The sequence below is a fragment of the Stenotrophomonas sp. NPDC047960 genome (assembly GCF_043204395.1).
GTDB lineage: Bacteria > Pseudomonadota > Gammaproteobacteria > Xanthomonadales > Xanthomonadaceae > Stenotrophomonas.
In genome coordinates this window covers 1-57671 of record NZ_JBIDBX010000002.1, presented here as the reverse complement: position 1 = coordinate 57671, position 57671 = coordinate 1, and the positions used below count along the sequence as shown (strand labels likewise).

49 protein-coding genes and 1 tRNA gene (1 of these 50 running past the window's edge) are annotated in these 57671 nt (G+C 64.8%); 31 read left to right on the top strand and 19 right to left on the bottom strand.

Annotation, left to right across the window (positions count from 1 at the left end; genetic code table 11):
• The 4 genes from ACGFZ3_RS05905 to ACGFZ3_RS05890 form a co-directional block, all read left to right on the top strand.
• Positions 1-287, top strand: partial view of a phosphoglycerate kinase gene (locus ACGFZ3_RS05905; protein ID WP_392917785.1) — the 3' end only. Its footprint begins 889 nt before the window's first position; only the last 287 of its 1176 coding nucleotides appear in the window; its start codon lies beyond the left edge, outside the window; it ends in the stop codon at positions 285-287.
• Positions 287-973, top strand: a complete 687-nt coding sequence (locus ACGFZ3_RS05900; protein ID WP_392917782.1) for an HAD hydrolase-like protein — start codon at positions 287-289, stop codon at positions 971-973. Before ACGFZ3_RS05905 ends, ACGFZ3_RS05900 begins: the two co-directional genes overlap by 1 nt.
• 180 nt (positions 974-1153) lie before the next feature.
• Entirely contained in the window at positions 1154-2620 is a 1467-nt protein-coding gene (pyk, locus tag ACGFZ3_RS05895) for a pyruvate kinase (RefSeq protein WP_392917780.1), read from the top strand.
• 137 nt (positions 2621-2757) lie between these two features.
• A complete protein-coding gene (locus tag ACGFZ3_RS05890; protein ID WP_392917778.1) occupies positions 2758-3762 on the top strand; it encodes a class I fructose-bisphosphate aldolase in 1005 nt (334 codons plus the stop codon).
• 69 nt (positions 3763-3831) lie between these two features.
• Here ACGFZ3_RS05890 and ACGFZ3_RS05885 read toward each other — a convergent pair whose 3' ends face one another.
• Together ACGFZ3_RS05885 and cysK are read right to left on the bottom strand one after the other, a co-directional pair.
• The gene (locus tag ACGFZ3_RS05885; protein WP_392917775.1) at positions 3832-4431 is read right to left on the bottom strand and encodes an O-acetyl-ADP-ribose deacetylase; all 600 of its coding nucleotides are present in this window, start codon (positions 4429-4431) and stop codon (positions 3832-3834) included.
• Positions 4432-4662: 231 nt separating this feature from the next.
• Entirely contained in the window at positions 4663-5622 is a 960-nt protein-coding gene (gene cysK, locus ACGFZ3_RS05880) for a cysteine synthase A (RefSeq protein ID WP_392917772.1), read from the bottom strand.
• 167 nt (positions 5623-5789) lie between these two features.
• Here cysK and ACGFZ3_RS05875 point away from each other — a divergent pair, with 167 nt between their 5' ends.
• The 10 genes from ACGFZ3_RS05875 to ACGFZ3_RS05830 all read left to right on the top strand — a co-directional run bounded on the left by ACGFZ3_RS05875 (position 5790) and on the right by ACGFZ3_RS05830 (position 20375).
• The gene (locus ACGFZ3_RS05875; protein WP_068853844.1) at positions 5790-6773 is read left to right on the top strand and encodes a LysR family transcriptional regulator; all 984 of its coding nucleotides are present in this window, start codon (positions 5790-5792) and stop codon (positions 6771-6773) included.
• A 154-nt stretch (positions 6774-6927) separates the two neighbouring features.
• Positions 6928-7434 carry a DUF2946 family protein gene (locus ACGFZ3_RS05870; RefSeq protein WP_392917770.1) on the top strand — a complete coding sequence of 169 codons (507 nt, stop codon included), beginning with the start codon at positions 6928-6930 and terminating at the stop codon, positions 7432-7434.
• Positions 7435-7508: 74 nt separating this feature from the next.
• On the top strand, positions 7509-9569 hold the full coding sequence (locus tag ACGFZ3_RS05865) for a TonB-dependent copper receptor (protein WP_392917767.1): 2061 nt from the start codon (positions 7509-7511) through the stop codon (positions 9567-9569).
• A 410-nt stretch (positions 9570-9979) separates the two neighbouring features.
• Positions 9980-11158, top strand: a complete 1179-nt coding sequence (locus tag ACGFZ3_RS05860; protein WP_392917764.1) for an efflux RND transporter periplasmic adaptor subunit — start codon at positions 9980-9982, stop codon at positions 11156-11158.
• Entirely contained in the window at positions 11155-14280 is a 3126-nt protein-coding gene (locus ACGFZ3_RS05855; RefSeq protein ID WP_392917762.1) for an efflux RND transporter permease subunit, read from the top strand. Before ACGFZ3_RS05860 ends, ACGFZ3_RS05855 begins: the two co-directional genes overlap by 4 nt.
• Positions 14273-14812, top strand: coding sequence for a GNAT family N-acetyltransferase (locus ACGFZ3_RS05850; protein ID WP_392917759.1), 540 nt, complete (start codon positions 14273-14275; stop codon positions 14810-14812). The genes ACGFZ3_RS05855 and ACGFZ3_RS05850 overlap by 8 nt, the downstream gene beginning before the upstream one ends.
• 231 nt (positions 14813-15043) lie before the next feature.
• The gene (locus ACGFZ3_RS05845; RefSeq protein ID WP_392917756.1) at positions 15044-16561 is read left to right on the top strand and encodes an alanine/glycine:cation symporter family protein; all 1518 of its coding nucleotides are present in this window, start codon (positions 15044-15046) and stop codon (positions 16559-16561) included.
• Positions 16554-17387, top strand: a complete 834-nt coding sequence (locus ACGFZ3_RS05840) for a TrmH family RNA methyltransferase (RefSeq protein ID WP_392917753.1) — start codon at positions 16554-16556, stop codon at positions 17385-17387. Before ACGFZ3_RS05845 ends, ACGFZ3_RS05840 begins: the two co-directional genes overlap by 8 nt.
• Positions 17388-17943: 556 nt before the next feature.
• Complete coding sequence (locus ACGFZ3_RS05835; RefSeq protein ID WP_392917750.1) at positions 17944-18936, top strand: hypothetical protein; 993 nt, start codon at positions 17944-17946, stop codon at positions 18934-18936.
• Entirely contained in the window at positions 18936-20375 is a 1440-nt protein-coding gene (locus tag ACGFZ3_RS05830; protein WP_392917747.1) for an alanine/glycine:cation symporter family protein, read from the top strand. The genes ACGFZ3_RS05835 and ACGFZ3_RS05830 overlap by 1 nt, the downstream gene beginning before the upstream one ends.
• A gap of 57 nt (positions 20376-20432) precedes the next feature.
• Here ACGFZ3_RS05830 and ACGFZ3_RS05825 read toward each other — a convergent pair whose 3' ends face one another.
• The 4 genes from ACGFZ3_RS05825 to ACGFZ3_RS05810 all read right to left on the bottom strand — a co-directional run bounded on the left by ACGFZ3_RS05825 (position 20433) and on the right by ACGFZ3_RS05810 (position 23633).
• Positions 20433-21854, bottom strand: a complete 1422-nt coding sequence (locus ACGFZ3_RS05825) for a M20/M25/M40 family metallo-hydrolase (RefSeq protein ID WP_392917744.1) — start codon at positions 21852-21854, stop codon at positions 20433-20435.
• 234 nt (positions 21855-22088) lie between these two features.
• A complete protein-coding gene (gene mscL, locus ACGFZ3_RS05820; protein WP_392917741.1) occupies positions 22089-22493 on the bottom strand; it encodes a large-conductance mechanosensitive channel protein MscL in 405 nt (134 codons plus the stop codon).
• A 58-nt stretch (positions 22494-22551) separates the two neighbouring features.
• A complete protein-coding gene (locus tag ACGFZ3_RS05815; RefSeq protein WP_392917738.1) occupies positions 22552-23259 on the bottom strand; it encodes a fumarylacetoacetate hydrolase family protein in 708 nt (235 codons plus the stop codon).
• 98 nt (positions 23260-23357) lie between these two features.
• Complete coding sequence (locus tag ACGFZ3_RS05810) at positions 23358-23633, bottom strand: hypothetical protein (protein ID WP_392917735.1); 276 nt, start codon at positions 23631-23633, stop codon at positions 23358-23360.
• Between the two features lie 177 nt (positions 23634-23810).
• Here ACGFZ3_RS05810 and ACGFZ3_RS05805 point away from each other — a divergent pair, with 177 nt between their 5' ends.
• Positions 23811-24158, top strand: a complete 348-nt coding sequence (locus ACGFZ3_RS05805) for a Rieske (2Fe-2S) protein (RefSeq protein WP_392917733.1) — start codon at positions 23811-23813, stop codon at positions 24156-24158.
• 103 nt (positions 24159-24261) lie between these two features.
• Here the strand turns inward: ACGFZ3_RS05805 and ACGFZ3_RS05800 are convergent, their stop codons facing one another.
• The 4 genes from ACGFZ3_RS05800 to thiS all read right to left on the bottom strand — a co-directional run bounded on the left by ACGFZ3_RS05800 (position 24262) and on the right by thiS (position 27952).
• A complete protein-coding gene (locus ACGFZ3_RS05800) occupies positions 24262-26109 on the bottom strand; it encodes an SLC13 family permease (RefSeq protein ID WP_392917730.1) in 1848 nt (615 codons plus the stop codon).
• 27 nt (positions 26110-26136) lie between these two features.
• Positions 26137-26871 (bottom strand): tRNA (guanosine(46)-N7)-methyltransferase TrmB, encoded by a 735-nt coding sequence (gene trmB / locus ACGFZ3_RS05795; protein WP_392917728.1) that lies wholly within the window; start codon positions 26869-26871, stop codon positions 26137-26139.
• Positions 26871-27665 (bottom strand): thiazole synthase, encoded by a 795-nt coding sequence (locus ACGFZ3_RS05790; protein ID WP_392917725.1) that lies wholly within the window; start codon positions 27663-27665, stop codon positions 26871-26873. The genes trmB and ACGFZ3_RS05790 overlap by 1 nt, the downstream gene beginning before the upstream one ends.
• Positions 27666-27742: 77 nt before the next feature.
• On the bottom strand, positions 27743-27952 hold the full coding sequence (thiS, locus tag ACGFZ3_RS05785) for a sulfur carrier protein ThiS (protein WP_392917721.1): 210 nt from the start codon (positions 27950-27952) through the stop codon (positions 27743-27745).
• 192 nt (positions 27953-28144) lie between these two features.
• Between thiS and ACGFZ3_RS05780 the strand changes: the two genes are divergently transcribed.
• The 3 genes from ACGFZ3_RS05780 to ACGFZ3_RS05770 all read left to right on the top strand — a co-directional run bounded on the left by ACGFZ3_RS05780 (position 28145) and on the right by ACGFZ3_RS05770 (position 30917).
• Positions 28145-29974, top strand: coding sequence for an autotransporter outer membrane beta-barrel domain-containing protein (locus ACGFZ3_RS05780; protein WP_392917719.1), 1830 nt, complete (start codon positions 28145-28147; stop codon positions 29972-29974).
• A 141-nt stretch (positions 29975-30115) separates the two neighbouring features.
• A tRNA-Gly gene (locus ACGFZ3_RS05775) sits at positions 30116-30189 on the top strand.
• Positions 30190-30557: 368 nt separating this feature from the next.
• On the top strand, positions 30558-30917 hold the full coding sequence (locus ACGFZ3_RS05770; protein WP_392917716.1) for a nuclear transport factor 2 family protein: 360 nt from the start codon (positions 30558-30560) through the stop codon (positions 30915-30917).
• On the opposite strand, the gene ACGFZ3_RS05765 is transcribed toward ACGFZ3_RS05770, so the two are convergent.
• The 3 genes from ACGFZ3_RS05765 to ACGFZ3_RS05755 form a co-directional block, all read right to left on the bottom strand.
• Positions 30898-31770, bottom strand: coding sequence for an NAD(P)H-hydrate dehydratase (locus ACGFZ3_RS05765; RefSeq protein WP_392917713.1), 873 nt, complete (start codon positions 31768-31770; stop codon positions 30898-30900). The two genes, ACGFZ3_RS05770 and ACGFZ3_RS05765, sit on opposite strands and share 20 nt — an antisense overlap.
• Position 31771: 1 nt before the next feature.
• Positions 31772-32551, bottom strand: coding sequence for a histidine phosphatase family protein (locus ACGFZ3_RS05760; protein ID WP_392917709.1), 780 nt, complete (start codon positions 32549-32551; stop codon positions 31772-31774).
• 177 nt (positions 32552-32728) lie between these two features.
• Positions 32729-33634: a manganese catalase family protein gene (locus tag ACGFZ3_RS05755; protein WP_392917706.1), complete on the bottom strand. Its 906-nt coding sequence runs from the start codon at positions 33632-33634 to the stop codon at positions 32729-32731.
• Between the two features lie 269 nt (positions 33635-33903).
• Here ACGFZ3_RS05755 and rimK point away from each other — a divergent pair, with 269 nt between their 5' ends.
• From rimK to ACGFZ3_RS05735, 4 genes are all read left to right on the top strand, one after another.
• Entirely contained in the window at positions 33904-34806 is a 903-nt protein-coding gene (gene rimK / locus ACGFZ3_RS05750) for a 30S ribosomal protein S6--L-glutamate ligase (RefSeq protein WP_392917703.1), read from the top strand.
• Between the two features lie 232 nt (positions 34807-35038).
• Positions 35039-35512, top strand: coding sequence for a hypothetical protein (locus ACGFZ3_RS05745; RefSeq protein ID WP_392917700.1), 474 nt, complete (start codon positions 35039-35041; stop codon positions 35510-35512).
• An 8-nt stretch (positions 35513-35520) separates the two neighbouring features.
• On the top strand, positions 35521-36198 hold the full coding sequence (locus tag ACGFZ3_RS05740; protein WP_017356179.1) for a response regulator transcription factor: 678 nt from the start codon (positions 35521-35523) through the stop codon (positions 36196-36198).
• Positions 36161-37525 (top strand): sensor histidine kinase, encoded by a 1365-nt coding sequence (locus ACGFZ3_RS05735; RefSeq protein ID WP_392917697.1) that lies wholly within the window; start codon positions 36161-36163, stop codon positions 37523-37525. The genes ACGFZ3_RS05740 and ACGFZ3_RS05735 overlap by 38 nt, the downstream gene beginning before the upstream one ends.
• Positions 37526-37614: 89 nt before the next feature.
• On the opposite strand, the gene coaE is transcribed toward ACGFZ3_RS05735, so the two are convergent.
• From coaE to ACGFZ3_RS05720, 3 genes are read right to left on the bottom strand one after another with little or no spacing between them, the layout of a single operon-like run.
• Positions 37615-38223, bottom strand: a complete 609-nt coding sequence (gene coaE / locus ACGFZ3_RS05730; RefSeq protein ID WP_392917694.1) for a dephospho-CoA kinase — start codon at positions 38221-38223, stop codon at positions 37615-37617.
• 8 nt (positions 38224-38231) lie between these two features.
• Complete coding sequence (locus ACGFZ3_RS05725) at positions 38232-39095, bottom strand: prepilin peptidase (RefSeq protein ID WP_392917691.1); 864 nt, start codon at positions 39093-39095, stop codon at positions 38232-38234.
• A gap of 7 nt (positions 39096-39102) precedes the next feature.
• Positions 39103-40362 carry a type II secretion system F family protein gene (locus tag ACGFZ3_RS05720; protein WP_392917688.1) on the bottom strand — a complete coding sequence of 420 codons (1260 nt, stop codon included), beginning with the start codon at positions 40360-40362 and terminating at the stop codon, positions 39103-39105.
• A gap of 360 nt (positions 40363-40722) precedes the next feature.
• Here ACGFZ3_RS05720 and ACGFZ3_RS05715 point away from each other — a divergent pair, with 360 nt between their 5' ends.
• The 8 genes from ACGFZ3_RS05715 (at position 40723) to ACGFZ3_RS05680 (ending at position 52675) form a co-directional block, all read left to right on the top strand.
• Positions 40723-41166, top strand: coding sequence for a pilin (locus tag ACGFZ3_RS05715; protein WP_392918864.1), 444 nt, complete (start codon positions 40723-40725; stop codon positions 41164-41166).
• 384 nt (positions 41167-41550) lie between these two features.
• On the top strand, positions 41551-42447 hold the full coding sequence (locus tag ACGFZ3_RS05710; RefSeq protein WP_392917685.1) for an isoprenylcysteine carboxylmethyltransferase family protein: 897 nt from the start codon (positions 41551-41553) through the stop codon (positions 42445-42447).
• A complete protein-coding gene (locus ACGFZ3_RS05705) occupies positions 42444-43340 on the top strand; it encodes a serine hydrolase domain-containing protein (RefSeq protein WP_392917682.1) in 897 nt (298 codons plus the stop codon). Before ACGFZ3_RS05710 ends, ACGFZ3_RS05705 begins: the two co-directional genes overlap by 4 nt.
• A gap of 92 nt (positions 43341-43432) precedes the next feature.
• Positions 43433-43846, top strand: a complete 414-nt coding sequence (locus tag ACGFZ3_RS05700) for a pilin (RefSeq protein WP_392918861.1) — start codon at positions 43433-43435, stop codon at positions 43844-43846.
• 85 nt (positions 43847-43931) lie between these two features.
• Positions 43932-45659 carry a type IV-A pilus assembly ATPase PilB gene (pilB, locus tag ACGFZ3_RS05695; protein WP_392917679.1) on the top strand — a complete coding sequence of 576 codons (1728 nt, stop codon included), beginning with the start codon at positions 43932-43934 and terminating at the stop codon, positions 45657-45659.
• Between the two features lie 679 nt (positions 45660-46338).
• Positions 46339-51054, top strand: coding sequence for an RHS repeat-associated core domain-containing protein (locus ACGFZ3_RS05690; protein WP_392917676.1), 4716 nt, complete (start codon positions 46339-46341; stop codon positions 51052-51054).
• Positions 51055-51091: 37 nt separating this feature from the next.
• On the top strand, positions 51092-51382 hold the full coding sequence (locus tag ACGFZ3_RS05685) for a hypothetical protein (protein WP_392917673.1): 291 nt from the start codon (positions 51092-51094) through the stop codon (positions 51380-51382).
• An 843-nt stretch (positions 51383-52225) separates the two neighbouring features.
• On the top strand, positions 52226-52675 hold the full coding sequence (locus tag ACGFZ3_RS05680) for a hypothetical protein (protein WP_392917669.1): 450 nt from the start codon (positions 52226-52228) through the stop codon (positions 52673-52675).
• Positions 52676-52739: 64 nt separating this feature from the next.
• Here the strand turns inward: ACGFZ3_RS05680 and ACGFZ3_RS05675 are convergent, their stop codons facing one another.
• From ACGFZ3_RS05675 to ACGFZ3_RS05665, 3 genes are all read right to left on the bottom strand, one after another.
• On the bottom strand, positions 52740-53288 hold the full coding sequence (locus ACGFZ3_RS05675) for a SymE family type I addiction module toxin (protein ID WP_392917666.1): 549 nt from the start codon (positions 53286-53288) through the stop codon (positions 52740-52742).
• A 500-nt stretch (positions 53289-53788) separates the two neighbouring features.
• Complete coding sequence (locus ACGFZ3_RS05670; RefSeq protein WP_392917663.1) at positions 53789-55174, bottom strand: sigma-54-dependent transcriptional regulator; 1386 nt, start codon at positions 55172-55174, stop codon at positions 53789-53791.
• A 64-nt stretch (positions 55175-55238) separates the two neighbouring features.
• Complete coding sequence (locus ACGFZ3_RS05665) at positions 55239-56852, bottom strand: sensor histidine kinase (protein WP_392917659.1); 1614 nt, start codon at positions 56850-56852, stop codon at positions 55239-55241.
• Positions 56853-57096: 244 nt separating this feature from the next.
• Between ACGFZ3_RS05665 and ACGFZ3_RS05660 the strand changes: the two genes are divergently transcribed.
• A partial coding sequence (locus ACGFZ3_RS05660) for an ATP-grasp domain-containing protein (RefSeq protein ID WP_392917656.1) occupies positions 57097-57671 on the top strand: 575 nt, incomplete at its 3' end.

Here is a 57671-nt window from a genome sequence, read left to right as displayed (position 1 = left end):
AGCACTACGCCGGCCTGATCGCCAGGGCCGGCACCGTGGTCTGGAACGGCCCGGTCGGCGTGTTTGAATTCGAGTCCTTCAGCCACGGCACCCAGGCGCTGGCCCAGGCCATCGCCAGCTCGCCGGCATTCTCCATCGCCGGTGGCGGCGACACCCTGGCTGCAGTCGACAAGTACGACATCGCCGACCAGGTCAGCTACATCTCCACCGGCGGTGGCGCCTTCCTCGAGTTCCTCGAAGGCAAGACCCTGCCGGCAGTCGCCGCGCTAGAAGCCCGGGGCAACTGATGGACAACGATCGGTGGGTGACGACCGTTGGTTGTCACCCACCTGGAGAGCGCGCAGCGCTCTTCTTCGATCTCGACGGGACCCTGATCGACTCCGCCGTCGGCATCACCCAATGCGTGGCGCATGCGCTCACGCAGATGGGTCGCCCGGTCCCGCCGCAGGAGGAACTGCGGCGCTGGATCGGCCCGTCGCTGCGCACCAGCTTCGCGCCACTGTTCGATGATCCGGAGCAGGTGGAGCAGGCGGTGACGTATTACCGCGAACGCTTCGACGTGGTCGGCTGGCGCGAGCACGACATCTACCCGCGCATCGGCCAGGTGGTGCAGGAGCTGCACGCGCGTGGCCACCGGCTGGCGATCGTCACTGCCAAGAACGAGCCGCATGCGCGGCGTATTGTCGAGCATCTGCCGTTTGGCGCGTGCTTCGAGGATGTCATCGGCGCAACGCCGGACGGCAGCCGCAGCGAAAAGCCGCAGTTGGTGGCCGAAGCGCTGCGGCGGCTGATGCTGGCACCGACGCAGTGCTGGATGATCGGCGACCGGCGCATGGATATCGAAGGCGCGCGCCATCATGGCATGCGCAACATCGGCGTGCTGTGGGGCTTTGGCGGCGCCGAAGAACTGCAGGCGGCGGGCGCCGGCAACCTGGGCGCGACCCCGGATGCCCTGCTCTCGTTGATCGATTGAACGCGGCGGCGGCGCTCCGTACGCCGCCGCATGTCGTCCCCCGGCCCGGCCCTGTCTTGTGCGGTCTGGATGGACTGTCTGCAGGACATCGGCAAAACCCAGACGCGACAATGCTGTAAACGTATTCATGGGACGTGAAGGGTGTGCTAATTTCAATCCTTTCCCGGGAGCCCTTTAACCATGATTGAGCGTCAGCGCCGTACGAAGATCCTTGCCACCCTCGGACCGGCCACCGACCCGCCGGGCGTGCTGGAGGATCTGTTCCGCGCCGGCGTGAACGTGGTCCGCCTCAATTTCAGCCACGGTGACCCGTCCGGCCAGGCCAAGCGTGCCGCCGACGTGCGCGCTGCCGCGCAGCGCGTCGGCGTTGAAGTGGGCATCCTGGCTGACCTGCCGGGTCCGAAGATCCGCATCGAGCGCTTCGCCGAAGGCAAGATCCACCTCAAGGCGGGCGACCGCTTCGACCTGGTCGCTTCGCCGAACGCGCCGGCCGGCGACACCACCCAGGTGGGCGTGAGCTACCTGGGTCTGCCGCAGGACGTGGTGGCCGGTGACGTGCTGCTGCTTGACGACGGGCTGATGCAGCTGCAGGTGGTGGAAGTGCAGGGCGAACGCATCGTCAACACGGTGCTCAATGATGGCGTGCTGTCCGACCGCAAGGGCCTGAACAAGCAGGGCGGTGGCCTGTCGCTGGGCGCGCTGACCGAGCGCGACAAGGAACTGATCGGCATCGTGGCCAAGATCGGCGTCGATTTCATTGCCGTGTCCTTCTGCCGCAACGCGCAGGACATGAACGATGCCCGCGCCATCGCCCAGTCGCACGGCTGCTACGCCGCGCTGGTGTCCAAGATCGAGCGCACCGAAGCCATCGAAAACCTGGAAGAGATCGTCGACGCCAGCGATGTGGTGATGGTGGCGCGCGGTGACCTGGGCGTGGAAATCGGCGATGCCGAACTGCCGGGCCTGCAGAAGAAGATCATCAAGGCCTCGCTGGCCCAGAACAAGGTGGTGATCACCGCCACCCAGATGCTGCAGTCGATGGTCGAAAGCCCGATCCCGACCCGTGCCGAAGTGCTGGACGTGGCCAACTCGGTCATCGACGGTACCGATGCGGTGATGCTGTCGGCCGAAACCGCCGCCGGCGCCTACCCGGTGAAGGCCGTGGAAGCCATGGCGCGCATCTGCCTGGGTGCCGAACGCCAGTTCCAGACCGAGACCGATTTCGGCGCCTCGCCGCGCAACCTGGAACGTGCCGACCAGGCCATCGCCATGGCCACGATGTTCCTGTCCCAGCACGTGGGTGTGCGCGCGATCGTGGCGATGACCGAATCCGGTGGCACTGCCCGTTACCTGTCGCGCTTCCGCGCCTCTGCCCCGGTGTACGCGGTGACCCGCCACGATGGCGCCCGCCGCCAGATGGCGCTGATGCGCGATGTGTTCCCGATCAATTTCGACAGCCGCGGTTTCACCCCGCGCGAAGCGGCACGTGGCAGCATCCGCCTGCTGGTGGAAGCCAACCAGTTGCAGGCCGGTGACCGCGTGGTGTTCACCAGCGGCGAGCACATGGAAACCCATGGCGCCACCAACACCCTGCGCCTGCTCGAAGTAGGTGACGACGGCCGCGCCAGCGGTCTGGGCGACCTGTAAAGAGGAATGCCGGGCTTTGCCCGGCATCCCGAACCGCCCGCGTTCATACTGAAAGCGCTTCCATCCCCCGTGAACGGCCAGTTCACGGGAACGGACCGCTATAATCGTGTTTTTCCCGCACCCGCCACAGGAAATACATGAGCATCGAACAGCTGGCCGAAACCGCCCAGGCCATGGTCGCCCCGGGCAAGGGCATCATCGCAATCGACGAATCCACCGGTACCATCGCCAAGCGCTTCGCCAGCGTGGGCATCGAGAACACCGAAGAGAACCGTCGTGCCTACCGCGAGCTGCTGCTGACCACGCCGAAGCTCAACGAGCACATTTCCGGCGCGATCCTGTACGACGAAACCATCCGCCAGTCCACCAAGGACGGGGTGCCGTTCGCCAAGTACATGGCCGACAACGGCATGATCCCGGGCATCAAGGTCGACAAGGGTGCCCACCCGCTGGCCGGCTGCCCGGGCGAGCTGGTCACCGAAGGCCTCGATGGCCTGCGTGAGCGCCTGCAGGAGTACTACAAGCTGGGTGCGCGTTTCGCCAAGTGGCGCGCGGTGATCAACATCGGCGAAAGCATTCCGTCGGGCACCTGCATCGAGTCCAACGCGCATGCGCTGGCCCGTTATGCCGCGCTGTGCCAGGAATGCGGCCTGGTGCCGATGGTCGAGCCGGAAGTGATCATGGACGGCGACCACGACATCGAAACCTGCTACGAAGTCACCGAAGCCACCCTGCGTTCGCTGTTCGACGCGCTTTACCAGCAGAACGTGTTGCTGGAAGGCACCATCCTGAAAGCGTCGATGGTCATCTCCGGCAAGGGCTGCGAAGAGCAGGCCGATGTCGAGGAAGTGGCTGAATCGACCGTCATGTGCCTCAAGAGCACCGTGCCGGCGATCCTGCCGGGCGTGGTGTTCCTGTCCGGTGGCCAGAGCGACGAGCAGTCCACTGCGCACCTCAATGCCATGAACCAGATGGGCAACCTGCCGTGGCCGCTGAGCTTCTCCTACGGCCGTGCCATGCAGCAGGCCGCGCTGAAGCTGTGGGCCAAGGACACCAAGGCCAATGTCGCCAAGGCACAGCAGACCGTGTACGACCGCGCCAGGGAAAATGGCCTGGCGGCACTGGGCAAGTGGAACGGCTGATCCTGCCGACCGCATGGAATGAAAAAGACGCCGGCGCAATGCCGGCGTTTTTTTTGCATCCCGACGGCGCTACTGCGGTGCGGCCGCCGGTAATTCCAGCCCAGTCCCGCGCGGCGGCAACGGCCCCGCCACGGCCGCCGGTTGCCCCAGTGCCACCAGCGCCTGCTGGTACACCTTGAACGTTGCGGCGTTGTAGGCCACCAGGATGATCCGCAGCGGTTCGCGGTGCGAACGCTGCCAGGTCAATGTCTCGGTCGCCGCGATATGTGCGGCCTGGTGCAGCGGATAACCGAACACCCCGCAGCTGATCGCAGGGAACGCGATCGATGCCAGGCCGAGTTTCTCGGCCAGCTGCAGCGATTTCCAATAGCAGTTGGCCAGCAGCGCCGGCTCATCGCGCAGGCCGTCCTGCCACACCGGGCCTACCGTATGCAGCACATGCCTGGCCGGCAGGTTGTAGCCGGCCGTGGCACGCACTTCACCGGTCGGGCAGCGTATGCCCGGGCGGATCTCCGGCAACCCCGCGCACTCGGCCAGCAGCCGCGGGCCGGCCGCGCGATGGATCGCCCCATCCACGCCAGCCCCGCCGAGCAGGGATTCGTTGGCCGCATTGACGATCGCATCCACCGCCAGGGTCGTGATGTCGCCCTGCCACACTTCGATCTTCATGCGTGCCGCTCCTTCTAAACCGGGTCCATACAACGGGATGACTGCCGCCTCACACGCTAGCGGCCACGGCATCTAGGCTGCGTCATCGTCGTCTCAGGCAGTGCGACCCGGCGGGCGCTGCCCAACACCCCTACCTTGCGTCGGGGTGGCTTCACGGCAGATGAAGGTCGCGTTGCAAACGAAAACGCCCACCGCGGCGGTGGGCGTCCACGGTCAGCCAGGGCCGCCGGTTCAGGGGGTGCCGGCCAGCCACTCGTCGTCGGAGCCCTCGTTGATATCGGCAAACAGCGGCGTGGAGAAGTAGCGCTCGCCGGTGTCGGGCAGCATCGCCAGCAGCACGCTGCCGGGCGCCGCCTTGGCCGCCACATCCAGCGCGCTGGCCACCGTGGCACCGGCCGAGATGCCGACGAAGATGCCTTCCTCGGCGGCCAGCCGGCGCGCGGTTTCCATCGCGCGGGCGTCGTCGATGCTCAGCAGTTCATCGTAGACCTCGCGGTTGAGCACGTCCGGCACGAAATCCGGGGTCCAGCCCTGGATCTTGTGCGGCTTCCACTCCGCGCCGCCCAGCAGCGCCGCGCCTTCCGGCTCGGTGGCGATGATGCGGGTTTCCGGGCGGGCCACCTTCAGCACCTCGCCCACCCCGGTGAGCGTGCCGCCGGTGCCCCAGCCGGTCACGAAGTAGTCCAGCCGCGTGCCGGCGAAGTCACGCAGGATCTCGGCCGCCGTGGTGTTGCGGTGATAGGCCGGGTTGGCCGGGTTGGTGAACTGGCTGGCCAGGAACCAGCCGTGTTCCTCGGCCAGCTCGCGGGCGCGCTTTACCATGCCCGAACCGCGCTCGGCGGCCGGGGTCAGGATCACCTTGGCGCCATAGGCGCGCATCAGCTTGCGGCGCTCGATGGAGAAGGTCTCCACCATCGTGGCCACGAACTTGTAGCCACGCGCCGCCGCCACCATCGCCAGGGCGACGCCCGTATTGCCGGAGGTGGCCTCCACGATGGTATCGCCGGGCTTGAGTACGCCGCGGGCCTCCGCATCCAGGATGATCGCCAGCGCCAGCCGGTCTTTCACCGAGCCGCCGGGATTGAACGATTCCACCTTCGCGTACAGGGTGACGTGGTCCGGGGCGATGCGGTTCAGGCGTACGACCGGGGTGTTGCCAATGGTGTCCAGGATCGAGTTGTACAGGGCCATGGGAATGCTCCACGGGGAATCGATGACGGGTTCCGCCAGACCGTAGCGCTCGCATATGAGCGCGCGAAATGACCTGATTACCTTCATAAACAACATTTGGTTATAAGCTGGTGACGGCAACTGCCTTACAGTCGACTTGACCCCTCCTTCCTGCTGCGCGCACGCCCATGACGCTGACCCAACTCCGTTACCTGGTCGCCATCGCCGACGCCGAGCTCAACATCACGCTGGCCGCCTCCCGGGTGCACGCCACCCAGCCCGGGCTGTCCAAGCAACTCAAGCAGCTGGAAGATGAACTGGGATTCCTGCTGTTCGTGCGCAAGGGCCGCAGCCTGGAAGCCGTGACCCCGGCGGGCGTGGAGGTGATCGGCCGTGCCCGCGCGGTGCTGTCCGAAGCCAACAACATCCGCACCTACGCGGCCAACCAGCGCCGCGAGAGCCAGGGCCAGCTGATCCTGACCACGACCCACACCCAGGCGCGGTTCGTGCTGCCGCCGGCGGTCGCGCGCATCAAGCAGGCCTACCCGCAGGTCAGCGTGCACCTGCAGCAGGCCGCCGAAAGCGACGCGCTGGACCTGCTCAGCCAGGGCGATGCGGATATCGCCATCATCAGCACCGCCGGTGCCGAACCCACCGCCGGCATCGCCATTCCGCTGTACCGCTGGCGCCGGCTGGTGCTGGTACCGCGCGGCCACCCGCTCGACCGCCCCGGGGCCGCTCCGGACCTGCAGGCGCTGTCGACCCAGCCGCTGATCAGCTACGAATCCTCCACCCGTGGCAGTTCCTCGCTGCAGCGTGCCTTCGCCGCGTCGGGACTGACCCCGGACATCGCGCTGACCGCGCTCGATGCGGACCTGATCAAGACCTACGTGCGCACCGGCCTCGGCGTGGGCCTGCTGGCAGAGATGGCCGTCAACGCCGGCGACGAAGACCTGCGCTCGTGGCCGGCGCCGGCGCCGATCGACGAATGCATCGCCTGGGCCGTGCTGCCACGCGACCGCGTGCTGCGCGATTACGCGCTGGAACTGGTGCATGTACTGGCCCCGCAGATCGACACCCGCGACCTGCGCCGGGTCATCGATGGCAACCAGGAAGCGGATTGGCCGCTGCCGCCGACGTGGGAATCGTTGACCCAGACCATTACGGTCTGACGCCGCCCGACCAACGGTCGGGCGCTACCGATCCGGAGTCCGGGTGCCCGCCGCAGGCGGGCATGCCGTGGGTCGTCACGCCGTCCCTGCGACGCTTGGTCGCAGGTGCCTGTTCAGGCGTGTGCGCGTAGAAACCGACCGCTACAATCGCGCGGTGAATCGCCGTCGCCGCCCGTATGCCGCCCTGCTGAAACTCGCCTTCGTGGCGACGCTGCTGATGGCGCTGGCGCCGCTGGTCAGCCGCTGGCAGCAGGCCCAGGGCCCGTCGGTAATGCTGATGCCCGGTGGCATGGCGCACGTCATGCCCCGCAGCGCGGCCAGCCTTGAACCCATGCCGCATTCCGGCATGTCGCATCACGACATGCACGCGATGGCGGCAAGTGACAGTGACACGCACGACATGGCGATGCACGACATGTCAGGCCATGCCGCTGCAACGGCCCACCCACAACCCGCTGCCCCGATCGACCCGCATGCCGGCCATGGCGAGGCGTGCGAATACTGCATGATGGCCTCGCGGTTGATGCCGTGGTTGGCAGTGCTGATCGTTCTGCTGCCTGCGCTGCCGATCATTGCCCCCACGGTGCTGCGCAGCGTCGCCACGCCGCGCAGCCTGCGCTGGCCTGCCCACGCCGCGCGTGGCCCCCCGCTTCACGCCTGAGACCGCCCTTTCATTTTCCTGCTGCGTGACGCCGTGATGGCGTCGCGCGCCTGTGCGTTTTCCGGAGTTCCACCATGAAGCTATCCTCCCGCAGCGCGGGCGCAGTGACGCGCCTGTCTGTTTCCCTGTGGCTTGCGCTGGCCGCGCTGCCGTTGCAGGCCACCGAACGCGACGATGCCCGCACCCTCGACACGATGGTGGTCACCGCCAGCGCGCCGTCCTCGCCGCTGCACTGGGTCACCGACCCGCGCCTGCCGCGCCAGCCGGTGCCGGCCAGCGACGGTGCCGATTACCTCAAGACCGTGCCCGGCTTCGCGGCCATCCGCAACGGCGGCACCAACGGCGACCCGGTGCTGCGCGGCATGTTCGGTTCGCGCCTGAACATCGTCAGCAACGAAGGCAACCTGATCGGCGCGTGCCCTTCGCGCATGGACAACCCGCTGTCCTACATCGCCCCGGAGACCTTCGACCGGCTGACCATCATCAAGGGCCCGCAGAGCGTGCGCTGGGGCGCCGGCGCTTCAGCCGGCACGGTGCGCTTCGAGCGCGACACCCCGCGCTTCGACGCGCCGGGCATCGAGCTCGATGCCAGCGCGCTGGTCGGCTCGCGCAACCGCAACGACCAGGTGCTGGACCTCACCGCCGGCGCGTCGCAGGGCTACGTGCGCGTCAACGGCAATCGTTCCGAAGCCGATGACTACAGGGACGGCAATGGCGAAGTGGTGCCGTCCAGGTGGCGCAAGTGGACCAGCGACGTCGCCGTGGGCTGGACCCCCGACGCAGATACCGTACTGGAGCTGTCCGCCGGCACCGGCGATGCGATCGCGCGTTATGCCGGGCGTGGCATGGATGGCGCCGCGTTCAGGCGCACCAGCTACGCCGCGCGCTTCGAGCGCGACAACCTGCCCGGTGCGTGGGACAAACTTCAGGCCAACGTGTACTACAACGACGCCGACCACGTCATGGACAACTACACCCTGCGCGACCCCAACCCGGGCAGCAGCATGCCGATGCCGATGGCCTCGAACGTCGATCGCCGAACCGCTGGCGGTCGCATCGCCTCCGAATGGCGCTGGCAGGACATCGCCATCGTCGCCGGGGTGGACGCGCTCGACAGCCGCCACCGCAGCCGCAACGGCATGGGCCGCAACACCTACCGGCTCACGCCATGGTCCACCGACGCACGCCAGAAAAACCAGGGCGTGTTCACCGAGATCACCCTGGGCGAAGGCACTGCGCAACGTTGGGTCGGCGGGCTGCGCATCGATCGCGCGGACGTCACCGACGAGCGCGCCACCACCGGCATGATGGCGATGCCGAACCCGACCGCCGGGCAGCGCCGCCACGAAGACCTGGGCAGTGGCTTCCTGCGTTTCGAGCGTGACATCAGCAGCGCGCTGACCACCTACGCCGGTATCGGCCACAGCGAACGCATGCCCGATTACTGGGAGCTTTTTTCGCCCACGATGGGTCCGGCCGGCAGCATCAACGCCTTCAGTGCGGTGCGGCCGGAAAAAACCACCCAGCTCGATATAGGCCTGCAGTACCGGGATGAGCGGGTGAACGCATGGGTGTCGGCGTACGCAGGGCGCATCCAGGACTACATCCTGTTCACCTACCGCGACGGCGGCATGATGGGCAGCACCACCCAGGCCAGCAATGTCGACGCACGCATTGCCGGCGCCGAAGCAGGCGCCGAGTTCGCGCTCGGGCAGGGCTGGAAGGTCGGCGGCACGGTGGCCTACGCATGGGGCGAAAACCGCACCGATGGTGGCGCACTTCCGCAGATGCCGCCGCTGGAAGCACGCCTGAGCGCAGGCTGGGAAGGCGCGCGCTGGAGCGCGGGCGCACTGGCGCGCGCAGTGACCCGCCAGAACCGCGTGGCACCGGGGCAGGGCAACGTGGTCGCGCGCGACCTCGGCCCAAGCGCAGGCTTCGCCACGCTCGCGCTCAACGCCGGCTACCGGATCAGCGATGCACTGCAGCTCAGCGCAGGCGTGGACAACCTGTTCGACCGCGCCTACAGCGAGCACCTCAACCTCGCCGGCAGCGCAGATTTCGGCTTTCCTGCCGATCCGGTACGCATCAACGAACCCGGCCGCACGGCCTGGATGAAGGTGAATTACCGGTATTGAGGCAGGTGCCGACCATTGGTCGGCACGCCGCACGGGGTAGGGTCGGTTCCCAAACGACTGCCGTGAACGCCCCAGCACCCGGTAACGCATGACAATGATCGGCGCAGGCTCTGGCGCTTCCACGGCCACCGCAAACGCCAGCTTCGGCTACGGTCATGCGTTACCGCACCGATCCGCATGGTCAGCGGTCGTTTGGGAACCGACCCTACTGCCGATTGCCCTGCACGGTACAGTGGAGATGCAATCCGACATGCGTTGACACATGCCGTTACATGCCCCGCAGGCCCCAGCACGAAAGGGATTGCGCGTGTCACCCGGTGATGTGAAGGTGCCGGTAAACGCTTGGCACATATGCCTGACGCGGGTCGTGGCTACACTTGCCGGTCGTGGAACATCAAGGGCTGTACTTCATGTCGGGACGCATCACCGCACGCATCATTGCCGGCCTCGGCCTGGCCATCCTGGCCGGGTGTGGCAGCAAGGACCAAGCCGCCCGCCGGCAGGCCGAGGTCGTGCCGGTGACCACCCAGGTGGTGCAGACCTCCGCGTGGAGCGACACCCTGCAGGCGCTGGGCACCGCCAAGGCCCGCGAGTCGGTGACCATCACCGCCAAGGTCAGCGAAATCATCGAAACCGTGCACTTCGACAGCGGCCAGCAGGTCTCCGCCGGCACCCCGCTGGTCACCCTGCGCGGGCAGGCCCAGGAAGCGGCCCTGCTGCAGGCCCAGGCCACTTTTGCCGAGGCCGACCAGCTGTACAGGCGCCAGCGTGAACTGGCCGCCCAGCAGCTCGTCGCCAGCGCCACCCTCGACACCCAGCGCGCCATCCGCGATGCCGCTGAAGCGCGCGTGCGCGAAATGCAGTCCGACATCGGCGACCGCCGCGTGCGCGCCCCGTTTGCCGGCGTGCTCGGCATCCGCCAGGTCAGCGAAGGCTCGCTGGTCACCCCCAGCACCGTCATCGCCACCCTCGACGACATCGAACGCATGCACGTCGATTTCCAGGTGCCCGAAGCCGAACTGGCTTCGCTGACCAAGGGCGACAAGGTCAGCGCCACCAGCGTGGCCTACCCGGGGCGCACCTTCGAAGGCGACGTCGCCACCATCGATACCCGCGTCGATCCCGGCACCCGCGCCGTCACCGTGCGCGCCGATTTCATCAACGCCGACCACGCCCTGCGCCCGGGCATGCTGCTCGACGTGCGCATGTTCCGCCCCGAACGCCAGGCCCTGGTCATTCCCGAGATTGCCGTGGTCCAGGTCGGCCGCGACTCCTTCGTGTTCCGCGTCAAACCCGACCACGTCGTCGAACGCATCGACGTGGTCAGCGGCGCGCGCCGCTCCGGTGTGGTTGAAATCCGCGAAGGCCTCAAAGCCGGCGACCGCATCGTGGTCGACGGCACCGGCAAGCTGCGTCCCGGCCTGAAGGTCAACGACACCGCCGCGCCTGCAGCAGCACCTGCACCCGCACCCGCGACCCCGGCCGCCAGCCCGGCTGCGGAGAAAGCCACGGATCCGGCCCCGGCCGGCACCACCCGCGCCCCGACCGGCGCGACCGCTGCGGCAGCGCCCGTGGGCAGCGCCGGATGAAACTGTCCAACATCTCCATCCAGCGGCCGGTGTTTGCCGTGGTGATGAGCCTGCTGCTGGTCGTGCTGGGCATCATGTCGTTCACCCGCCTGACCCTGCGCGAACTGCCCGCGATCGACCCGCCGATCGTCTCGGTCTCGGTCGATTACACCGGTGCCTCGGCGGCCGTCATCGAAAGCCGGATCACCCAGGTGCTGGAAGACGCCCTGGCCGGCATCGAAGGCATCGACACCATCAACGCGCGCAGCTCCAACGGCCGCGCCCAGGTCAGCATCGAATTTACATCCAACCGCGATATCGAGGCGGCCGCCAACGATGTGCGCGACGCCGTCAGCCGCGTCGCCGACCGCATGCCCGAAGAGGCGCGCCCGCCGGAAATCGCCAAGGTCGAGAGCGACGCCGACCCGATCATCTGGTTCAACATGACCTCCTCCAGCATGAACACGCTGGAGCTGAGCGACTACGCCGACCGCTACGTCGTCGACCGCTTCTCCAGCCTCGATGGCGTGGCCCAGGTCCGCATCGGCGGCCGCCAGCGCTATGCCATGCGCATCTGGCTCGACCGCGACCAGCTGGCCGCGCGCGGCCTGACCGTGGGTGATGTCGAAACCGCGCTTCGCAACGAGAACGTGGAGCTTCCGGCCGGTCGCATCGAATCGGCCGACCGCGATTTCACCCTGCGCGTGGAGCGCAACTACGTAAAGCCGGAAGACTTCGCCACCATCCCGCTCGGCAAAGGCGCCGATGGCTACGTGGTGCGCATGGGCGACGTGGCCAGGATCGAACTGGCCTCGTCCGAACGCCGCGCCTACTACCGCAGCAACGGCGAACCGGGCATCGGCCTGGGCATCGTCAAGACCTCCACCGCCAACTCGCTGGACGTGGCGCGCACAGCACGTGCCGAGGCCGAACGGGTCGGGCTGACCCTGCCTGAAGGCACCCACATCTTCGTGGCCTTCGACAACACCACCTTCATCGAAGCCGCCGTCGACCGCGTGTACGCCACGCTGGTGGAGGCCATGCTGCTGGTGCTGGCGGTGATCTGGCTGTTCCTTGGCAGTTTCCGCGCCGCGCTGATTCCCGCCGTGACCGTGCCGGTCTGCCTGGTGGCGGCCTTCATCGCGTTGTACGCCTTCGGCTTCTCGATCAACCTGCTCACCCTGCTCGCACTGGTGCTGTGTATCGGCCTGGTAGTGGACGACGCCATTGTGGTGGTCGAAAACGTGCAGCGCCGCATCGACTTGGGCGAGCCGCCACTGGTGGCCTCCAAGCGGGGCACGGCGCAGGTGGCTTTCGCGGTCATCGCCACTACGGCGGTGCTGGTCGCCGTGTTCCTGCCTGTCGGGTTCCTCGAAGGCAACACCGGCCGGCTGTTCCGCGAACTGGCGGTGGCCCTGGCCGCCGCCGTGGCGCTGTCGGCGTTCGTGTCGCTGACCCTCACGCCGATGATGGCCTCCAAGCTGCTCAAGCCGCACACCGGCCAGCCGCCGCGCGGCCTGCACGGGCTGATCAACCGCAACCTGGACCGCGTCTCGGCGGCCTATGGCCGTGTGCTCGACAGGCACGTCGGCAAGATCTGGGTCTATGTCGTAGTGATGCTGCTGTCGCTGGCCGCCAGCGCCCTGCTGCTGAAACTGCTGCCCTCCGAGCTGGCCCCGGCCGAAGACCGTGGCTCGTTCCAGATCATGATCGACGGCCCGGAAGGCGCCGGCTACGACTACACCGTGGGCCAGGTGCAGGAAGTGGAAAAGATCGTGGCCGGGTATGTCGGCGAGGACAAGCCGATCGTGCGCGCCAATCCACGTGTGCCCGGTGGCTTCGGCGCCAGCGAGGAAATGCATACCGGCCGCATCAGCGTGTTCCTGCAACCCTGGCGCGAGCGCGCGACGGCCACCCCCGAGGTAGCGGCCGAACTGCAGAAAGACCTGGACGGCATCCGTGGCGTGCGTGTGCGCACCCAGGTGGGGGGCGGGCTGGTGCGCAGTGGCGGCCAGCCGTTCCAGATCGTGCTGGGTGGGCCTGAATACGCCGAAATCGCACAGTGGCGGGACCGCATGCTCGAGCGCATGGCCGACAACCCCGGCCTGGTCGGCCCCGACTCGGATTACAAGGAAACCCGCCCGCAGATGCGGGTGAACATCGACCGCCAGCGTGCGGCCGACCTGGGTGTGTCGGTCACCGCGATTGGTTCGGCACTGGAAACCATGATGGGCTCGCGCCGGGTCACCACCTTCGTCGACAACGGCGAAGAGTATGACGTGCTGGTCCAGGCCGGCCGCGAAGGCCGCGCCTCGCCCGACGACCTGGCCGCCATCCGCGTGCGTGCCACCAGCGGTGAACTGGTGCCGCTGTCCAACCTGGTCACGCTCAGCGAAGTGGCCGAAGCGGGCAACCTAAATCGCTTCAACCGCCTGCGCGCGATCACCATCAGCGCCGGTCTCGCCCCGGGTTATCCGCTCGGCGAGGCGATCGCCTGGGCCCAGCAGACCGCACGCGAAGAACTGCCGCAGCATGCGCAGATCGACTGGAAGGGCGAATCGCGCGAGTACCAGAACGCCGGCAGCGCGGTGCTGCTCACCTTCGCCATGGCCCTGCTGGTGGTGTACCTGGTGCTGGCCGCACAGTTCGAAAGCTTCATCCACCCGCTGGTGATCATGCTCACCGTGCCGCTGGGCGTGCTCGGCGCGCTGTTGGGCCTGTATGTCAGCGGCGGTACCATCAACCTGTTCAGCCAGATCGGCATCGTCATGCTGGTCGGGCTGGCGGCCAAGAACGGCATCCTGATCGTCGAGTTTGCCAACCAGCTGCGCGATGAGGGGCGCGACGTACACCGCGCCATCGTCGAATCGGCGATGGTGCGCCTGCGCCCGATCCTGATGACCTCCATCGCCACCGTCGTCGGTGCGATTCCGCTGGTGGTCGCTGGCGGCCCCGGTTCGGCCAGCCGCGGCACCATTGGCATCGTGGTGATCTTCGGCGTCACCGTCTCCACCTTCCTGTCGCTGTTCGTGGTGCCGGCGTTCTACGCACTGCTGGCACCGTACACGCGCTCGCCCGAAGCAGTGGCCCGTGAACTGGAGAAGCAGGAAGCCGACACCCCGTCGGTTGGTGGCCATGCCTGACCTGCCGCTGCGGCTGGAAGGCCCCGGATTCGTGCTGCGCCCCTGGCGCAGCAGCGATCTGCAGGCGCTGCTGCAGCATGCCAATGACGAGGCGGTGTCGCGCGGGTTGCGCGACCGCTTTCCGTTTCCGTACACCCGCGAAGACGGCGAAGCTTTCCTCGGTGGCCGGATCCTGGCCCCCGGGACGCTCAACCTGGCCATCGAGATCGACGGCTGCGCCTGCGGCAGCATTGGCGCCCAGCCGGGCGTGGCCGAGCGCGCTCACACCGCCGAGCTGGGTTACTGGCTGGGCCGCGCGTACTGGGGGCAGGGCTGGATGACCCGCGTGGTGGGCCTGTTCGTCCCTTGGGTGATGGACGAGCGGCGCCTGTTCAGGCTGCAGGCCGACGTGCTGGATTTCAACGAAGGCTCGGCCCGGGTGCTGCTGGGCAACGGGTTCCAGGAAGAGGGCACCGCCCGCTGTGCGGTCTTCAAGCGCGGCCAGTTGCATGATCTGAGGCGGTTTGCCCGGGTGCGTGAACGGACGCCCTGACGGCCGGCCGCGTCCCGACCAACGGTCGGGACCTACCGGCGTCGGGGACCCCGCACGCCGGTGTGCCGCGACCGCGCGGCGCCGACCCGGGTATGCCACGACCGTTGGTCGTGGCGTGGCGCCCGATGCCGAATATCGGCCCTATCGGGCTGGCGCGCGATCGTGGAGAATCGACCCGGTCCCTTCCAGCCGACGGGACGTCCTTCATTTTCCGCCGACTGGAGAGAGCGCGTGGAAGCAGTAGTTGAATTCATCAATGGCATCATCTGGAGCAAGGCACTCATTTTCCTGTGCCTGGCTGCCGGCCTGTTCTTCAGCGTACGCACCCGCTTCATGCAGCTGCGCGGCTTCTTCGAAATGTGCCGGCTTACCGTGCAGGGCGAAAAGTCCGAGGCCGGTGTTTCTTCATTCCAGGCCCTGGCCATGTCCATGGCCGGCCGCATGGGTATCGGCAATATCGCCGGCGTGGCCACTGCCATCGCCTTCGGTGGCCCCGGTGCGATCTTCTGGATGTGGGTGATGGGCTTCCTCGGTGCCTCCACCTCGTACGTGGAATGCACCCTGGCGCAGATCTACAAGACCAAGGATGCCGAAGGCCGCTACCGTGGCGGCCCGGCCTACTACATCGAAAAAGCCATGGGCCTGAAGTGGTACGCGATGGCGTTCGCCATGGCCACCATCGTGGCCGCCGGCTTCCTGATGCCGGGTGTCCAGGCCAATGCCATCGCCGACAGCATCATCAACTCCTGCCGCGGCGGTGCCCTGTGCGGACCGCTGGATGGCCAGTTCATGGGCATGGAATCGGTGCAGGCGCTGAAGCTGGGCATCGGCGTCGTGGTCGCCCTGCTGCTGGGCGTGGTGATCTTCGGCGGCGTCAAGCGCATCGCCAACTTCGCCGAAGTGGTGGTGCCGTTCATGGCCGCCGGATTCATCCTGATGGCCATCATCATCATGATCCTCAACTACGAGCGCGTGCCGGACATGTTCCGCACCGTGTTCAGCAGTGCGTTCGGTGCGCATGCTGCGTTCGGCGCGATGATGGGCCTGGCGGTGGAGTGGGGCGTCAAGCGCGGCATCTACGCCAATGAAGCCGGCCAGGGTACCGGCCCGCATGCGGCGGCGGCGTCGGAAGTCTCGCATCCGGCCAAGCAGGGTTACGTGCAGGCCTTCGCCATCTACTTCGACACCATGATGGTGTGCACCGCCACTGCCTTCCTGATCCTGGCGGCCGGTACCTACAACGTGTATTCGCCCATGCCCGGCGCCGAGCCGGTGTTCGCCGGCCTGGCCGGTGTGGCCGAAGGGGCGGGCTACGCGCAGGCGGCGGTGGAAACCGTGCTGCCGGGCTGGGGTTCGGGCTTCGTGGCCCTGGCGATCTTCTTCTTCGCCTTCACCACCATCATGGCCTATTACTACATGGCCGAAACCAACCTCAGCTACATCAACCACAACCGCAAGCGCCCGCTCACCGTGCTGGCGCTGCGCCTGGGCATCATCGGCATGGTGGTGTTCGGTGCTTTCCACAACGCCAAGATGGCCTGGGCGCTGGGCGACATCGGCGTGGGCCTGATGGCGTGGTTGAACATCATCGCCATCCTGATCGTGCAGAAGCCGGCCCTGATCGCCCTGCGCGATTACGAGCGCCAGAAGAAGCTCGGTCTGGATCCGACCTTCGACCCCGATGCGCTGGGCATCAAGAACGCCGATTTCTGGCGTCACCGCAAGCTGGAGCAGTCCCGTAGTGAATGATCCCTGGAAGAACGCCCGCCGCCCGTCGTCGCGACCGCCGCGGGCCACTCCGCTGCCGCCGCGCGAAGGCGGCAGCCCGCCACCGCCGGGGCGCGGTAACGACGAGCTGCGCCTGTATGGCTGGAACGCCGTGCAGGCGCTGTTCGAGCGCCGGCCGCAGGCACTGCGCAAGCTGTACCTGGCCGAGGCGTTGATTCCGCGCCTGCAGCCGCTGCTGAAGTGGTGCGTGGCCAACCGCGTGGGCTACCGCGTGGTGGAAGAGGGCGACCTCAACAAACTCGCCGCCACTACCCATCACGAAGGCGTCGTGGCTGACGTGCTGCGCGCCCCGATGCTGGAACTGGGTACATGGCTGGACGGTCTGCCGGCCGACAAACCGGCGCTGGCGCTGTGGCTGGATGGCGTGGGCAACCCGCACAACTTCGGCGCCATCCTGCGTTCGGCCGCGCACTTCGGCGTGGCCGGCCTGCTGTTGCCGCCCGATTCCACGCTGGCGTTGTCCGGTGCGGCGGCACGCGTGGCAGAAGGCGGCGCCGAAGCGGTGCCGTTGGTGCGGCTGCCGGCGCTGCCGCAGGCAATGGACGCACTGCGTGCCGGCGGCTTTGGCCTTGCCGCCACGCTGGTGGAAGGCGGCGCGGATCTGTTCAGGACCCCATTGCCCGCGCGCCTGGTCTATGTGATGGGCGCTGAAGGCGAGGGCATGGACCGGGCGCTGGCACAGACCTGCGACATGCAGGTATCCATTCCCGGCAGTGGCGCGGTGGAGAGCCTCAACGTCGCATCGGCCACCGCTGTGTTGCTGTCGCACTGGTATGCACAACGGTAACTTCGGGTAACGCTTGCGCGCTGCCCTGCGTGATGTGATCGACGTCTCCAATGAAGTCGTGCCTACAGTGGATTCGGATTTTTCGCATGGTGCGCCGCTCTCGCGCTGCGTCACAGTGCAACGCGGCGCCGTACTGTGTAGGTGAGGAGAGACACCCACCCAGTGCGGCGCCGTTGTCCGGATCACGGTCTGTTCCGTGGCGCTCACCGCGTGGGGTGTGATGAATCCCGGTAGCCCGGCCGCTTGGCCGGGCTTTTTTTATGCCCGATCGCAGCGCGCATGGGCGGAGTGCGACACGTCGGTCCCGCGTATCCGCCGCCGAAGCGGCCGCGCTCGCTGACGTTCCGGGCCGCCGGGGATGAAAATCCGGAAGCGCATTTCATGCGGGAAACCTGCTGAAAAACAGCGTTGGCGCGATAGGCATTTTCCTGTGTGCGCCCGCGCACAGAACATAAGATTCGCGTGATTTACCGATTTTTCCGAGATGACTTCCTGTGCAGATTGCCGGTGCGGCGGATTGGCCTGCCGCATCACTCTGCCACCGAGGAGGCATTCCATGACATTCGATGCGCTGCGTTTCCTGCGCCCGATTTCCTTCGCCCTGATCGCCGGCCTGCTGCCCGCTGCCGCCCAGGCTGCCGAGCACTCGCTCGATGGCGTCAATTTCATGGGCCCGCTGATCACCCCCAACCCCGCCGGTCTGCCGAAAGGGAACCTGTTCATCGAGCCCTACCTGGTCCGCATCGACAGTGATCGCCACTTCGACGGCGAAGGCCGCCGGCATGACAGCGATGGCCGCAGTGCCGCGTGGCTGACCGTGGTGCCGATCGCCTACGGCCTCGGCCAGCGCGTGACCGCCCAGATCAACCTCAGCGCTTCGCGCGCCGAGACCGGCAGCGACCGCAGCCGCGGTTTCCGTGCCGGTGATACCACTGCCATGGTTCAGTACCTGCTGCAGGCACCGAACGAAGACGGCACCCGCCCGGCGATGTCGATCTCGCTGAGCCAGCGTTACGCCACCGGCAGCTATGACCGCATCGATGGCAACCCGCTCAACGCCCAGGGCGATGGCGTGCAGCGCACCACCTTCGGGCTGGGCATGCAGCAGGTGGTGTGGCTGCCCAACGGCCGCCCGCTGCGCTGGCGCGGGCAGCTCAGTGCCAGCCCCGCCCCGGCGCGCGTGGCGATCAACGATCACAGCGTGTACGGGACCCCCGATGGCTTCCGCGGCAACGTCGCCCCGGGGTCGCTGCTCGGCCTCTCGGCCGCCGGCGAGTACAGCTTCAATTCGAAGTGGGTGGGCGTGTTCGAGTTCGCCATCAGTCGGCAGAGCGACCGCCAGCTCAGCGGTTACGCACCCGCTGCCGATGGCACCATGCAGCGCATCGATGAGCGTCTTCCCGGCAGCCGCAATGTCACCCTCGCGCCGGCGGTGCAGTACCACTTCAGTCCCAATGTCGGGCTGATTGCCGGGGTGGAGTTCACGGTGGCCGGCCGCAACACCGGCAGCTACATCAATCCGCAGGTCGCCCTGGGCATGTTCTTCTGATGGGCCTCGATGACATCGTTGCCCGCCTGCTGGGCATCGTCTGGAGCCCGGCGCTGGTCGGCTTGTGCCTGCTGGTGGGCCTGTATTTCAGCGTGCGCACCCGTTTCATCCAGCTGCGTGGCCTGCCACAGATGCTCAAGCTGATGTTCCAGGGGCGCAGTTCCGTCGCGGGCGTGTCTTCGTTCCAGGCATTGAGCATGTCGCTGTCCAGTCGTGTCGGCGTGGGTAACATCGCCGGCGTGGCAATGGCGATTGCCTACGGTGGGCCGGGTGCCATTTTCTGGATGTGGATCGTCGCCTTCCTGGGGGCGTCCAGCGCTTTCGTCGAATCGACCCTGGCGCAGATCTACAAGCAGCGCGACAGTAACGGCATGTACCGTGGTGGCCCGGCGTACTACATCGAGAAAGGCCTGGGCAAACGCTGGTACGCGGTGTTGTTCGCCCTCAGCACGGTGATCGGTTGCGGGCTGCTGCTGCCCGGCACCCAGTCCAACGCGATGGTAAGCGCGCTGGATGAGGCATGGGGAGCACCGGACTGGATCACCGCCGCAGACATCGGCACGGTAGTGGCGATGGTCATCTTCGGTGGCGTACGCCGCATTGCCCAGGTTGCGCAGGTCATCGTGCCGTTCATGGCGCTGGGCTACCTGGTCGTGGCTGCCGTGGTGATGGTTCTGAACCTGGATGCGGTGCCGGAGATGTTCAGCATCATCCTGCGCAGTGCCTTCGGGCAGGATGCCGCGTTCGGCGCGATGATCGGCACGGCCATCCAGTGGGGCGTGCGCCGCGGTGTGATGTCCAACGAAGCCGGCATGGGCAGCGGCGCACATCCGGCCGCGGCGGCGGAGGTGTCGCACCCGGTCAAGCAGGGCCTGGTGCAGGCGTGTTCGGTGTACATCGACACCATGGTGGTGTGCAGTGCCACCGCCTTCCTGATCCTGTCGGCCGGCACCTACAACGTGTATGACCCAGGCGCACCCGCGCAGTGGATCGTGGCCAACGTGCCCGGGCTGGAGGCGGGGCCTCGTTTCGTACAGCAGGCGGTGGAGACAGCGCTGCCGGGGTTCGGGCGTTCATTCATCGCCCTGGCGATTCTGCCCTTCGCCTTCACCACCATCCTGGCGCTGTATTACACGGCGGAAACCAACGTGGTGTACCTGTTGCGCAACCGCAACTCGCCGTGGGTAATGGCGTTGTTCCGGCTGGGCTTCCTGTGCGCCATGCTGTATTCGGCGTTGAACAGCGCCACCGTGGCATGGTCACTGGGTGATATCGGCGTGGGCCTGATGACCTGGCTCAACATCATTGCGCTTCTGCTGTTGCAGAAGCCGGCGCTGGCCGCGCTACGCGATTACGAAGCCTCGCGCGGCGCAGGCAGGGATCCGGTGTATCGCCCGGACAACATGACGCTGCCTGCCAGCACGGTGTGGGTGCGATAGGGGCCTGTAGCAGCGGACCCACGGTCCGCTGCTACCGGATGACCGGGTTACCCGCCGTCATTCATTCGGCGGGGTAGTGGCCTTGGCTTCACTACCGAAATTTCCATCGGCTTCGGCGGCCAGGTAGGCGAACACCGTGTATGCCGCCACGTTCTGCGCCAGCGCCGCCGGCTCGATCTTGTCCAGCGTGTCGTCGGCGGTATGGTGCAGGTTGAAGTAGTCGGTTCCGTCCTGTGCCAGCCACGCCCACGCGCCACCCTTGGTGGCCAGCGGGCCGATGTCCGGGCCCGGGCCACCCTTGTCCGGGGCATACTCGATGCCCAACGGCTTGAGCACGTCGGCAATCTGGGCGGTCGCCCCGCGCGAGCCTTCCGGGTTCGGCGAGCCGGTGTTGAACGCATAGATGCGGCCGGCGCCGAAGTCACTCTCGGCGGCCAGCTGGTGCAGCACGATGTCCTTGGCATGCGCTTCGGCGTACGCCTTGCCGCCATACAGACCCTGCTCCTCGTTGGCGAAGGCCACCACACGGATGGTGCGCTTGGGCGCCTGCTTGAGCTGGCCGATCAAGTGACCGGCGGCCATGGTCAGCGCCACGCCGGCACCGTCATCGATCGCGCCGGTGCCCAGGTCCCACGAATCAAGGTGGCCACCAATCACCACCACTTCCTTGGGCAGGCTGCGCCCGGTGATCTCACCGATCACGTTGTACGACGTGGCCGTGCCATCCCAGCCGCAATCGAGGCTGAGCTTCACCTTGGTCGGGCCCATTGCCACCAGCCGCGCCAGCTGGTTGGCGTCGGGCACCGACAGCGCCGCCGACGGCACCGGAGTCAGACCATCGTCGAAGCGGGTGATGCCGGTATGCGGGACGCGGTGCGAATCGGTGCCCGCCGAACGCATCACAAAGCCGACCGCGCCCTTGCGGATCGCTTCGGACGGGCCCTTGCTGCGCACCGCGCCGCCCTTGCCGTAGTCGCGGCCATCGCGGTACGCGGTCATCTGGTAATCCACGAAGGCGATCTTGCCGTTGAGCGAGCCTTCCGGCGCGGCCTGCAGCGCGGCCAGGTCGGCGAAGCGCACCACCTCGGCCTCGACCGTGCCGCCCGGGCTGCCGCCCAACGCGGTGATGCTCAGCGGCTGTGCGTGCCTGCCCACCACCTGGGCATGTTCACTGCGGCGTTCCCACTTGGGGAAGGTCACCGGCTCTTTCCACACCTTGTCAAAACCCAGCGCCTTGAACTTGGCTTCAGCCCAGGCTACCGCGCGGGCATCGGCCTCGCTGCCGGCAATCCGCGGGCCGATTTCGGTCGTCAACGATTCGACCACCTTCCAGCCCGTGTCATCCTTCAGGGCCTGCTCGCGCAGTTCAGCGGCGGTGGCCAGCGATTTCGGCGGCAGGGTGGTGGTGCCCGTCGCGGCGAAGGCCGGCGCGGCCAGCAGGGCGAGGGAAGATGCGATGGCAAGGACGCGGCGACGCATGGGACGGACTCCGGGGGAACAGGGCGGAAGCCCCCGAGCTTAGCAGCCTGCCCGCGCCGCACATGGGCGGGAGGTCATGGTTGGGCGAATGCTGTTTTCCACCGGTGGGCAGGGCGACGACCAACGGTCGTCGCCTACCAGCGCGCACGCGGCACGCCCCCAACGGTCGTCGCCTACCGGCACGGCCCCAACGGTAGGTACCGACCGTTGGTCGGTACGCCGTTCAACCCGATCTTACTTTTTCAGGTTGTCGCGGATCTCACGCAACAACACGATCTCTTCCTTGGGCGCCGCCGGTGCCGCTTCCTTCTTGCGGGCCAGGCGGTTGATCACCTTGATCACCATGAAGATCGCGAACGCCACGATGATGAACTGCACCAGCGTGTTGAGGAAATCACCGTAGCCGATCACCACCGCCGGAATTTCCTGCCCATCCGGGCCGAGCCGCGCCGGCGCCAGTGTCCACGCCAGTTCGGAGAAATCCACTCGACCGATCAGCCAGCCCAGCGGCGGCATGATGATCTTGTCCACCAGCGCGGTGACGATCTTGCCGAACGCAGCACCGATGACCACACCGACCGCCAGGTCGATGACGTTGCCACGCATGGCAAATTCCTTGAACTCAGTCAGCATTCCCATCGGGTTCTCCTGTAACGGGGGTATCAAAGACCGGCGCAGCGTAACGCAGCGTCTGTCGTCATCCGGCGATGATGCCGTGCCGCTCCGCGACGTTTTCCAGACGCGCGCTGAAGCGATCGCCTGGCTTGAGTGCGGCTACCCCCGCCGGCGTGCCCATGAACACCAGGTCACCGGCGCGCAGCGCCCACAGCTTGGACAGCTCGTGCAGGATCTCCGGCACGTTCCAGATCATCTGGTCCAGCAGCGATTGCTGGCGCACTTCACCATTGATCTCCAGCGACAGGTTGAGTGCGGCAAGGTCGCCCACTTCACCGGCCGGTACCAGTTCGCTGACCGGCGCGGAATGGTCGAAGCCCTTGGCCGAATCCCATGGGTGGCCCTTGGCCTTGGCGGCGGCCTGAAGGTCGCGGCGGGTCAGGTCCAGCCCCACGCCATAGCCGAACACCAGCGCCTCGGCCTGTTCCACCGGCAGCTCGCCGGCAGGCGCGTCACGGCCGATCGCCACCACCAGCTCCACTTCATGGTGCAGGTCCTGGGTGGAAGGCGGGTAGGGGATCACATCGTCATGGCCGACCACGATCGCATCGGCCGGCTTGCTGAAGAACATCGGCCGGCCGCGGTCATCGGTGGCGGGCACGGCAGCGCCCATTTCCCTGGCATGGTCGGCGAAATTGCGCCCGACACAGTAGATGCGGCGGACCGGAAACGTTCCGCCACCGGCGACCGGAATACGGGGCTGCTCGGGGGCCGGGATTACATCAGACATGCGCGCGTCCTATGGAAAGGGGTCGCACGAGTGTATTCCGGCGCGCTGCCCACTAAAAGCCGGGTTGCCGGCCAACAGTCGGCACGACGGCCATGATCTCAGTGGGACAACGGCAAGGCCTGCTTGCGCACCACGCGGTATTCGCCTTCCACCACCTGCGGATCAGCCGCACGGACAGACTGCTTGCGCGAGGCGAGCAGCTTCCACGCAACGCCTGCGATGATCATTGCCGCCCCCACGAACACGCCCACGAACACCAGGGCAGCCAGGATGGCCAAACCCAACAGGCCGACCGCAACGCGCACCAACGGATGACGCGGCTTGCGCGGCGCAAACAGGGAGCGGAACTGGTTGAACTGGAAGCGGTTGTACATGACGGTTCTTTGGCTGAAGTCAGCGAGCCGCCAGTATCCCGTCAGCGCCGCCCGGTTGAGTGAAAAAGTCGTTAAACACCGCCGTTGGTTATTTTAAATCAATGGCTTGTGTTCATCCCGGAGCCAGCGACATGACGGCATGCGACAATTGCGTGCCTCATCAAGGATCGCGTTGTCATGTCCGTTTCCGATGCTTCCGCCACTGCCCTGATCGCGCTGGAACGTATTGCCGACGAGGGGTTCGCCGAAGCCGAAGCATGCATTGACGGCGACCACGAGTCGGTGGTGCTGTACCGCGAGGGTGACGACGTGCGCGGCTGGCTGAACATCTGCCCGCATGCCGGGCGGCGGCTGGACTGGGCGCCGGGGCAGTTCCTCAAGAGCAAGGCGGGCGATCTGGTCTGCGCCGCGCACGGTGCCTCGTTCTCGCTGGCTGACGGCAGCTGCGTGGCCGGCCCCTGCAAGGGCGACCGGTTGCGTGCGGTTGCGCTCGATGTGCGCGACGGCCAGGTATTCCTCGCCTGAGCCAATGCCGACCAACGGTCGGCATCTACCCGTTGCCGGTCAGTGGTCGGCATTTATCCGTTGCCGGTAAACGGCAGGTATCGACCGTTGGTCGATACACGCCTCAAAACATCACGTTGATCATCGCCACCACCACAATGGTGTAGATCATCGACAACGGCGCACCCACCCGCCACAACTCGCGCGGCGTGTAATTGGCCGGGCCGGTGATCATGGAAATCACCGGGTTGGACGCGGTCATGAGATTGTTGGACGCCGACAGCGCCACGATCAACGCAAACGCGGTCGGGCTGCCGCCGGCCGCCAACGCCAGGTTCACCGCAATGGGCACCATCACGATGGTCGCGCCTACGTGGCTGATCACCAGCGAGAACACGGTGGTCAACAACGCCAACGCGATCTCCAGCACCCACACCGGAATGCCGGTAGGCAGGCGGTCGATCGTATGGCCGGCCACCCAGGCTGCCGCGCCGCTGCTGTCCATCGCCCAGCCGAGCGGAATCAGCCCGGCCATCATGAACACCGTTTTCCAGTTGATCGAGGCGTAGGCTTCGTCCATGCGCAGCACGCCGGTGAGCAGCATGCCGGCCACGCCGGTCATCAGGGTCAGCGCCACCGGCAGCCTGGAGGTCAGCGCGATCAGGATGGTGATGGCGAAGATCGACATGGCGATCTTGAACTTGTGCGGGCGCTGCTCGCCCTTCGGGTAATCCGTCACCACCACGAAGTCGCGGCTCTTGGCGGCCTGCGCCAGATCGGTCCAGATGCTGTGGAATACCAGCATGTCGCCGGCGCGCAGCGGCACATTGCGCACGTCTTCGCGGATTACCTGCTTGTCGCGGTTGATCGCCAGCAGGCTGATGCCGCGCTGCTTGCGCAGGCGCAGGTCCGAGGCGCTCTTGCCGATCACTTCGGAGGTGGGCGGAATCACCGCTTCGGAAATCCCCGCGCGGCTGGGGTTGAACAGGTCACCCAGGTGCTTCAGCCGCGAGGACATGCGCAGGAACTGGTTCTGGGCAAAATCGCCCACCTGCTGGCGGCTGCCCATCACGCCCAGCACGCTGCCCACCCAGATGCGCATCTCCGCGGGCGGCGCCAGGCGGGTGTCGTTGCCGGTCTTGAGCGCCAGCATCAGCGGGGCATCGTGCAGGTTTTCGGCTTCGCCCAGGGTCATGCCGACCAGCGGGCTTTCGGCGCTGACCACCAGCTCGAATACATCGCCCTCGATCCCGTAGGTCTTGGCGAAGTAGCTTTCGGTGCGGGCCGGGGTGACGCCGTCATTGGCCAGCGTCTCTTCTTCCACCAGCTTGCGGTCGCCGAAGTAGCGGAAGTACAGCAACGACGCGGCCAGCAGCGCCACACCGATCGGCAGCGGCGCGAACATGCGCAGCGGCTCGATGGTCGCCAGGCCGGACGGCAGGTTGTTGTTGGCCGAGGCCAGCAGATCGTTGAGCAGGATCAGCGGCGAATTGCCGACCATGGTCAGCGCGCCGCCCATCACGATCGCCGCGGCGATCGGCAGCAGCAGGCGCTGCAGGGTGAGTCCGGTGCGCGCCACCAGCCGCGAGGCCACCGGCAGGTACAGCGCCATCACCGAGGGATTCTGCATGAAAGACGAATTCAACCCGGCGATGGCCGTGGTCATCATCATCAGACGCGTCTCAACCCCATGCCCGCGCCGCAGCAGCCAGGCGGCCAACCGGTTCAGCGCCCCGGTGCGGTCCAGGCCCGCACCCAGAATGGTAGTGGCGATGATGCTCATCACCGCGTTACCGGAGAAGCCGCCGAAGATTTCCTCCGGCGCGATCAGCCCGGTCACGCCCAGCACCACCAGCACCACCAGCGCTACCACATCGGCGCGGATGCGCTCGAACAGGAACATCGCCATCGTGAAGCCGACCAGCCCCAGAACGAGCTTCATGTCGGTGGTCAGCGTCAGCGTGGTGTCCATGGGGTAACGCGGTTCCTTGGAAGGGGATCAGGTACGGTCGTACAGCAGGTCCCACACCCCGTGGCCCAGCTTCTGGCCGCGGGTTTCGAAGTGCGTCTGCGGGCGCCATTCCGGCCGCTCGACCTGGCCGCGCGGACCGGCGCGGTTGGTGAGCCCGGCGGTGGCGTCCAGCACCTCCCACATCTGCTCGGCGTAGTCTTCCCAGTCGGTGGCGCAGTGCAGCCGGCCACCTGCGCGCAGCTTGCGCACCAGCAGGTCGGCGAACGCCGGCTGGATCAGGCGGCGTTTGTTGTGGCGCTTCTTGTGCCACGGATCCGGGAAATAGATGCGCACTTCATCCAGCGCGCCATCGGCGATTTCCTTTTCCAGCACTTCCACCGCATCGTGGTGGTACAGCCGCACGTGGTCGGCATTGTCCTCGGCCAATGCATTGAGCAGGCGGCCCACGCCGGGCGCGTGGACTTCCAGCCCGATGTAATCGCGGCTCGGGTCCTGCTGCGCGGCAAACCGCAGCGCGGCGCCGTTGCCGAAGCCGATTTCCAGTACCTTGCGCGCATCGCGGCCGAAGGTGGCGTCGAGATCGCGCGGCTCGCCGGTGAAGTCCAGCCCGAAACGCGGCCAGCGGTCGTCGAACGCGCGCTGCTGGGCGGGGGTGAAGCGGCCCTGGCGCAGCACGAAGCTGCGCACCTCGCGGCGGCCTTCGGTGACGGTAAAGGGCTTGGGCGGGGCCTTGGCGCCCGCGCTGTCGAAGGGATTGGTCATCAGCCGATCAACCCGTCCACCGGCGAAGACGCGTTCGCATGCCGCCTGCGCGGAATGCGCCCGGCCAGGAACGCCTCGCGGCCGGCCTCGACCGCCTTGCGCATCGCGCTGGCCATCAGCACCGGGTTGCGCGCGCCGGCAATGGCGGTGTTCATCAGTACACCGTCGCAGCCCAGCTCCATCGCGATTGCCGCATCCGAAGCGGTGCCCACCCCGGCATCGACGATGATCGGTACCTTGGCGTTCTCGATGATCTCCATCAGGTTGTACCGGTTCTGGATGCCCAGTCCCGAACCGATCGGCGCGGCCAGCGGCATCACCGCCACGCAGCCGATCTCTTCCAGCCGCTTGGCCAGGATCGGGTCATCGGAGGTGTATACCATCACCTCGAAGCCGTCCTTGACCAGCGTTTCGGCGGCCTTGAGGGTCTGCACCACATCCGGGTAAAGCGTCTTCTGGTCGCCCAGCACTTCCAGCTTGGTCAGGTTGTGGCCATCGAGCAGCTCACGCGCCAGCCGGCAGGTCCGCACCGCATCTTCGGCGGTGTAGCAGCCGGCGGTGTTGGGCAGGATGGTGTAGCGGTCCGGCGGCAGCACGTCCAGCAGGTTCGGCTCGCCCGGGTTCTGCCCGATGTTCGTGCGGCGGATCGCCACGGTCACGATCTGGGCCCCGGCCGCCTCGGTGGCGGTGCGGGTTTCGTCCAGGTCCTTGAACTTGCCGGTCCCGGTCAGCAGCCGGGAGGCGTAGGTCTTGCCGGCGATCACCAGCGAATCGGGGGAAGAATGAGCAGTCATGGGCGAATTATCACACAGCCCACTGCCGCAGACCGGTAGCGCCCGCCCGTTGGCCGGCGCACGCGATCCGTGGATCGTCACCCACCACCCAACGCATGCACGATCTCGACCACGTCCCCCTCCTGCAGCACGTGACTCGCGTGGCGGCTGCGGGTCACGATCTCGCCGTTGACCTCGACCGCCACCCGGCGCTCGGTCAGCTGTTCGGCCTGCAGCAGGTCCAGGACGGTGGAATGTTGCGGAAGCTGGCGGCAATCGCCGTTGAGCACGAAGTTGACGAAGTTCATGACGGAATTGTCCCCCAAAGCGGTCGGTTGTGCGTACCCTTGCGCCCCCACCGATGCCCGTCCCGGCTCACCTCGGCTGCACGGGTCCCGGCCATGCCGCAACGCAGCGTGATGTCGCCGGGGTGCAGTGGAACCATGGCACCGTGCGCCGGCGTACGTCGGCCGTCATCACCCAGAAAAGGAGTTTTTTCCATGCTGCTCAGCAAGCGTCCCCTGCGTTCCATGATGGCCGTGGCCATCGCCCTGGCCGCTGTGCCGGCCATGGCGCAGTCGCCCTATTCGAAGACCATCTTCATCGGCGACAGCCTGACCGATCAGGGCTACTTCCGTCCGCTGCTGCCCGCGTCCGTGCAGCCGGTCACCGGTCAGTTCACCACCAACCCGGGTTGGGTATGGGCGCAGCACGTGGCCGACTACTACGGCACCAATGCCACCGCCCACGGCAACGGCCAGGGCGGTGACAACTACGCCATCGGCGGTGCGCGCGTTGGCGTGGATTCCACCCAGACCCTGGCCCCGGGCACCCCGGCCATTCCGGTCTACTCGCTCAAGACCCAGACCGCGCAGTACCTGGCGGCCAACGGCGGCAAGGCCGATGCCAACGCGCTGTACACCGTGTGGGGCGGCGCCAATGACCTGTTCGCCATCCAGGCCGGTGCACCGCTGCAGGCCACCCTCGGCGCGGCCGTGACCGATCAGGTCGGCATTGTCGGGACCCTGAAGAATGCAGGCGCGCAGTACATCGTCGTGCCGACCCTGCCCGACATCGGCCTCACTCCCGCCGCACGCGCCGGTGGCGCAGTGGGCATGGCGCAGGGCACCGCGCTGGCCAAGGCTTACAACGATGCCCTGTTCGGCGGCCTGAAGGCAGCCGGTCTGCAGGTCATCCCGGTGGACACGTTCCACATCCTGCAGGAAATCGTCGCCAGCCCGGGCACCTACGGGTTTGTCAATGTCACCAGCCCGGCCTGCACCACCGCCTCGTCGCTGACCTGCAACCCGACCGCGTACGTCAATCCGAACGCGGCCAACAATTACGTGTTCGCCGACGGCGTGCACCCCACCACCGCCACCCACCAGATGCTGGGCCAGTACACGCTGTCCATCCTGGAAGCCCCGCGCAACCAGCAGATCCTGACCCACACCGCGCAGACCGTGGGCCGTGCGCGCGCCGATCAGGTAAGCGGTCACCTGGATGGCCGCCCGGCCGATGGCCTGAGCTGGTGGGGCGGCCTGCGTGGCGACATGCAGCGCTACGACCATGCCGACCTGTACGACGGCCTGGCCCCGGCCGGCCTGTTCGGGATCGACTGGGCCAAGGACGGCATGGTGGTCGGCGGCTTCGCCGGTTATGGCCGCATGGATGCCGACTTCGGCAACAGCAAGGGCGACTTCACCCAGTCCGACACCACCCTGGGCCTGTTCGCAGGCTGGTACGGCGAGAACACCTGGGTCACCGGCCAGGTCAGCTACAGCTGGCTGGATTACGACGTAACCCGCCGCGTGCAGCTGGGCCCGGCCGAGCGCACCCACACCGGTTCGCCGGAAGGCAGCAACCTGACTGCGGCCCTGAATGCCGGTTACGAGTTCGGCACCGAGGGCGGCTTCCGCCACGGTCCGGTGGCCGCGGTGATCTGGCAGCAGGTCAAGCTGGATGGCTACGTGGAATCCAACCCGAGCGCCACTGCGCTGGGCTATGGCGACCAGGATGCCGATTCCACCGTGGGCCGCATCGGCTGGCAGGCCCGCTTCGATGGCGGCAGCATCAAGCCGTACGTGCAGGTGACCTACGACCACGAGTTCGAAGATGGCAAGCAGGCCAGCGCCTGGCTGCAGACCATGCCGGACGTCGGCATGTACAGGGTGCCGGGCCTGGAGTTCGACAAGAACTACGCCACCGCCGTGCTGGGTGCCCGCATGAGCTTGTTCGGCCTGAACAGCAATATCGGCATGAGCACCACCGCAGCGCAGAAGCGGGCACGTGACGTCAGCCTGTTTGCCACCGTGAGCGGCAGCTTCTAAGCACGAAACCGGCGGCACACGGCACATCGCCGTGCGGCCGCGCGGGTCCGGCACGACCGTTGGTCGTGCCGGACGCACCGGGCGGCGCATGCCGCCCGTTGCCTTTTTACCGCTCCGGCGCATAAACTTGCCCGGCACCAAGCGGGTGTAGCTCAATGGTAGAGCTGTAGCTTCCCAAGCTACTGACGAGGGTTCGATTCCCTTCACCCGCTCCACGGTTTGCGCAGCAAACCATGGAGCGTGGCGGCATGCCACCAGATCCCCGCGCCTGTCGGCGCGGCCCCTTGACTCAAGGGGGCCTGTTACTTCGATCGCTTTCTTCGTGGCCTTTGCTGTCCTGACCGCTGCGGCTGCGGCTGCGGCGCGATGCCGGTAGGGTTGGATCCCAATCAACCGCCGGTAACATTCATCGGCGCGGCGAACGCATGATCCCAACCCAGGAGCGCGTGCAGAATTCGCCGTCCCCTTCGACAGCGCAAACGCGTCACGCTGACACTTCGCTTCCATTCCCCTTGCGCGTTGTTAACCTGCCTGTTGTGACCATGGTGTGTCGGCGTCTTGCGCCCCCCACGGAGTATCCCGCATGCATGGTTCCAACAAATCCGTCCTGCTGCAGGCCAATGAGGCCATCGTGGCGGGCGACAACGAAGGGTTCCTCTCCCATTGCACGGAAGACATCCGCTGGACGACGGTAGGCGAGAGCACGCTGGAGGGCAAAGAAGCGGTTCGGCAATGGATGAAGACCGCTTACGCCACACCGCCGCGCTTCACCCTTGACCGCCTGATTGCCGAGGACGATATGGTTGTAGCGTTGGGCACGATCATGGGCGAGGGTGATGGGGGCGAACCGACCCAACTGGCCTACAGCGACGTGTGGCGTCTCCGTGACCGTAAGCTGGCCGAGCTCAACGCCTTTGTCCTGCCTACCGTCCGCCGCAGCTGAAGTGCTGCAGAATTCCTGGCACCCGTGACGAGATCTCCCTGGCGAGAAATCCCAGCGGCCCTACCGCTTCGGCAAGCAGCCGGCCCGCCTCGCCATGTGTCCAGACGCCCCACAACGCAGCTTCCATCGGTGTGGCACCGCGCGCGGCGAAGCCTGTGATGAGCCCGGCGAGCACATCGCCCGAGCCGGAAGTACCCAGCCCAGGCCCGCCGCCTTCGTGCAGCCACACCTCGCCATCAGGGCCGACGATGAAGGTGCGCGGCCCTTTCAGCACCACCACGCTGGCGGTGGCGCGCGCCATCCGCAGCGCATGTTCGAGCGGCTCGCGCTCCACATCTTCCTTGCGGCCGCCGCACATGAACGCCATTTCGCCCGCGTGCGGAGTAAGAATGAACGGCGCGCTTCCCGCCGCCGACACACCGCCGTTCAGAGCTCCTGCATCGAGTACAACGGTGGCCTTCATCTGATGCAGTCGTGCGGTGAGCCTGGCAAGAAACGGCGTTGCGCTCATGCCTGGCCCGACCAGCACCGCGTCGCACTGGTCCAGTGCCTGGTGAAGCGCAGGGCTGCCCGGCGCGATCTCGCCGCTGGCATCCTCGGGCAGGCCGATGACAAGCGCCTCGGGAACCGCCACGCCCAGTGCGGTCGTGCAGGACCGGACCGTGGCGATCTGCAGCTTGCCCGCGCCTGCACGCAGGGCAGCCTCGGCCGCGAGCAGCGCCGCGCCTGGCACCTGCACCGAACCGCCCACGACGCAGAGCCGGCCCCGATCTTCCTTATCCGTGCCAGGTGCGGGCAGCGGCATCACCTGCAGTGCAGCGGGCGTAAGCTGGCGAACGGCGGGCGTGTGCATGTCAGCGCGCTCCCGCCGGAGCGTCAGGTGCACCGGTGCGACCCTGCTCTGCGAGCTCGGCAGGTACGAAATTGGTGGTCACCAGTTCCAGCGCCTCGCCGGTGGCGGAGGCCCTGTATTCGGTCACCCCGCAGTTGGGTACATCGCCTTGGCGGTCGATATCAAGAATCGCGCGCTCATCCAGGCCTTCCAACAGGTAGCGCATGCAGTTCACGATCACCTGATGGCCCACCACCATGACGTTGGCGCCCACATGGCTGCGCTGCAGGTCGGCGATCACGCCACGCAGGCGCAGGATCACATCGCACCAGCTCTCACCGCCGGGCGGCCTGAAATAGAACTTGCCCACCAGCTTGCGCTGCTCGGACAGCTCTGGGAACTTTGCGATGATGCCGGAGGAGGTGTATCGGTCCAACACCCCGAACTCCTTCTCGCGCAGGCGTTCATCCACGATCACCGTGTTCCGGGAATGCTCCAGCACCGCAGCAACCGCTTCAGCGGTCTGGCGTGCGCGGACGTAAGGAGACACCAGCACGACCGTAGGACGATCACCCTCCGGCATCTTCCTGACCCAGTCGCCCAGTGCGGCCGACTGGCGTTCACCCAGCGGGGACAGCGGCACATCGGCGTCGCGGTGCTCCAGTTCGATCAGCGCGATGCCTTCGGCTTCGGCATGATCCCGCGCCACGTTGCCGGCGCTCTGCCCGTGGCGTACCACCCAGATACGGTCAGGCCATCGGGCCGTGACCCCCTCCATCGCACTCTTCTGATCCACCTGCATCTCCCGGCTGCTTGAACAAGGGCGTCGTACCTTGGTGAAACACTAGAAGCGTGGCTGTTACGCATACGCGTAGCATCGTGAAGACCGGATACACGATGCTACGCGCCCTCGTACATTCTGCTGACACCCCTGCGGCGTGGTCGGCGCCCTCGAAGCCGCCGATCCACTGCATCACGCTCAACCCGGCAACGCGTCGGCAGGCTCTTCACCGCGAGCGCGGCCCGCGCCGAGCTCGGCACCGGTCAGCGGATCGGCATCGGGGTCGGACGCGGTGCGGGCCGCCAGCGCGTCCAGCGCGTCCTGCTGGGCTTCGGTGAGCCCATCGACGCTGGCGTCGCCGTCGCCGCCGTCCAACGCGTACTGCTCATCGCGTGAGGACACCACGGTCCACTGCTCGCCGCTGTTCCAAGGGCCTTCCACATCGCCATCGCCCTGCGACATGTCCATGTACACGTCGGTGAACTCCGGGTCACCCGGCAGCTTGCCCGGCGGGAAGTTGGGTTCAATGGCGTACAGCGCCTTCTCGAATGACTTCTGGTGGGCGATTTCGCGGGTCATCAGGAAGCGCAGCGCGTCCTTGATGCCCGCATCGTCGGTCACGTTGATCAGGCGCTCGTACACGATCTTGGCGCGCGACTCGGCCGCTATGTTCGAACGCAGGTCGGCGGTGGGATCACCGATCGAATCGATGTAGGCCGCACTCCACGGTACGCCGCTGGAGTTGACCAGCGCCGGCCCGCCGCCATACAGGATGGACTGGGTATGGCTGGTGCTGTTCTGGGTCAGCCCGCGCATCTCGATTGCTTCGATCATGCCTTCGGAGAGCTCGCCTTTGACGCCTTTGTTGAGCATCGCGATGATCGAGCCGATGATCTCCAGATGGCTCAGTTCCTCGGTGGCCACGTCCAGCAGCAGGTCCTTGCGGCCGGCGTCTTCCTCGGCCAGCGCCTGGGTGAAGTAGCGCATGGCCGCGGCGAGCTCGCCCTGCGGACCACCGAACTGCTCCAGCAGCAGCGCGGCAAGGATGGGGTCGGGGCGTTCGACGTGGACCGTATACATGAGGCGTTTGTTGTGCATGAACATCGGGGGGTAACTCCTGGATGGCAGCGGCGTGCGCCGCTGCGTGGGTGGGTAGGCCGACCTCGTGGGCATCGTTCGGCGATCTGATGCGCTCGACGCTACGCGGCGCGTCGTGAGGGCGGTAACCCGAAGAAGTGAGGACGGAGAGACAGATCGCGCATACAGGCGGCCCGCGCGCTGAAGTGTTCAGATGCAGGCGCATCGGCACGCCGTCATCTGCACGCGACCCCTGCACGCTATGCTTCGCGCTTTCCCCACCCACCCATGCCGCGATGAAACTGGCCATCCTTTCCCGCAACAGCAAGCTGTACTCCACGCGGCGGCTGGTGGACGCGGCGCGTTCGCGCGGGCACACCGTGCGCGTGCTCGACCCACTGCGCTGCTACATGCGTATCGCCGCCGACGGCTTCACCATGCATTACAAAGGCCGGCCCATTACCGGGGTGGACGCAGTCATCCCCCGCATCGGCGCCTCGGTGACCCGCTATGGCACTGCCGTGCTCCGCCAGTTCGAAATGATGGGGGCGGTTACTCCAAACCCCTCCGACGCCATCCTGCGCGCCCGCGACAAGCTGCGCGCGCACCAGATCCTGGCTTCCAAGGGCATCGACATGCCGGTCACGGTGTTTGGCGACAACCCCGATGACACCGTGGACCTGCTCTCGATGCTCGGCCCGCCGCCCCACGTGGTGAAGCTCAACGAAGGCACCCAGGGGCGAGGGGTGATCCTGACCGAGAAGGCCAGTGCCTCGCGCGGCATCGTCGAAGCCCTGCGCGGGCTGTATGCCAACTTCCTGATGCAGGAGTTCATCGGTGAAGCGCAGGGCGCCGACCTGCGCTGCCTGGTGGTAGGTGACCACGTGGTGGCCGCCATGCAACGCCAGGCCCCGGACGGCGACTTCCGCTCCAACCTGCACGCGGGCGGCAGCGCCCGCGCGGCCAAGGCCACCCGGGCCGAGCAGCAGGTGGCGGTGCGTTCGGCCAGGGCGCTGGGTCTGGGCATCGCGGGGGTGGACCTGATCCGCTCCAGCCGTGGACCGCTGGTGCTGGAAGTGAACTCCACGCCGGGCCTGGAAGGCATCGAGGGGATCAGCCAGGACGACCTGGCCGGGCGCATCATCGAACACGTGGCTGGGCAGGTGTCTGCGAAAAAGCCAGCAAAATCAAAGGCATGAATTTTATTTCGGGTCGGTATGCCGGTTTTAACACCGGTTTAATCGCCCTCCGCGTAGCCTTCAACGAACCGCAGCTCTGCCCTCCTCAGCAGATAACGGTAATCGGGAATGACTTCAGGCCCAGGCGGGATCCGTCTGGGCCTTTTTCTTCCCGTGCCATCGCTCACTTGCTGAGGTGAAGGCGAGGGGGATACATTCGGCGTTCCGTTCAGTTGACTAAGGATTGGTTGAAATGAAGCGAGTGATTCTGGCCGCCGGGACCGCGGCCCTCCTGCTGGCATTGGGCACCACCCAGGCAGCGCCGCAGGCCGAAGTGTTTGCCCGTGGCAAGCCGCTGGCAGAGCAGATGCAGCGCATCGACATCGAAATGAACGACGGCGAGACCTATTCAGAGCTCACCCTTGAAGACCGCAGCCGGGTCCGCGAGGCCTTGGGCCGCATGCGTGGCGTGCTGGACCAGTACCCAGACCAGGCCACCATCACCGACGTCGCCAAGACCGAGCTCTACAACGACCAACAACTTGTGAACACCGTTTTGACGAAAGCGCGCGAAGATAGTCGCCAGATCTGCACCCGCGAAAAGTCGACCGGCTCACACCGTGCAACCACGCAGTGCAGGACCGTGGCCCAGCGCGAGCGGGACAAGACGTCTGCCCAGCACCAGCTTGGCACCGCGCAGCGTGTGGGCCACAACGTCATCCCTTAAGAGGTCACATGCGAATTCTTGTAATTGAAGACAACAGCGACATCGCCGCCAACCTGGGCGACTACCTCGAAGACCGCGGCCACACCGTGGACTTCGCCGCCGACGGCGTGACCGGCCTGCACCTGGCGGTCGTGCACGAGTTCGACGCGATCGTGCTGGATCTCAATCTGCCGGGCATGGATGGGATCGAGGTCTGCCGCAAGCTCCGCAATGAAGCGCGCAAGCAGACCCCGGTGCTCATGCTGACCGCACGGGATTCGCTGGACAACAAGCTGGCCGGGTTCGATTCCGGTGCCGACGACTACCTGATCAAGCCGTTCGCGCTACAGGAAGTGGAAGTGCGTCTGAACGCCCTGTCGCGTCGCGGCAAGGGCGTGCAGACCCGGGTGCTGGAAACCGGCGACCTGGAATACAACCTCGATACCCTCGAGGTTCGCCGGCAGGGCAAGCTGCTGCAGCTCAACCCCACCGCGCTGAAGATCCTCCAGGCGTTGATGGAAGCGGCCCCGGCCGTGGTCACCCGCCAGGAGCTGGAAACCCGCGTGTGGGGCGAAGAGCTGCCCGATTCGGATTCGCTGCGCGTGCATATCCACGGCCTGCGCGCCGTGGTGGACAAGCCGTTCGAGGTACCGTTGATCCAGACCCGCCATGGCATCGGATACCGCATCGCCGCCCCGGAAGCCTGATCCGGTGACGGGCAGGGGGGAGCGGCGCCGGGGCCCGTACCGGCGCCGGCTGCGCAGCCGCATCATCGTCTCGTTCGTGTTGTTGGGTTTCTGCCTGACGACGCTGTTCGCGTTTGCTACGACCTGGACCCGCGCGCGCGTGGAGAACCAGCTCGTCGAAGACGTGATGAACCGCAACATTGACGAGTACGCGCGCCGCTTCCAGCTCGACCCCTCGCGCAGCCCGGATCTGCCCGTTCAGCAGATCCGCGCGTTCGTGTACCCCAGCGACAAGTTCGACCGGGTTCGCGAGGAGCGCCCGGAGTGGGCCGCGTTCTCCAACGGCAACTACAGCATCACCGGCATGGACGAGCAGAACAACCCGTTCTCGTACAAGCTGGCCGTACGCAAGACGCCGGAAGCGTGGTTCTTCCTGGCCTATGACATGACCGAAAGCCTGCGCGGCGAAGGGCAGTTGAACCGCGCGCTGTTCTTCTCCGTGCTGGTGTTCAGCGCACTTTCGCTCGTGCTGGGCTGGTGGTCGGCCTCGAAAGTGATGAAGCCGGTATCCGACCTGGCCGCACGCCTGCGTGCCTACCGGGGCGGCACCAGTGATCCCACGCCCCTGGCGCCACGTTTCCCGGACGACGAAGTCGGGCAGCTGGCGCAGGCGCTGGATGATTATTCGGCGCGGCTCACCGAAGTGGTGCAGCGCGACCGCGAGTTCAATGCCGACGTCAGCCACGAGCTGCGCACGCCGCTGGCCGTGATCCGCGGCGCCACCGAGCTGTTGCTGACACGGCCGGACCTGGACCCGAAGGTGCTGCAGCGCCTGCAGCGCATCCAACGTGCCGAACAGCAGTGCACCGACCTGATCGGCTCGCTGCTGCTGCTCTCGCGCAACGAGCGCGGGCAGGGCAGCAGCAACGTGGCGCGGGTAGCCGAGCAGCTGCTCGATTCGCACCGCGCCCAGCTGGGCGGCAAGCCGCTGGAGCTGGTGTTGGAGGGCGACCGCGAACTGGTCGTCGATGCCCCGGAATCAGCACTGTCGGTGGCCCTGGGCAACCTGATCGGCAACGCCGTGAAGTATTCGCAGGAAGGCTCGGTACGGGTGCTGGTCACCGGCAACCGGGTTGAAGTGATCGACAGCGGTCCCGGCCTCAGCGACGAAGACGCGGCCAAACTGTTCCAACGCGGCTATAGGGGCACCCACGCGGGCCACTCGCAGGGCGGTGGTATCGGCTTGTCGATCGTGAGCCGCCTGTGCGATCTGTACGGCTGGCAGGTCAATGTGCGCCCGGGCGAAACCCGGGGCGTGGTAGCCACGCTGACGTTCGCCCCGGCTTAGCGACACGCCATGCGTGTCCCACGCAACCCCGAACGAAGGCCGACATGCCCGGGTGCCCTGGCACCCCGTTGGACACGCATGGCGTGTCCCTACGCGGCGGCCTTCCTGTAGATCCGATCCAGGCGTTCCACTTCCGCCTGCAGATGGTCCGGGTGACCATCATTGACCACCACGTCATCCGCCAGCGCCAGGCGTTCCTCGCGGCTGGCCTGCGCGGCAATCATGCGGTCGGCCAGATCGGCCGTGGTGCCATCGCGCTGCATCAGCCGCGCATGCTGTACCGCCACCGGCGCATCCACCACCAGGATCCGGTCCAGCCATGGGTATTGCTGGCGGCCGCCGGCCTCGGTCAACAGGGGGATGGCCGCGATGGCATATGGGCTTTGCGCCTGCTCACAGGTCTGCCGCAGCAGCTCCCGAATGGCAGGGTGGGTAATGGCTTCCAGCGCCTGCCGCTCTTGGGCGGAGCTGAAGATGCGCTCACGCAGCGCGGCGCGGTCAAGCTGGCCATCGGCCAGCAGGATTCCGGAACCAAAGTGCGCCACGATCCGGGCCAGGCCATCGCTGCCCGGGGCCACCACGGCACGGGCGGCCACGTCGGCATCGGCGATGGTGATGCCGAGCGCCTCGAAGCGCCGGGTTACTTCGGTCTTGCCGGCGGCCACGCCGCCGGTCAATCCAATCACGAACTGGCTCATCGCTGCCCTCAGCGCAGGCCGGACATTCTCAGGTAGGCGTTGATCAACGGCTCGCCCCACATGAACACGATCCAGCCGGCAACGGCCAGGTAGGGCCCAAACGGGATCGGGGTGGCGCGGTCGCGTCCCCGCGAGTACAGCCAGATCGAGCCGATGATGGCACCCACCACCGACGACAGCAGGATGATGGGCAGGATGCCCTTCAACCCGCACCAGGCGCCCAGCGCGGCCAGCAGCTTGAAATCGCCGTGGCCAATGCCTTCCTTGCCGGTGATCTGCTTGAACAGCCACCACACCGACCACAGCAGCAGGTAGCCGGCAATGGCGCCCAGCAGGGCGGGCTTGGCCGGCATGTACAGGTTGTCGATGCTGCCAATCAGGCCCAACCACATCAGTGGCAGGGTCAACTGGTCCGGTAGCAGCTGGGTGCGCAGGTCGATGCCGGACAAAGCCACCAGGAAGCAGCTCAGCACGATGGCGCCAAAGCCCTGCCAGCCGAAGCCGAACTGCCAGACGCCGGCGACCACCAGCAGTGACGTGATCAGCTCTACCAGCGGGTACTGGATCGAAATCGGCGCATGGCAATGGCGGCACTTCCCGCGCAACACCAGCCAGCTGAACAGCGGGATGTTCTCGTACCAGGACAGCTTGTGCTTGCAGTGCGGGCAGTGCGATGGCTCGACCACTATCCCGGGCGGTGGTGGCTCATAGATGTCGGGCAGCTCCAACACCTCCCGCGCGTCGCGCTTCCATTGCCATTCAAGCCGCTTGGGCAGGCGCAGGATGACGACGTTGAGGAAGCTGCCGATCAACAGCCCCAGTGCGGCCGCGGCGGGATAGCCGAGGCCGGGATGCTGGTCTAGAAATGCCATGGTTACCTTAGCCGACGACGGCGCCGAGTTTGAAGATGGGCAGGTACATGCCGATCACCATGCCGCCGACCACGGTACCAATGAACACCATGATCATCGGTTCCAGCAGGCTGCTCAGGGCATCAACGGCATTGTTGACCTCCTGCTCATAGTACTCGGCCACCTTGAACAGCATGGTATCAAGTGCGCCGGCCTCTTCGCCGATGGCCGTCATCTGGATGACCATGTGCGGGAACAGGTTGATCTGCTTCATGGCCATGTTGACCGGGTAACCGACCGACACGTCGTCGCGCATCCGCAGTACGCCTTCTTCGTACACCTTGTTGCCGGTGGCGCCTGCCACGATGCCCAGAGCCTCCACCAGCGGCACACCGGCCTTGAAGGTCACGGCGGTGGTGCGGGCGAAGCGGGCGATGGCGCTGTTGTTCATGATCTCGCCGATAACCGGTACCTTCAGGATCCAGCGATCCATGGTGTGCTGCAGCTTGGGTGAGCGCTTGTACGAGAATATGAAGCCAGCAAATGCGCCTCCCGCGATGAGCAACATCACCCACCAGTAGGACACCGTAAACCTCGACATGCTCACGATCAGCTGGGTAAAGGCGGGCAACTCTGCGCCAAACCCGGCAAACACTTCTTCGAACTGGGGTACCACGAAGATCAGCAGAATCGCGCTCACAATGATTGCAACCGCGACCACCATCGCCGGATAGAACAGCGCCTTCTTGATCTTGCCCTTCAGCGCCTCGATGTTTTCCTTATAGGTGGCCACCGTATCGAGCACTGTTTCAAGCACACCGGCGCCTTCGCCCGCTCGCACCAGGTTGCGGTACAGCTCGTCAAACTGAACCGGGTGCTTGCTGATAGCCTCGTAAAGCGAGGAGCCGCCCTCGATATCCGTGCGGATCCCGTCCACCAGCTTTTTCATGCGGGGGTTCTTGTGCCCGCTGCCGATGATTTCCAGTGCACTCACGATTGGCACGCCGGACTTCATCATCGTCGCCATCTGTCGGCTGAAGAATGAGATGTCCTTGGGCCCGACGGCCTTACCCGCCGCGCCGAACAGCGGCTTGGGCTTTACCTTGACGACGCCGGGCATGATGCCCTGGCGGCGAAGCTCGGCGCGAAGCATGTTGGCATTCTTCGCCACCTGCTCGCCTTTCATCTTTACGCCACGCTTGTCGGTCCCCTCCCAGACAAACGGCTGCAGCTCCATGGTGCTTCGCGCCACGGGCTCTTTCTTGATCGCACTACGGCTGACAGACATGTAAGGCTCCCCGGCCGCGCCATCCCCAGGCGGGCTTCTGCGCCGAATGGTAGCCGGTTCCGGGGCGGAGTGGCATCCCTCTTGCACGGCAATCCGTGACCCGTGTCCAGGACCGGTACCGTCAGAAGGTGACGCAGCGCGTCACAATGCCAGTTATGTCGCAATTTGCTGTGAGGGGGGTTCCAATCCTGAAGATTGCTGCCATCATTGCGCCGGGGAAATGCTGGGGAGCATTGCTAAAACCACTTGGCACGCAACCTGCTATCAACCACCCGCACGGGCGATTGCCTTGCTCAGCCGGTCTGCCGGCCAGGCTTCGTCCCGGTGTTCGCTTATTACCAACCTCTAGGGGATGTACAAATGAAGAAGCAGCAGGGCTTTACCCTCATCGAACTGATGATCGTTGTCGCGATCATCGCCATCCTGGCCGCCATTGCACTGCCGGCTTACCAGGACTACACCATCCGCGCTCGAGTGTCGGAAGCTGCTGTCCTGGCTGCTGGCGCGAAGACCACCGTGGCAGAGAACATTGCCAACAACGGCGGCGTGATTGCCGCTGGCGCTTGCAACGGCGTTGACCAGACCCCGCCGGCTACCACCAACGTGGCGACCTTCACCTGCACCGACGCTTCTGGCGCCATTGCAGTCGTGACCACCGCTAAGGCTGGCGCTGTGACCCTGACCTTCACCCCGACCCCGGGCGCTGGCGCTGCCGGCACCACCTGGCGTTGTGCCGCCACCGGCGGCAAGGCTGCTTATTACCCGGCCGAGTGCCGCGCTGCTGCTGCTGCCACGGGTGGCTAATAGCGGTTCGTAATAGATGTTGTTTTGATCTACCTTCGGGGGGCGTAAGCCCCCCGAAGCATTTCCGGGGATAGGAAAATGCTTCGACTGCCTGTTAGTGCAGTGGCGCCGGCAACCGGGGGCTGGGGGGCCGCTGGAGCACTTGTCGGATTGACGGCAGGGTGGTTCTTCCACCTAGGTGCATTCGCAAGCTGGCTGTTGCTGCTGGCTCTCGCGGCGGCACCGATGTGGATATGTGAATGGCGCCGCAGCCCCAAGGGTAGTCGTGTTGCCGCGGTCACATCGAGCCAGTCTCTCTTGGGCGTAGGGCTAATTGCGTTGCTCTTTCTCTGCTCTATGCAGCTTCAGATGCTGCTAGGTTCGGGCAAGGGTCAGGGGGTCAGCATGTTTACGCTCCCAGTAGTGGCGGCTTGTGCCGGAATGGCAGTGGTTGCACTTCTCCGCCCCGCGCTATTGAGTCCAACCATTCCTGCGTGCGGCCGACTCGTGATGGCGATGCTCAGAGGCAAGCGCCCCGAAAATGAGCAGATGCTGGCCATGATGGGCTGGTTGGTTAAGGCCGTATTTCTTCCACTAATGCTTGCTTGGTCCTTTACATGGATCGCTGGTGCGGCGAATGTGTGGCACGAGCGGAGCTGGCTGGCCATATTTGCCGTCGCAATGGCTCTGCTGTATGCGGTGGATACAGCTTTCGCCACAGTTGGGTATATGTCGACCAGTGAGCGGATCGATGGCCAGATCCGGTCAGTCGACAGAACTGTGCTCGGTTGGCTGTCCGCGCTTGCCTGCTACCCGCCGTTGAGTGTGTTGATCCTCGATACATGGCTGGTCTACAAGACGGGGTCGGACTGGACCGCCTGGTTCTCCAGCAGAGACCTCTGGGCTTGGTTGTGGGGTAGTGCGATTCTGGTGCTCACCTCGATCTATACTTGGTCCAGCGTGGTCTTTGGTCCGCGGTTTTCCAATCTGACCAACCGCGGAATCATCACAAGCGGGCCATACCAATGGGGCAAACACCCCGCCTACCTATGCAAGAATCTGTCTTGGTGGCTGATATTCGTACCCTTCCTGGGCAACGAGACAGCGGTTGAGGCTTTTCTCCATTGCTTGGCGTTACTGGGTGTCAATGCGATCTATGCATTGCGGGCGTGGACCGAAGAGCGGCATCTTAATGCTGACCCTGAGTACCGCGCTTACGCACTGTGGATATCGAGACACGGACTGTTGGCGCGAGCCAAGCGGGTGATCCGTCGCCCAACGCCAGCGGAGCGACAGGAATGACGCCCGGAAGACTTCTTGTGCTGTGCACGATGATTTTCTCCGCCGGCTGCGTGCGTCAAGAGGCATCCCCGCAGACTGCGTGCGTAGAAGGCGCGCTGGACCAGCCGGAATTGGCCGATGGTGTCGCAGTGTTCACCGCGTTGGAAGGGGTCGGAGAGGCACGTTCCGGCTGGCTCAATTCCAGAGATGGACAAAGCGTGCTGGCCATGGCCAGCCTCACCAAGCCATTGGTTGCAGCCGAGGTGCGTCGCAGGGTACAGGCGGGTAGCCTCGACTTGGAGCAGCCTATCCGAGATTTGCTACCTGGCGCAGCCCTTGCCCCAAAAACTGCATCGATCACGCTACGACAGCTGCTGCAACACCAAGCTGGTTTCGATCGAGGTGCAGGGGACCCCTTGTTTGCTTACGACCCTCCCAGTTGTAGCCGCGCCGCTCGAGAGGTGATGGCGCGCCCGCCAGAGCGGGCAGCTGGACAACAGGTCCTCTACAGCAACGCCGGATACTGCATTTTGGGGGAAATACTGTTGAAGAACCCGTCCGGCGTAGATCCGACGATGATTCGAGCACTCCAGTCGCCGTTGGGGGCTGCTGGGGGATGGCGCGGAAGCTTGCGGCAGTTGCACGCGGCTCTCTATGCAACGTTGCCACTGTCGGAGCTGCCGGCGGAGCCAGCTCTCCCGGACGGCTCGCACTATGCCTACGCTTGGAGAAGCTGGCCGAAAAGTCTGGAGGGGCCACGTTGGAGTCACTTCGGGCGCTTACCGGGAATGCTGAGTCTTGCGGTAAGTGACGGAGAGGGCAGTCTGCTGGTCGCGCACTTCACTGGCGACCCTGCCGATGTGGACGCAGCCGGTGCTGCCGCTGCCGCGTCGCTGTGGAGCTGCATGAAATGAGGCCAGGTACACATATCGCGTACAAAATCGAGATTGTTGGCACGCTTTCTGCTTGTTCCGAAGTGAATACCTTACACATGAGCGGAACGGGGATGAAGAGCGCCAGGGGATTTACGCTGATCGAGCTGATGATCGTTGTCGCGATCATCGCGATACTTGCTGCCATAGCACTACCGGCCTATCAGGACTACACGGTCAGAGCTCGTGTATCTGAGGCCATCGTGCTTGCTTCCGGCGTGAAGGTGACGGTTACCGAAAACATCAACAACATCAATGCTTTGAACGCAGAGGCATGTAACGGCGTGGCGGCGACGACGCCAGCAACGGTCAACGTAGCAAGCCTTACCTGCACCGGAAACGGGGTCATTACGGTCATCACTACCGCCAAGGCGGGGGGAGTTACGCTCGCGTTGACACCCTCATACGTGCCCAGCGAAGTCGTTCGGTGGCGTTGTGCCGTTCAGTCCGGGCCCAACAAGTATGTTCCGCCGGAGTGCCGGACCTAAGCCGTAGGCGCAGAGGCCTTGGTTCTTCATGCTGGTGCTCTATTGCAGCTAAGCTTATAGCGAGTCTCTCTAGGATCGTCTGCCAATGAATGCTGTAGTCACTGCCAACCTGGTCGGCATAACCGGCATCGCCCGCCGTCTCGTCCAGGACGGCGCGCTGGACGAGGCCACGGCCCGCGATGCCATGGCCAAGGCCGCCGCGGCCAAACAGCCGCTGCCTCAGTGGTTCGCAGACAAGAAGCTGGTCACCTCAGCTCAGTTGGCAGCTGCCAACGCAGTTGAGTTCGGCATGCCACTGCTGGACGTATCGGTGTTCGACCCGAACCAGAGTGCAATCAGCCTGGTCAGCGAAGAACTGCTGCGCAAGCACCATGTGCTGCCACTGTTCAAGCGCGGTGGAAAGCTGTTTGTGGGTACCAGTGACCCGACCCATTCTCTGGATGAAATCAAGTTCCACACCAACCTGGTGGTTGAGCCGATCCTGGTTGATGAAGAGCAGATCAAGCGTACCCTTGAACAGTGGCAGTCCAAGCATGACACCCTCGGCAGCTCGCTGGGTGGCGATGACGATGGCATGGGTGACCTTGATGTATCTAGTGGTGACGAAGAGGGTGGGGCAAGCGAATCCGGCCACGATGCCAAGGGCGACGACACCCCCGTGGTCAAGTTCGTCAACAAGGTGCTGGTCGACGCCATCCGCAAGGGCGCTTCGGACATCCACTTCGAGCCTTACGAAGACGACTACCGGGTCCGCTTCCGTATCGATGGCCTGCTCAAGAACGTGGCCAAGGCACCGGTCAAGCTCAACCAGCGCATCGCCGCACGCCTGAAGGTCATGTCCCAGCTGGATATCGCCGAGAAGCGCGTGCCGCAGGACGGGCGCATCAAGCTCAACCTGTCCAAGACCAAGCAGATCGACTTCCGCGTAAGCACCCTGCCAACCTTGTTTGGCGAGAAGATCGTGCTGCGTATTCTTGATGGCAGCGCGGCGAAGCTGGGCATCGACAAGCTGGGCTACGAAGAGGTCCAGCAAAAGCTCTTCCTGGATGCAATCCACAAGCCCTACGGCATGGTGCTGGTCACCGGCCCCACCGGCTCGGGTAAGACGGTGTCGCTCTACACCGCGCTTGGCATCCTGAACGACGAAACGCGCAACATCTCCACCGCCGAAGACCCGGTGGAAATCCGCCTTCCCGGCGTGAACCAGGTGCAGCAGAATGTGAAGCGTGGCATGACCTTCGCCGCTGCATTGCGCTCGTTCCTGCGTCAGGATCCGGACATCATCATGGTCGGCGAAATCCGCGACCTGGAAACGGCTGAGATTGCCATCAAGGCGGCGCAGACCGGTCACATGGTGCTTTCCACGCTGCATACCAACGATGCGCCGCAGACCATCGCACGTCTGATGAACATGGGCATCGCACCATTCAACATCACCAGCTCCGTCACGCTGGTGATCGCACAGCGACTGGCGCGGCGTCTTTGCAACAACTGCAAGCGCCCGGTAAATTTGCCGCCCAACGCGCTTCTGGCGGAGGGTTTCACACAGGCCCAGCTCGACGCGGGTATCACCCTGTACGAGCCGGTCGGCTGTGAGGAATGCACCGAAGGCTACAAGGGTCGTACCGGTATCTATCAGGTCATGCCGATGAGCGAGGAAATATCGGTCATTGTGCTGGCGGGTGGTAACGCGATCCAGATCGCCGAGGCGGCGCAGCGGGCAGGGGTGAATGATCTGCGCCAGTCGGCGTTGGTCAAGGCTGCTGCGGGTACGACCAGCCTTGCTGAGATCAATCGCGTCACCAAGGATTAATCCCTCGGGATGTGGGAGGTCTGACCAAACTCCCCACACATCTGGAACCGAGGCGCTGCTCTCGGTTCAAACTAAGGAAAGTCGGCAACACTGTCAGCCTTGGGGGGGACGGCTGCATCGAGAGCAGCGCTCAGTGCGGTTGGGTTGGATGGCGTACACAAGGGGTGGGCGTGCTCCCCCGGTTCCTGGCGGTCTTAGTTATTGCTGACGGCGGAGCCCGATGACTTTGATCAGTCATCGTTGGAGGTTTTGCTAGCCCAGTGATGTTTTGTGCTCGTCCACATGGTCGGTCGATCATGGAGGCTAGCCACGCACGAGTCCGCCCGAATGGCGGCTAAGGGGCCTATGGCTGCGCTTTCCGTCGCGCCACTGAAGACTCGAAAGAACCACCTTTGCTTCCGATGATTGTGGGCTCAGGGTGCTTGCGAGCCCCTCGTCGAACTAGCGTGGGCGGTGCTTGGGAAGGGGCTTGCAGAGCGCTGGCTGTGCCAGCTTGGATGGAACTGTGAATTTGGTTACATATTGCTCCGGCGACGATTCTCCAGATTGATAAGCCCCTTGCGGAGGTGCGGGCAGCGCCGCTAGTCTCCACTGTTGGTGCCCCATGGATGGTCTGACGCCGAAGCGCCTGACAGTCGCCAATGGAGCGAGGTTATTGGCGGTAATCAGGGGATTACACATGCGCAACGTGGTCCGCACGTTCAGTGCGAGCGGCAGGGGTGTGTTCGTTGCAATTTTGATGGGAGCCTCCGGAGCGGCCCCAGCGGCCGATCTTCCTCCATCCAGTGCACCTACGGTCGACAACTACTGCGCCTCGACAGGAGGTTGCTTCAAGAGTCTGCGTGAAGCAGAGCAGGCGATAGAAGACGCTGTGCCCGTCTACCGTGGGCTGCTGCGCCAGGACAAGAGCGAAGCCGGGACATCCGGTTCGGACTCTCTCCGCATCAACTATCGGGTGGACAACCAGGCCCCCCGTACTCTGTATCCGCCCGCTTACCGGATCGCGGGCTGGCAGAACTCCACGCCAATGTGTCCCGGCCTTGAGGCTACTGGTGATCCCTACTTCCCGTTGCTGTGCCTTGCCGAGGCACCGGCGATTGAGCAGTACAAGGCTACCTACCTGGTCAACACGTCGCAGTGCACTTACTCCAACATTCGTGTTGCAGGTGACTACAGCCCCACACCCGTATGGCATGTTGCCAATACGCCGGGTACCTCGGGTTACGTCAACTACGTGCCGCCGAACAGGAGCCTGGAGTGGGACCTGCACTGTGAGGGTTGGGGCAATGTGCCGCCGGACCACGGTCGCATCGAGCTTGCGAAGTTCCAGTCCTACATCTGCCCCGAAGGCTTCCAAGGCCAGAACTCTCTTACCCCGTCGATGGATCGCGTGTGTGCGCCCAATCGCTCGATTCCGTACATCACACTCCGCAGGATCACCCAAACCGCATCCTGCGCCGCCAACAAGAATCCATGCCACCCTGACAATGGCGATAAATCGCGTGTTGAGCCGGATTTCGAGTTCGCCGGCCGAGTGTTCAACCGCTACTACCACTCCCTTCGTCAGGTAAATCTGCCACACCAGTTCCCTGTGGGCTGGACTTTTACCTACAGCAGCCGCCTCCAGTTTCCGTACAAGTACCTGATTACTGACGAGGGCTATTACACGAAGCTGACCCAGATCACGACGGATGTGTATTCCGTTGGCAAGGCGACCGGAACCACTCTGACGCGCGTGTCCGATTCACTCTATGTGTTGCGGGATGCAAAGGGCGAGGTTCGCAGTTTCGATGGAGACGGAAAGTTGGTAAGGGTGCAGGATCTGAACAACCCTTCCAACGATGTGTATATAGCCTATGAACCTGTGGCGAACATCCCGCAGCTGGCGCGCATAGCCAGCATCCGCGATATCACTGGCCGCGCAGTGGAGTTCGAGTACGAAGACGGTCGGTTGAAGTGGATCAGGCTGCCGGATGGCAACCTGGTCATCTACACGCAGAATGAGCTGGGTTCTCTGCTCGCTGTTGACTACGGCGCGGGCCAGGTGAAGCGCTATCACTGGGGCGAGTCGGGTTTGACGCCGACCCTCAATCCTTACCTGTTGACCGGCATAACGTCTGAAGACGGTGCGCGCTATGCCAGCTTTGGCTACGATCGCTGGAGCAGGGTCATTTCCAGCGAGCTGCATGGGGACGGGGGCAAGGTTGAAGGAACGTACCTTTCCTATCAAGACGACCAGCACGTTTCTGTCAAGACTGCCTCTGGTGAGATCAGGCAGTACGTGTTCGCCGGTGACTTTTACCGCACACCGCTGTCGGTCACGGACTCCGGTGGCGTGGACGCGACTAGCTACGATTCTCAGGGCCGTCTGCTCCACAGGACAGATCGAAGGGGAAACGTTACCCAGTTTGAGTACAGTGGCGCGTTCCTCACCTCGACAACCAGCGCCAGTGGCAAGGTCGAGCAGCGCTCGGACCAGAGCGAGTGGGAACCTGCACTGAGTTTGCCCAGGGAGCAGCGCACGCTGGATGCGCAGGGCCTCGTCGCGAGCAGGTCACGCTCTACCTACAACGCCCGTGGCCAGCTCGCCCAGCTGATCCAGGAAGACCCGACAACGGGGGCCGAGCGTACTACGAAAACTACATACTGCGAGGCTGCGGATGTCGGTGCCGGCCATTGCCCGTTCATTGGCTTGATGAGCTCCATCGACGGTCCGCGTACAGACGTGTCTGATACCACCCAGTATCAGCACTACCCAACAGACGCATCCGCTTGCGTGTTGACCCCTGACAACTGCGCTCATCGGAAGGGTGATCTCTGGAAGGTGATCAACCCGGTCGGTCAAGCGGTAGAGTATCTGGGATACGACGGCGCAGGACGTGTCACCTCGCAGAAGGGCGTGGATGGGCTGATCACCAGCTTCGAGTACAACCATCGTGGCTGGGTCACGGCCGTTCGCGTGCATGGTGCCGGCGGCGGTTCTGACCGTACAACCCGCATCGACTACTGGCCTACGGGCTTGACCAAGCGTGTCACCCAGCCTGATGGCAGCTATGTCAGCTACCGCTATGACGCCGCCCACCGGCTGGTTGAGGTGACCGACAACGTAGGCAACAGCATCGAGTACGTGCTGGACAACGCAGGCAATCGCATCGCGGAGAACACCCGTGATGCCGCTCGCGTGCTTACCCGCACCCAGAGTCGAATCTTCAATCAGCGCGGGGAGCTGGAGACACAGGCTGACGCTTCTGGAAATCCCACAGACTTTACATACGACGGGAATGGCAACACGCTTTCGGTTACCGATGCACTGGGCCGCATCACCGACCATGCTTACGACGCGCTGAATCGTCTGGAGCGGTCCCGGCAGGACGTGGGTGGAATCGGCGCACAAAGCCAGTTCAAGTACGACCCGCTGGACAATCTGACCGAAGTCACCGATCCCAAGGGCTTGAAGACGACCTATGCCCGCAACGGTTTCGGCGAAGTGGTCACCCAGACCAGCCCGGATACCGGCGTCACCGCCTTCACGTATGACAGTGCAGGCAATGTGCTCACCCGTACGGACGCACGCGGCGTGACCGCCAGCTACAGCTACGACGCGCTCGGCCGCACGACGGCCGTGACCTTCAGCGATCCTGCGGCGGACATTCACTACGTCTACGACCAGCCCTCTGCCCAATGCGCTGTTGGCGAGCGAGCAGGTATCGGCCGCATTGCCAGCATGATCGACCCAAGCGGGCGCACGGACTACTGCTATAGCGCCATGGGCGACCTGGTTCGCCGTGTCCAGGTGGTGGATGGCCAGGCGCTGACGCTGCGCTACGCCTACGATGCAGCAGGCCGGATGCGGTCGATGACCTATCCGGATGGAAGCTTGGTTGATTACAGCTATGACGCCTTGGGGCAGGTCAGCAGTATGGGCGTCACCCCGGCCGGCGGAAGCCGTGAAGTATTGCTGCACAGTCTGAAGACGTTGCCCTTCGGCCCGGAGAAGACCTGGACGTTCGGCAACGGCCGGCGGTTGGACCGCAGCTATGATCAGAACTACCGGCCGATCGCAATCAGCGACGCACGCGATGGGCTGAATGTTGCGTTTGGGTTCGACCCGGTAGGTAACATCACCTCGCTGACTGACGTGGGGCAGCAAGGGCAGGGTGCGACGCTGGACTATGACGCGTTGGGACGCCTGACTGCGTTCAAGGATGCGCAGACTGGCGTGTCGATTGAGCGGTACAGTTATGACGTTACCGGGAATCGGCTCAGCTTTGGGAATTCGGCTGGCGTGCAGGTGTACAGGTACGCGGTTGATAGCCACCGGTTGACGTCTGTAGACGCTATCGAGCGCAGCTACGATGCGATGGGAAACACGCTGACCATCGGCAGCGAGTGGCAGTACACGTACGACCTTGCTGGTCGTCTGCATAGTGCGAGTCAATCAGGATCTACACTGGCCAGCTACGTCCACACAGCCGCTGGGGAGCGAGTTTTGAAGGTATCTGGAGCGGAGAAAAGGTCCTACCTTCACGGAAAGGGCGGCGAGCTTCTGGGTATCTACGCGCAGGCGGGTGCCCCTACCCAGCAGCTGGTTTGGCTTGGCTCTCGACCAGTAGGGCTAATTGAGTCGGGTAGAGTGCTCTACATCGAGTCCGATCATGTGGGCTCGCCACGTGCCGTTGTCGAACCGCGTCGGGATACGGCGGTATGGACCTGGGGACTACTCAGTGAAGCATTCGGTGCGGGCGCTCCATCCATGGACGTGGACCAGGATGGAGTGGAACAACGCCTCGACCTGCGGTTCCCGGGGCAGCGCTGGGACGAGAGCAACGGGCTTAGTTACAACTACTTCAGGGACTACGATGCTCGAACCGGAAGATACTCGCAAAGCGATCCAATAGGTTTGCGAGGAGGTGCGTCCACCTACACCTACTCGACATCGGACCCACTTGGGAACATCGACCCGCTGGGATTGGTGACGTGGCGAGGCCACGGCCACGGATTGGCAATTGGTAACTATGGATTTGCTCTATCGAAGTACAACTTCCACTTGGTCTCAGACTGCGTGAATGGGAAAAGAGCGATTGTCGATCTGGACGTCTACTGGGCTGGCGGAGGTCTCGGTGCCCCTGTGACCTACACGATTTCGAATGTAAGTCTGGAGGACGGCGCCGCTGACGTGAATCCCAATAACTTACTAGGCCGTGCATTGATGTATGGCGGCGGAGTCGCGCTTGGCGGAGGGGCAAGCTACTCTGGATTGACACTGGGAGCCGCTATTTCTGAGCTTTCTTGGGCCGGCCAAGGCGGATTTGACGCCTCGCTCTACGCCTATCCGAAAAGCTATTCGACATTCGATGGCGCCCCTCGCGTGATCGATTGCGGGTGTGTACCGTAAAGCGATGGACGAACTAATACCCGGACTCTTTTACAGCATGCTCGCCCACATGGTCAGCCGATCATGGGTGGTGTTTCTGGCGAAACGAGAGCCAGACCGAACGGCGGGTGAGGCGCAGCTGGCTTTGCTACCTGTCATGCCAACGCGTGATCTGACGGTGGCACGGAACAGCTTTCATGGTTGCATTGCAGTTATGAAGGAGCGAGGTGCTTCGAAGTTGATCTCGTTAGTGTCATTCGTTCATGTCGCTTCACTTGGCGTCTTTGTCCTGTTGTTGCTCGCGATCGGATTCATTCCTTTGATTCGATATGTTCTCGATGCCAAATGAAGGTGAGGTGGCAAACGGTTTGGGGAGAGCAGCCGGGTGAAGCTCGGCTCTATTTCGCGGGACGCGGCTCGTGTTTGCAACGAAATAGCGGTAGTGCCGGACTGCAGGGGGACTGGTGTGCGAAACGTAACCTTCGAAATGCAGCGATTCAGAGAGGCGAGTAGGCACCTCTGGAACGCTTACCTTATGCCGGGCGAGGGCGTCCTGGACGTGGCTGTGGAGGACTCTTTCCGCTCCATAGAGCGTGAACTGCTCCGCACCCTTGTGCTCCAGGGAGGCAATTCGGCCGACGCCTACGGTCGCGCCCACATTCAAGGCTTATCTGTGAGGTCAAAGTCGGACTTCGATCAAGTGCCCGTGCAGTTCGCCAGCAAAGGGCTTGACGGGAATACCTACTGGAGCAAGTCTGAGCTCGTTTCCGCAGCATAGATTTGCTATGAGTTCCTGGAGTTTTTTGACTGGATGCACTATGGATGCATCGACTACGGCATTGTCCGGGCTGTTGATCTAGTCACTGGTCGGCACGTACTTGTGGAAAATTTGTACTGTGACTTCTGGTTGGACGAGCGATTGATAGGGCGATGATGCTGAAGCAGCCGGGCAAAGCTTGGCTCGACCTCGCTGAAACGTACTTCTTCTGGCCTCGAGTTGATCGCGCCCTCGCCCCTCAATCACGGCTGCGGTAGGCTCGGCCGGTTGCGTCGCGGCATGGGTGGCGCCGTCCAGGAGATTGGCATGTGGATTGTCAGTCGCGGGCCTGGTCATCCTGCACATGTATCTTCTTTCTCGATTCTCATGACATCGTTCCATGTCCATGCGCAGGATTAGAGGGTGATTAGTCCAATGAAGGTGTTTTCAGACGATTGGTTCAGGGCGGAATGGCGGAAGCTTGGATTCCACTACGACAGGGATGATGAGACGAAGCAATGGAACATTGTTGGATCCAAAGCTGGACTTCGCTCGTTAGTCACTGAGCTGCGTGACTACGCCTCTGATCAAGAGAATGATTGGGTTTCCTGCCACTGCAATTCGGTGCCGTACGATTACCTGGAGTTTGGTACATGGGCCTCCGCCGTAATCGACAATCATTGGATTGCAGGTCCTTTGGTAGATCTGCTCGGTTTGGCTTCCCACATTGGGGAGTGGGTTGATGCCTCGCAGATTGGGGCGCTTCTTTCTGTAAGGCCGTTCTTCAGTCCTGGCTCTCCGTATGACCTTTGCCTGAGGGTGGAGGCCGATGACTTTGATCCTTCATCGCTCGATACGGCATTGTTGGGTGCGGCTGGCGGCTGATCCCGCGGCTGACTGTAACGAGAGGAGCAGCCACGCAGGGCGTGGCTCTACGGCTCTGACGTTGTCAGCGTATTGATCGGTGCTTGTGTTGGAGGTCAAGCCACAAGCCTTGCGAGGTTTTGCAGAACGGGCCCAGCCGTTGGGCTAGATCCAGATCCACGTCCTGGTCGCCGGCGAGGAAGCATTCTGCGAGGTCCTGCGAGACGCCAATAGCGTGGGCGAAATCCAAGGTGGAGGCGCCCATGGGCGCGAGGATGTGCTCGCGCACCAGCCAGCCGGGGTGTTCGTGGATGGCTCCGCTGTCCGGGCTGGCGCGGGCCTGCTTGGCTATGTGTTTCTCGAACGCGGTGGAGTTGCTGTTGTGCGCCTCCTCGGGGAATTCGAGCAGGGTCACGGTCAGCTGGCCCGCCGTTGCTTCGATGCTCACGCTTGATCCGACTCTGAAGCCGGCGCTCTCTAGCCAGTGCCCGTGTATGGACAGGCAGGGCACGGTGCCGCCGCTGAAGGTGTCCATCCAGGCGTAGGTGTGCGCCCGCACGGTGTAATGGCGCGGGCGGTCGGCTGTGGGCAGGAGGAGTTCGGGGAAGAGGGGGGTGTTGCGTGGCGAGCGCATGGGGGGCCTCCGAGGGAAAATCTCCCTTGCCGTTGCGGCAAGGGAGCCGGGAGGTTCGAATCCGTGGTCGATCGTACGGCGGGCGTATTTCCCCGGTTAAAGGGTCTTGTATTAGCCACCCTCCCGACATGGGACGTCCATAATTTTGATCGACCTTGGAGATTCGAAGCTCCGTAGCCACCATGCGCCGTGGTGGTATCGGCAGCCAATCGATTGTGTCTGTTGGTTCTGCCGGGTTCGATAGGCGTAGCCAACAGGGTGTCGCTAGCGGCTCGGGGTGGAGCGGTAGTGCGACGGCGGTGGGGTTTTATTGGGGTGTTGGCGACAGGGTGGCTGGCGTTACGTGGGACACGCATGGCGTGTCGCTACGCGGGTTCGTGCCTGTTGCGACGCGCGGTGTGTGTCCGGCGGGATGGCCGGTGAGGTTGGGTTGGTCGGCGTGTCGCAGCCACGCAGGGCGTGGCTCTACGGTTTCATTGCCGCTCAGGCCGATTCCGGCCTTAGTCCATACCCAGCTTTTTCAGCTTGTAGCGCAACGCACGGAACGTAATGCCCAGCTGCGCGGCAGTGCGCGTCTTGTTCCAGCGGTTTTCTTCCAGCGCCTTCTGGATCGCGGTGCGCTCCATCTGCTCGATGTACGAGGGCAGCGCGCCGTTACCGGCCGGCAGGTCCACCACCGCTTCTTCCTGCGGCGCTGCCGGGCCGCCACCGTGGCGGGGCGCAGCCTGTTGCGGCAGCCGCAGATCAGTGGCGCCAATGGTGTCGCCCTCGGCCAGCGCCAATGCACGCTCCAGGATGTTCTCCAGCTCGCGCACGTTGCCCGGGAAGTGATACGTGCCCATCGCTTCCAGCGCAGAGGGCGCCAGCAGCGGAGTGGGTCGCCCATGCGTACGCGCCAACCGGGCAAGAATCGACGCCGCCAGCTGCGGCAGGTCACTGCGGCGCTCGCGCAGCGGCGGCACGCGCAGTTCAATCACGTTGATGCGGTAATACAGATCGTGGCGGAAGCGGCCGTTCTCGACCAGGTCGCCCAGGTCCTTGTGCGTGGCAGAAAGAATGCGCACATCCACCGGCAACTCGGTTGCCGCGCCGACCGGACGGATCGACTTTTCCTGGATCGCGCGCAGCAGCTTCACCTGCATCTGCAGCGGCAACTCGGCTACTTCGTCAAGGAACAGGGTGCCGCCATGTGCCGCCTGGAACAGGCCCGGCTTGTCGGCATGGGCGCCGCTGAAGCTGCCCTTCTTGTGCCCGAAGAATTCGCTTTCCATCAGTTCCGATGGAATGGCGCCGCAGTTCACCGGCACGAACGGGCCGGCCGCACGTGCGCTCTGGCCGTGGATCGTGCGGGCCACCAGTTCCTTGCCCACGCCCGATTCGCCCAGGATGTACACCGGCGCCTGGCTGCGCGCGACCTTGGTGATGGTGGCGCGCAGGCCATCCATCGCCCCCGATTCACCCAGCAGGCGTGCGGTGGTGTCGCTGGTCAGCGGCGGCGGGGCAGGGCGTTCGGTGTTGTTGAGTTCCAGCGCGTGCTTGACCAGCCCGCGCAGCACCGAAATGTCCACCGGCTTGCTGACGAAATCGAACGCGCCGGCCTTCAATGCCTCCACCGCCAGGTCCATGCTGCCGAACGCGGTGATCATCGCCACCGGGGTGCGCGGGTAGTGCTGGGCGATTTCGGTCACCAGCTCGATGCCGTTGCCGTCGGGCAGCCGCATGTCGGTGATGCACAGGTCGTAGGGGTTGCTGGCCAGCAGCTCGCGCGCTTCGGCGAGGTTGGCCGCGGTGCTGATGCGCAGGCCCATGCGGCCCAGGGTCAGTACCAGCAGTTCGCGGATGTCGCGTTCGTCGTCGACGACGAGGGCGCTGCGGTTTTCGTTCATATGGGGGAAAGATAGCCGAGTGCGGTTGAAAACGACAAACTATTGACGCTTGCAGGGTAGCGCGTCATTGCGGCCGCATGGTGTGCGGTCCGGGCAGTACCAACCGGAAGCAGGCACCGCCGGCGGGCACCGAGACGTACTCCAGGCTGGCCTGGTTGCCCTTGCACAGCTCACGGGCGATATACAGGCCCAGCCCGGTGCCATGTTCGGAGGTGGTGTAGAACGGTCGGAACAACTGGTTGGCGACGGATTCGGGAATACCCGGGCCGCGGTCCATCACGTCGATCACCGCGTTGCGGTCCTGGCGCGCCACGCGCAGGCGGACCCGGGCCGGGTCCTGGCCGGTGCGGCCATATTTGAGTGCGTTATGCACCAGCACGGTAAGGATCTGGTGCAGGTGGCGCGGGTCGACCAGGCCATGCACCGAGGTTTCGCTGATGATCGGTTCAATGCTGTCCGTTTCCAGCGTGAGGCTCTGCTTGTACTCCAGCACGAAGCGGCGGACGAACGCGGCCAGGTCCAGGTTCTCCGGGTTGGCGCGCTCGCGGCGGGCCAGGCCCAACACGCTTTCCACGATGCCGTTGGTGCGCTGGCACTGCTGGTGGATGATCTGCAGCAGGCGGCGGTCGGTATCGCCGATGGCGGTGGATTCTTCCAGCAGCTGCGCGGCGTAATTGATGGCCGCCAGCGGGTTGCGGATCTCATGGGCCAGGCTGGCCGAGAACCGGCCCATGGCCGAAAGCGTGAGCGATTCGGCGCGGCGCGAGACCACGGTGGAGTCGTCCAGAAACACCAGGGTGAGGTCGCTGCCGGCCAGCAGGCGGGCAAAGCGCGGCTGCACTTCGGGCTGGTCAGGGGAGAGCTGCAGCGGGGTTTCTTCGTTGGTCCAGCCGTTGCGCCAGCGCTGCAGGCGGCGGCTCAGGTCGGGCGCGGCGCTGCCCAGTTCGAGCAGGCCGCTGCCGCTGTTGCCGTCGTTGTCGCCAATCAGGGTGGCCGCCGCTTCGTTGGCCAGGGTGATGCGGTTGGCGCCATCCACCACCAGTACGCCGGTGCGCATGCGACGGATGATCAGTTCGTTGATCTCGAACAGGTTGGCTACCTCGGCACCGCGCTGGTTGGCCAGCTGCTGGTTGCGGCGGGCGCGGCTGCCCACCTGGTAGCTGACGAAGGCAAGGGCCAGGAAGCTGGTGATGAACATGGCCAGCTCGGCCAGCGTGCGGTTGGGCTCGCCATTTTCCAGCAGGTTCCAGGTGTACTCGCCGGCGGTGGCCGCGGCGGCGGCCAGCGCCAGGCCCAGGCCCAGCGACAGCGGCAACAGGGTGGCGGCGGCGGCGATGTTGAACAGCAGGGCCATGGACAGGCCGGCGCTGGCGCCGGGCAGTGCGTGGGCCAGCAGCACGGTGGCGGTGATGTCGATGAGCACGCTGCCCACCACGATCGGGCGCAGCCAACGGTCGTTGCGGCCGGCCGCCAGGATCAGCAGCGACAGCACCAGGTAGCTGCCGCTGACCCCGGCGGCCAGCTGCGGGTGGGTGGATTCGCCCACCATCGCGCTCAACGGGCTGAACAGCAGGGCGGCGATGACCGCAGCGATCAGGACCCGGTAGAGGGCGAAAAAGTACAGCTCCCGCTTCGGCATGGACTCGATGCGGTCGATCAATGAAGCACTGGGTGACACGCCGGAACTCCCCTTCTGGCTGGACCCAGTATAGGCATAGCTTTGGGCCCGGAGCCGCGCATTTTGACCATTCCCGACCCACCCCCATGGGGGCCGCCCCGGCGCAACTGCCTGAATGAAGGTGAAAATATTGTCTCCTTCACGCCCCAACGGCCGGTTTCTTTGCGCCGCGCCGCCGGGTCGTCCACAATAGTGGGCCCGCCGCGGTCCGTGCGTGCGGTCGTTCCTATTCCCACGGTGACGCATGAATTTCCACGAATACCAGTCAAAACAGCTGCTTGCCGAGTACGGCATTCCCGTCCCGGCCGGCAAGGTCGCGGCAACCCCCGATGAAGCCGTCGCTGCTGCCAACTCCCTGGGCCAGGGCCCCTGGATGGTGAAGGCGCAGATCCACGCGGGCGGTCGCGGCAAGGCTGGCGGCGTCAAGTTCTGCAAGACCACCGATGACGTCAAGGCCGCTGCGGCCAAGATGCTCGGCACCAAGATGGCCACCTACCAGACCGCGGGCGTCGAACTGCCGGTCAACCTGGTGCTGGTGACCACCGCCGGTGAGATCGTCAAGGAGCTGTACCTGTCGGTGCTGGTTGACCGTGGCACCAAGACCATCACCTACATCGCCTCTTCGGAAGGCGGCGTGGAAATCGAGCAGGTCGCTGCTGAAACCCCGGAGCTGATCCACTCGCTCAACGTTGATTTCGTTGAAGGCGTGCAGGGTTACCACGGCCGAGATTTCTGCTTCAAGCTGGGCCTGACAGCCAAGCAGTCCGGCCAGTTCGCCAGCATCATGGTGAACCTGTACCGCCTGTTCAACGAAAAGGA

Coding starts and splice junctions, on each gene's coding strand:
- ACGFZ3_RS05900 (WP_392917782.1), top strand. CDS start 287: ATGGACAACGATCGGTGGGTGACGACCGTTGGTTGTCACCCACCTGGA.
- pyk (WP_392917780.1), top strand. CDS start 1,154: ATGATTGAGCGTCAGCGCCGTACGAAGATCCTTGCCACCCTCGGACCG.
- ACGFZ3_RS05890 (WP_392917778.1), top strand. CDS start 2,758: ATGAGCATCGAACAGCTGGCCGAAACCGCCCAGGCCATGGTCGCCCCG.
- ACGFZ3_RS05885 (WP_392917775.1), bottom strand. CDS start 4,431: ATGAAGATCGAAGTGTGGCAGGGCGACATCACGACCCTGGCGGTGGAT.
- cysK (WP_392917772.1), bottom strand. CDS start 5,622: ATGGCCCTGTACAACTCGATCCTGGACACCATTGGCAACACCCCGGTC.
- ACGFZ3_RS05875 (WP_068853844.1), top strand. CDS start 5,790: ATGACGCTGACCCAACTCCGTTACCTGGTCGCCATCGCCGACGCCGAG.
- ACGFZ3_RS05865 (WP_392917767.1), top strand. CDS start 7,509: ATGAAGCTATCCTCCCGCAGCGCGGGCGCAGTGACGCGCCTGTCTGTT.
- ACGFZ3_RS05860 (WP_392917764.1), top strand. CDS start 9,980: ATGTCGGGACGCATCACCGCACGCATCATTGCCGGCCTCGGCCTGGCC.
- ACGFZ3_RS05855 (WP_392917762.1), top strand. CDS start 11,155: ATGAAACTGTCCAACATCTCCATCCAGCGGCCGGTGTTTGCCGTGGTG.
- ACGFZ3_RS05850 (WP_392917759.1), top strand. CDS start 14,273: ATGCCTGACCTGCCGCTGCGGCTGGAAGGCCCCGGATTCGTGCTGCGC.
- ACGFZ3_RS05835 (WP_392917750.1), top strand. CDS start 17,944: ATGACATTCGATGCGCTGCGTTTCCTGCGCCCGATTTCCTTCGCCCTG.
- ACGFZ3_RS05830 (WP_392917747.1), top strand. CDS start 18,936: ATGGGCCTCGATGACATCGTTGCCCGCCTGCTGGGCATCGTCTGGAGC.
- ACGFZ3_RS05825 (WP_392917744.1), bottom strand. CDS start 21,854: ATGCGTCGCCGCGTCCTTGCCATCGCATCTTCCCTCGCCCTGCTGGCC.
- mscL (WP_392917741.1), bottom strand. CDS start 22,493: ATGGGAATGCTGACTGAGTTCAAGGAATTTGCCATGCGTGGCAACGTC.
- ACGFZ3_RS05815 (WP_392917738.1), bottom strand. CDS start 23,259: ATGTCTGATGTAATCCCGGCCCCCGAGCAGCCCCGTATTCCGGTCGCC.
- ACGFZ3_RS05810 (WP_392917735.1), bottom strand. CDS start 23,633: ATGTACAACCGCTTCCAGTTCAACCAGTTCCGCTCCCTGTTTGCGCCG.
- ACGFZ3_RS05805 (WP_392917733.1), top strand. CDS start 23,811: ATGTCCGTTTCCGATGCTTCCGCCACTGCCCTGATCGCGCTGGAACGT.
- ACGFZ3_RS05800 (WP_392917730.1), bottom strand. CDS start 26,109: ATGGACACCACGCTGACGCTGACCACCGACATGAAGCTCGTTCTGGGG.
- trmB (WP_392917728.1), bottom strand. CDS start 26,871: ATGACCAATCCCTTCGACAGCGCGGGCGCCAAGGCCCCGCCCAAGCCC.
- ACGFZ3_RS05790 (WP_392917725.1), bottom strand. CDS start 27,665: ATGACTGCTCATTCTTCCCCCGATTCGCTGGTGATCGCCGGCAAGACC.
- thiS (WP_392917721.1), bottom strand. CDS start 27,952: ATGAACTTCGTCAACTTCGTGCTCAACGGCGATTGCCGCCAGCTTCCG.
- ACGFZ3_RS05780 (WP_392917719.1), top strand. CDS start 28,145: ATGCTGCTCAGCAAGCGTCCCCTGCGTTCCATGATGGCCGTGGCCATC.
- ACGFZ3_RS05770 (WP_392917716.1), top strand. CDS start 30,558: ATGCATGGTTCCAACAAATCCGTCCTGCTGCAGGCCAATGAGGCCATC.
- ACGFZ3_RS05765 (WP_392917713.1), bottom strand. CDS start 31,770: ATGCACACGCCCGCCGTTCGCCAGCTTACGCCCGCTGCACTGCAGGTG.
- ACGFZ3_RS05760 (WP_392917709.1), bottom strand. CDS start 32,551: ATGCAGGTGGATCAGAAGAGTGCGATGGAGGGGGTCACGGCCCGATGG.
- ACGFZ3_RS05755 (WP_392917706.1), bottom strand. CDS start 33,634: ATGTTCATGCACAACAAACGCCTCATGTATACGGTCCACGTCGAACGC.
- rimK (WP_392917703.1), top strand. CDS start 33,904: ATGAAACTGGCCATCCTTTCCCGCAACAGCAAGCTGTACTCCACGCGG.
- ACGFZ3_RS05745 (WP_392917700.1), top strand. CDS start 35,039: ATGAAGCGAGTGATTCTGGCCGCCGGGACCGCGGCCCTCCTGCTGGCA.
- ACGFZ3_RS05740 (WP_017356179.1), top strand. CDS start 35,521: ATGCGAATTCTTGTAATTGAAGACAACAGCGACATCGCCGCCAACCTG.
- ACGFZ3_RS05735 (WP_392917697.1), top strand. CDS start 36,161: ATGGCATCGGATACCGCATCGCCGCCCCGGAAGCCTGATCCGGTGACG.
- coaE (WP_392917694.1), bottom strand. CDS start 38,223: ATGAGCCAGTTCGTGATTGGATTGACCGGCGGCGTGGCCGCCGGCAAG.
- ACGFZ3_RS05725 (WP_392917691.1), bottom strand. CDS start 39,095: ATGGCATTTCTAGACCAGCATCCCGGCCTCGGCTATCCCGCCGCGGCC.
- ACGFZ3_RS05720 (WP_392917688.1), bottom strand. CDS start 40,362: ATGTCTGTCAGCCGTAGTGCGATCAAGAAAGAGCCCGTGGCGCGAAGC.
- ACGFZ3_RS05715 (WP_392918864.1), top strand. CDS start 40,723: ATGAAGAAGCAGCAGGGCTTTACCCTCATCGAACTGATGATCGTTGTC.
- ACGFZ3_RS05710 (WP_392917685.1), top strand. CDS start 41,551: ATGTTTACGCTCCCAGTAGTGGCGGCTTGTGCCGGAATGGCAGTGGTT.
- ACGFZ3_RS05705 (WP_392917682.1), top strand. CDS start 42,444: ATGACGCCCGGAAGACTTCTTGTGCTGTGCACGATGATTTTCTCCGCC.
- ACGFZ3_RS05700 (WP_392918861.1), top strand. CDS start 43,433: ATGAAGAGCGCCAGGGGATTTACGCTGATCGAGCTGATGATCGTTGTC.
- pilB (WP_392917679.1), top strand. CDS start 43,932: ATGAATGCTGTAGTCACTGCCAACCTGGTCGGCATAACCGGCATCGCC.
- ACGFZ3_RS05690 (WP_392917676.1), top strand. CDS start 46,339: ATGCGCAACGTGGTCCGCACGTTCAGTGCGAGCGGCAGGGGTGTGTTC.
- ACGFZ3_RS05685 (WP_392917673.1), top strand. CDS start 51,092: ATGCTCGCCCACATGGTCAGCCGATCATGGGTGGTGTTTCTGGCGAAA.
- ACGFZ3_RS05680 (WP_392917669.1), top strand. CDS start 52,226: ATGAAGGTGTTTTCAGACGATTGGTTCAGGGCGGAATGGCGGAAGCTT.
- ACGFZ3_RS05675 (WP_392917666.1), bottom strand. CDS start 53,288: ATGCGCTCGCCACGCAACACCCCCCTCTTCCCCGAACTCCTCCTGCCC.
- ACGFZ3_RS05670 (WP_392917663.1), bottom strand. CDS start 55,174: ATGAACGAAAACCGCAGCGCCCTCGTCGTCGACGACGAACGCGACATC.